A 57,671-nucleotide genomic window follows, 5' to 3' on the forward strand; every position below is an offset into this window, starting at 1 on the left:
CGTCTGCCCCGGGGGCCAGCAACATGAAAGCCGAGAGCTGGTCGGCGACATCCTCCTCACGACCGGTGAATGCCAGCTCGTAGATGGAGAGCGTGGCGTGGCCCAGCTCGTGATAGAAACCCGAAGTCGTCCCGTCCACCGCGGCGGTCGTCGAGTCCGGGTTGCCGCTTCCGGCGAACCGCTGCTCGCTTTGCTGGATGTCTTCGTAGCAGAGTTGTATCTCATTGACACTGGGATCCCAATAGTCGTTGGGTTCACCGCATTGCTTGCCGACCACGGTGATGTCGTAGGGCAGGTTCAAGGTGTCGTTGACCTGTGCCGCCACCGCTTCCAAGAGCTTTGCGTCCATCATGAGCCCTCGACCTTGCTCCGCATCCGGTGTCTGGGCGTCGTCATAGCGGGTATTGACCTTGCCCGCTGCGGCGGCTTCGGTGGAACTGGCCGGCGTCGCGGCCTGGCTCTCGGACCCGGTCGAGGCTGCATCGTCAGCCGATGGCGAGTTGGATCCGCCGCAGCCGGCCGACAGGAGCAGGGCCGCGATCGCAGCCATGACAGTGAGCGGCCTACTCATCGATGCTCTCCTTCTTCGACACCACCCGCTGGGTCGACATCGGCGGATTCAGCTATGAGGTGAACTGCAGCGGCAGCGTCGACAGGCCGAGAGTTGCCGATGGTCAATCGATCTCGGGCGTGTACCCGCACGCCACTTCAAACTGGGGTATCCGGCGCAGCCATTCACTTATCACCAGGCTCAGCTCCATCCGCGCCAGGTGCGAGCCCAGACAGCGGTGGGTGCCGCCACCGAAGCCCCAGTGCTTGTGCACCTTGCCGTCCATGACGACATCATTGACCGAGGTGGCGTCGCTGCCATCGCGATTGATCGCACCCAGGCACAACCACACCCTCGAACCCGCTGGAATCTTCGCGCCGGCGATATTGACTTCTCGGGTCGTGACGCGCGGAACAACCGGCGCGGGAGGTTCGAGTCGGACGATCTCATCAACGAAAACTGCTATTTTACCGTGGTTTTCGCGAAGTAGCTGGCGCAATTGCGGGCGCCGAGCCAGCTCGAGCAGAGCTGCCCCGATCGCGGAGGTCACGGTGTCCAGGCCGGCAAGGACGAAGACGTAACTGAGCCCGAGTGCCTCGCTGTCATCGAGTGGGTCATCGCCGAGGAGCACCTGAGACAGAATGTCGGTACCCGGATGCCGGCGGTGGGCGGCAATGGCGTCGACAAGGTAGCTCGTGAGCTCGAGTGCGGGAGTCAGGTCAGCGTCGTCCAGGCTGGCGAGCAGGCCCAGGGCGATGATGGCGTCTTTCCAGCGGATCAAGCGGTCCCGGTCTGCCAGCGAAAGGCCGAACAACGTCAGGAACACCTGTGATGGATACGGGATCGCCAGCTCCGTGATCACCTCCCACTGGCTTCCGGCGGCGATTGCGTCGATGATCTCGATCGCCTGCGCTTGCAGTGACGGCAGCATGGCGGCCAGTGCATGTGGACTGAAGAACGGTTGCAGGACTTTCCGGAATCGAGTGTGCTCGGGTGGATCGAACGCAAGTGGTACCAGCGGCAATCGACTGCCCAATATGTCGAAGGCACGCTTGGACGAGAAGACCTCGGGATGGCGCAGCGCATCGAGCACATCGTCGCGTCTGGTCAGGTAATAGAAGCCATCGCCGATCACCACCGGGCCGGCGTCGCGCAAGGTCGCCCATCCGCGTCCCCGGTCGGTAGCCATCGGGAGCTCCGCGTAGACAAAGTGAGGGATGTCCCGTTCGTCGCGCGGTGCGCTCATCGGGATATCTTCACCCCGGGATGGCCGCCTTGATAGTGCAATTCACGATTTTCGGGCCGACGCCGAAAGCGCGCCATCGGGAGCGGGGGAGCACGGCGGCGGTGTTGGTGGGCGCGCTCGTTGGTCCGTGTCCGCCCCGCGCTGAGCGGTATTGGGACCGCTCAGCCGGTGAGGCCCTTCTTGATCGCCGCATCTTGCTTGCGGCCCACGTCGGTGACGAACTCGGGTGGCGCCGGGATTTCGGCAGGCCCATCGAATTCCAGCTCGGCCAACGCCCGACCTTGGGTGAACAGCAGCACCGTCACCCCCTTTGTCCCGTCCGGTGAGAGCCCGGTGATTGCGATCCCGCCAACGCCGACGTCGAACGGATCGGGGGTTCCTGTGACGATGCCGTCCAGGGCGTTCTTGCGCTGATCGAGCGCACTGGTCGCGGCGGCAGGATCCGGCAGGACCCAGATGGTGTCATTGATGACGTGGCTACGGTCGTCGTTGCTGAAGCTCGTGGAGACGCCGGGTCGCCCATCCGGGTTTCGCACGGGCGGGCTAGCGGTGAATGCCTCGGGCGCGTCGATCTCTGAAGCCTGGATCAGCAGCCGGGCATAATCGGCCGGATCCGTCGGCGCGGCGGTGGCCGCCGAACTTGCGCTGCTCGCATTCGAGGGGCTCGACTGGCTCGACGATGACGGCGATGACTCCGTATTGCTGCTACAGCCGACCAGCGCGGCTGCGGCCAGCGTCACCGTCGCAGTCAAGGTGGCGGCCAACGTGCAAGTATTCTTCAAGGCAAGCTCCGTTCGCCAGGCTCAGGTGTGAGACGACGGCAGCGTGCCGCGCCGGTCCCAAGCTAGCCCGGGCAAGGCGCTTCCGTCGGGCTCTTAGTATTCCTGCTACGTGGCCGAGAACCGTCGTTGCCGGTTCAGCGCGAGTCACGACGCGAAGCAGGCGACCCCTCGAGTCGTCATCTCGAGGATGGACAGCCCGGCGCTGGACTGAGCGGATTGCGGGGAACCGATGACCGACCGAGACCTCCTGGCCGGACGGGGCGTTGTCGTGGTCGGCGGCAGCCGCGGCATCGGACGCGCCGTCGCCGAACTGCTGGCCCGACTCGGTGCCGGCGTGGTGATCAGTGGACGCGAGCCGGACGCGGTACGTGACGCAACCGAGGCGGTTATCTCCGCGGGCGGTCGCGCCGCCGGCATCGCCGGCGCGGCGGACCACGAAGACACGGCAAATGCACTGGTCGATCGGTGCATGACCAGCTTCGGACGACTAGAAGCCTTGATCAACTGTGCGGGCATCGCCGAGCCGCCCGGCTCCTCGATCCTCAACATCAGTCCGGGCTCAATTCGATGGTCTGCTTCGAGCCCATCTGGGCACCGTATTCCACACCTGCCGGGTCGCCGCGCCGGTGCTGGCCGCTCAGGGACACGGATCGATCATCAACACGGGTTCGGTTGCGTTCCTCGGCGACTACGGGGGCAGCGGATATCCCGCGGGCAAAGCGGCCGTCAACGGGCTGACCCTGGCAATATCGGCAGAACTGAAAGCGTGCGGTGTACGTGCCAACGTCATCTGCCCCGGGGCGCGTACGCGGCTGTCCAGCGGCCCGGCCTATGAAGCGCATATCAACGAACTCCATCGCCGTGGACTGCTCGACGAGATGACTAGGCAGGCCTCCCTCGATGCGCCGCCGGCCGATTTCGTCGCGCCGCTGTATGCTTATTTGGCCAGCGATCTGGCCAGCGGGATCACGGGTCAGATCTTCGTTGCTTCAGGAGGATTCGTTGGCACCTTCGACCGTCCGACGCCACGGGTCCTGGGCTGGCGCGATCATCGGGCCGATCCGCCGTGGCCGGTCGAGGACCTGCACACCATGATCAACGCCCGGCTGCTCGACACGGACTAGCGGGCGTTGTCCGCGCGGGAGCGGCCACCGGCGAAGGTTGCACCCACCGAGCCTCGCCGGTGGTTTCGGCCAAAGACCCAAAGACGATGTTTATTACGCGCTCAGTGTGGGAAAGACCAATGAGCGGGCATGAGCGGGATGGGTGGGCGCCACCGCAAGATCGTCATGTCGTGCTCACCAAACGGGGCGCGCAGTGTGGCGCGCACCGATACGAGATCAACTCCAAATGTCTTGTACGGGAGCGTAGTTGCACGCTTCCCAGCGTCTGCGCGTACGAGCATTTCCGGGGCGGAAGATGTGAATCACTCTAGTCGGGCGGGGCGGCCATGGAACGATTGAGCGGACTTGATGCGTTTTTCCTTTATCTGGAGACTCCAGCGCAACCAATGAACGTGTGTTGCGTGCTGGAGCTGGACACTTCGACCATGCCGGGCGGCTACCGGTACAAGCGGTTTCATGCCGCCCTGGCCAGACACCTACAAGCGGTGCCGGAGTTTCGGATGAAGCTCGCCGATACCCAGCTCAACCTCGATCACCCGGTGTGGGTGGACGACGAAGGCTTTCAGCTGCGCCGCCATGTACACAGGGTCGGGCTGCCAGCGCCCGGAGGCCGTCGCGAACTAGCCGAGATGTGTGGCCATATCGCGGGACTTGCGCTGGACCGGGATCGTCCCCTGTGGGAGATGTGGGTGATCGAAGGCGGAGCCCGGAATGACTCGGTGACGGTGATGCTCAAGGTTCACCACGCGGTAGTCGATGGGGTTGCCGGAGCCAACCTGCTGGCCCACTTGTGCAGCTTTCAGGCCCGCGGGCCGGTACCCCTGCCGGCCCGCGGTGTCGGTCCTGGGCATCCGTTGCAGATCGCCACGAGCGGACTGATGGGGTTTGCGCTGCGCCCGTTACGGCTGGCCACGGTGGTGCCGGCAACGATCCGGACGCTGGCTCAGACGGTGCTACGCGCTCGCGAAGGCCGCACCATGGCCGCACCGTTCTCGGCCCCACCGACGCCGTTCAACGGCAACGTCACTCGGCATCGCAACGTCGCGTTCACCCAGCTCGACATGCGCGACGTGAAGCGGGTAAAGCAGCGTTTCGGGGTGACCGTCAACGACGTGGTGGTGGCGCTGTGTGCGGGGGTCTTGCGCCGGTTCCTGCTGGAGCGCGGTGAACTGCCCGATACGCCGCTGGTCGCGACCGTGCCGGTATCGGTGCACGAGAAGTCCGACCGGCCCGGACGTAACCAAACCACGTGGATGTTCTGCCGGGTGGCAAGCCAGATTAGCGATCCTGCGGAACGCATTCGTGCCATCGCCAAAGGGAACGCCGCCGCCAAAGATCACACCGCAGCGGTGGGCCCCACCCTCCTGCACGATTGGACTCAGTTCGGCGGCCCGACCATGTTCTCGATCCTGCCTCGCATTCCGATATCCCGCAGTCCCGCCTACAACTTGATCCTGTCGAATGTGCCAGGCCCGCAGAGTCAGTTGTACTTCTTGGGTTGCCGGGTCGACGCGATGTGTCCGCTCGGCCCGATCCTGGGGGGTGCTGGACTCAACATCACCGTCATGTCGCTCAACGGTGAACTGGGCATTGGCCTCATCTCCTGCCCGGACCTGGTCCCTGACCTGTGGGGTCTTGCCGACGGATTCCCGGATGCGTTGAAAGAACTGCTCGAATGTCGCGACGTCCGGTGCGCAGATATCGACCTTGTCGACGTCTGATCGGTCGCCGATTCGATAGCTGACCGGCCTGCATCCGGCCGGTGGCGACAAGCACTCACCGACACCCTCGTCCAAGTCGCAGATAACGCGTCTGCGATGCGCCGCTGCGGCTACGCTGTCCGGGACCGCAGGAGGGTATTTGACCATGCAACCCAACCAGCTCGACCCAGTCGCCAAGGAGCGGCTGTCCCACGCTGCAAAGGTCTTCACCTCTGACTTGTCGATCAACGAGTTCGCCCTCCTGCACGGGGCGGGGTTTGAACCGATCGAACTCGTGATGGGGGTTTCGGTCTACCACGTTGGCTACCAGTTAACCGGCATCAGACAGCAATCGGAGCTGCCGGTGCTGACCGACGCGACCTATCGCGCCCGCTGGAACGCAATGTCGCGGATGCAGGCCGAAGCCGATGCGTTGGGCGCGGACGGAATTGTCGGGGTCCGACTGGACTGGCGCCATCAGGGTGAAGGACAACATCTCGAATTCATCGCCGTCGGCACCGCTGTCCGCTACACCGCCAAGCCCGGGGCCTTTCGGCGCCCCAACGGACAAGCGTTTACCAGCCACCTGTCCGGCCAGGACCTGACGACCCTGCTGCGTTCGGGATTCGCGCCCGTGGCATTCGTGATGGGCAATTGCGTGTTCCACATTGCGGTCCAAGGATTCTTGAAGACGCTGAGCCAGGTTGGGTGCAACGTCGAGATGCCGCAATGGACTCAGGGCAGCTACCAGGCCCGCGAACTTGCGATGTCTCGGATGCAGGCCGAGGCGGAACGGGACGGCGCCTCCGGAGTCGTGGGTGTGCACTTCGCCATCTCCAACTATGCGTGGGGACATCACACGGTGGAGTTCTATGTGGCCGGAACGGCAGTGCGTCGCAGCGGCGAACCGCAGAGCATCACGCCGTCATTCGTTCTGCCGATGAGTGGTTGATGACCGGGTACGACCAGCAACGGGTCAGCGATGCCGTGGGGGCAGCGTTGGCCGGCCCGGGGGGAGTCGGGATGGTGGTCAAGGTCTTTTGCGCAGTTCCGGGGGTCGTTCTCACCCCGGCCCGGCGCGGATTCTTTCGATCGGAACCGGAACGAATCCTGATCGGCGACTGGCGCTACGAGGTCACCTCAGATGGCCGGCTAAGCGCTTCTCATCTGGTCAACGGCATCGTGTTGGCCGAGCAGGTGCTGGCCGCGGGGGCGGTCGGTCCGCACATCGCCCGCGCGCTCGCACAACTGGTCAGCCACTACGGGCCGACGATCCAGCCCGGGATCGACGCGGCGCTCGAGATGCTGGAAACCTTTGGCGGCCGCGGGTACTGAAGGCTCCATCGCGGTGACCGGTGGCGATGCCCCCTCGTCAGGCTTGGTCTTGCCCACGTGCCAGCAGCGAGGTTATGGCCCGAAGCACACCGCGTCCCGCGTAGACGGCCGCTACACAGGAAAGCACGATCAGCGCGATGAATGTCGGCAGCCAATTGGCTCGACTATGACTAACGCCCCACCAGACGAAGGTGAAGAGCACCACACACAGCAGGAGCACCAGATCTCGCCAATTGCCCTGGTAGGACGCGGCAGCCTGACGCAGGGCGCGGTTGCGCTGGGATATGTTCACCAGGTCATCGATGCGTGAATCGATCGTGCGCTGCAGATCCGCGCGCCGCTCGGTGGCATCCGGTGGAAGCCGATCCAGCAGGTCCATGTCTTGCTTGATTATTGCCCGGTAGTCGGGGCGCTTGAATTGACCGGCCGAAGCGGCAAGCAGTGCGCCACCGAATATGGGCGCTGTGTTCAGCGCAATCTCCGCCAGACCCACCATAGCGACTCCTCATCAGCGTGGTGCTCAACCTCAGCTCGTAGAGGATCTCCGAACTCGGCCGATCGATCAAACCGCGAGCGCAAATAAGCCGGGTTCGTGCTGGTAGTGCCCGGATACGGCTACGCACGGTTTGGTGGGGAATTTCGTCGTAATCATTGGCAAACCGGTGTTCGGCGAATTTCGGGTATCCGTGCGGATCCTGGCACACGAAGGTCGCTGAGCGAATCTGTTGGCTGGATTTCGTGGCTGCTGTGTGGCGCCCGCGTGGCGGCAGAATGCGAGCACTAGCATGCCGGGAATGACAGATCTGGGCGTGCAGGGACGGCGTACAAACCGACGCGGACATGCGACGCGCGAGAGCATGTTGGAGGCGGCGCTACGCTCGCTGGCCTCTGGTGACCCGGGCGCGGCTTCGGCGAATCGCATCGCCAAGGAATGCGGAGCCACGTGGGGCGCGGTGAAGTACCAGTTTGGCGACATCGACGGGTTCTGGGCAGCGGTGCTGCATCGCACGGCCGAGCGGCGTGGGGAGTTGCCGTCGAATGCCGTCTCCGGCGGCCCACTACCGGAGCGAGTCGCCGCCATCATCGACACCTTGTACGAGGGGCTGACGTCCACTCACTCCCGGGCCATCGAGACATTGCGCAGGGCACTGCCCAACAATCGTGACGAACTCGAACGAAACTATCCGCGCACGGCCGCCGAACTGTCGTCGTGGCAGCGCAGCTGGGCCCTGGCCTGCCAGAAGGCATTCGCCGGCTTGGAGGTCGACCCCAATCGGGTACGAGAAGTGGCCGCCTTCATCCCGGGTGCGATGCGTGGGATCACCTCCGAGAAGCAGCTGGGGACATACTCAGACCTCGATGAGGCGCGCCGCGGGCTGACCAACGCCATTGTCGCCTACCTAGAGAACTCCGGCGCCCGCTGAGGTTTTCATTCTCGCCCGCGGAGGCCGGGTTTCGAATGCCCGTCGACGGCACGATCCGCTGCCACATCTGTGATCGGAAGCCACGATCGGATTGCGCTGCGCCCGAGTAATTTTCAGGCAACGGCCGCGCCGAGGATGAGGTTCACCGCCTCGTCAAGTTGTCCGGCTATCTCCTCGTAGCTGAGGAATCTCGCGGTCATCAGGGCGCCGGAAAACGTCATCTGCAGGGTCGACTTGACCGAGCGTGGCCAACCCGGTCCCAGCGCGGCGCCGATCCGCCTCGCTACTTCCTCGCCGATCTGCGCGCGCAGCGGTTGCACTGCCGGATCGTCGGCCATCAACGCGGTGCCGCAGGCGGCGGTCAGTTCGGGTTCGTCGGCCACCACCATCGCCATATCCCGCATGGTCGCGCTCACCCGGGTCTTGGTGGTGTCGTTGACATCCGTATGCAATGGCAGGTCGCGCAGCAGCCGGAGGTAGACCGCCGCCACCAGAGCGCTCTTCGAAGGAAAGTAGGTGTAGGCACTGGCCGGCGACACCCCGGCGCGAGCCGCAACCGCGCGCATCGTCAGGTTGGCGAATGATGTTGCGCGGAGTTCGTCCAATCCGGCTTCAAGCACCTTGCGGATGGTCTGCGCCGGCCGCCGATCCGATCGGCGCCCCGCCGGCACGGGTGCGCCGGTGCCGGCATCGGGTGGATCGGCGTTATCGCTAGACACGAGTCCAGTGTAGGAATACCCGGGCTCGCCCGACAATGTCACCCCGAAACTTGAGCGGATCGGCTATTCAGGCTATTGCCAAGTGATTAATTGGACGTGCCGGTCCTGATCCGTGGCGACAGGGGCGTCAACGCCCAGTCCATAAGTAGACATATGTCCAGAACTGCGGAGCGGGCGGACCGCCTGAGCATTCGTTACCCGGGATGTTCGGCCACCGCTCAGGTTCACCGGTGTTGTCGCGGTCGTCGTATGGTGGCGCGTGTGGCCGAGTCCGACCGCCGTCGCTGGGACCGGCGCTACGCGAGCCTAGGGCCCGCAGCGGTGGGCGCGGTGCGTCCGCCGGCCCTGCTACAGGCTCACCTGAAGTTGGTTCCCGCCGCGGGCAGGGCTCTCGATTTGGGGTGTGGACAAGGGCTCGGGGCGGTCTGGTTGGCCCGCCGGGGTCTGGATGTCTTGGGGCTCGACATTTCCCCTGTGGCAATCGCCCAGGCGCGAGATTTGGCTGAGCGCAGTGGGGTTAGCGCGCGATGCCGCTTCGACGTTGTCGACCTCGACGACGGCCTGCCGGATGGACCGCCTGTCGACCTGATCGTGTGTCACAACTTTCGTGACCGCCGCCTCGACGCGGCCATTATCGAGCGTCTGGCCCCGGGCGGGCTGGTCGCCCTGGTCGCTTTGAGCGAGGTTGGCGCCGCTGCGGGGACGTACCGGGCCGCCCCCGGTGAGTTGTCCACCGCGTTTGCCGAACTCGACCCGATCGCCGCGGGTGAAGGTGACGGGCGGGTTTGGCTGCTGGCGCGCGCGTAACGCGTGCCGACCGGCAAGCCCGCGACCGCCCCGGGCGTACATGGTCTATGGTCGCGGCCGAATCGGCTACCCCGCCGTGGCGGCTTTGCGGGCGGCGATCGTGGCGTGCGCCTTGGCCATGTCCAGTGACTTCATCTGGCCGATCAGGTCTTCGAGGACGGCCGATGGCATGGCACCGGGCTGGTTATAGATCAGCACGCCGTCCCGAAACGCCATTACCGTCGGAATTGAGCGCACACCCGCCGCGGCCGCCAGCGCTGGCTCCGCTTGTGTATCAACCTTGGCGTGTACGACGTCGGGGTGAGTCTGCGCCGATCGTTCATAGGTTGGCGCGAAAGCGTGGCAGGGGCGGCAGTAGGAGGCCCAAAAGTCAACCAGAACAAGAGAATTATCGGTGACGGTCGACTCGAAGGTGTCGTGGTTGAGGCTGACGGTAGGCATTGTGTGTCCTTTCTTTCGGGGATACCCACTCGGACAACTGATACCCATAGGGGTATATTCCCTGTATCGAGCCACTGGCTGTTTTATACCCCCCGGGGTACTATGGCGGTAACGCTCAACGAGAGAGGACTCATCGTGATTGGTGATCAGGACAGCATGGCTGCCGTGCTGAACAGGTTGCGCCGTGCCCAGGGGCAGCTTGCCGGAGTGATCTCAATGATCGAACAGGGCCGCGACTGCAAAGACGTGGTTACCCAGCTTGCCGCGGTATCACGCGCCCTGGACCGCGCCGGGTTCAAGATCGTCGCGACCGGGCTGCGGGAATGCGCGCTGGGCGCCACGGCCGACGGCGCACCGCCACTGACTGAAGCCGAATTGGAAAAGCTGTTTCTGGCGCTGGCCTGAACAGCGTTAACGAAGGATAGGGAGGCACTGGTAATGAATCTTGCGTTGTCGACCACGCTGCACACGAGCTTTGACGAGGCAGTCAAACTCACCCGCGGGGCGCTGGCCGGGCAAGGCTTTGGCGTTCTGACCGAGATCAATGTGAAGGAAACGCTGAAAGCCAAACTTGGCGAAGACATGGAGGACTACCTGATCCTCGGCGCCTGCAACCCACCCCTGGCCCACCGCGCTATCGGGGGCAATCGTCAGATCGGCACGCTGTTGCCGTGCAACGTCGTGGTGCGGGCCGACCCCGAGCGGGACGGAACCATCGTCATCGAGGCGATGAATCCCCAGATGATGGCGGACGTGACCGGCGAACCGATGCTGGTGCCGATCGCCGAAGAGGTTTCGGGCAAGCTGAAGGCGGTCATCGGCGAATTGGAGAATTCCAGCGTCGCCAATCCGTCGCAAGTGTGACCGTCGATCCGAGTCCACCCATTCCGCCTAACACCCAAGGGGGGTAATACAGCTATGTCAGACCAGCACCATCACGAGGTTCTCGAGGAATTGCGGCCCCAACACCGGGCGCTACGTCAGCAGATCCCGGAGGTCTACAAGGGATTCGCGGCGCTCAGTGGTGCCGCCTTCGCCGACGGCCCCCTCAGCCGCAAGGTCAAGGAGCTCATGGCGATGGCGATCGGTGTAGTGGAAGGGTGTGACGGCTGCATTGCCTCCCACGCCCAGGCTGCCGCACGCGCCGGGGCCACTCCGGAGGAAGCCGCTGAGGCCATCGGCGTCACCATCTTGATGCACGGCGGACGGGCCACGATTTACGGCGCGCGGGCCTACACCGCGTTTTGCGAATTCGCGGAGGCCCAAACCAACGCCACCTGATGGTCTCAGCTGCTGCGCAGCGTTCCCGGAAGCGTCGGAAGTGCGGCCGGCTGAAACGTTCCGGCGCCATCGAGCGAAACGCTTGATAGGTCACCCGCAAATGCGGGGTGTGCTGACTTGATAGCGATACCCTTGCCGAGGGTTCGATGGCGACCGGGCGGCTGCCGGGTCTGTGTGACGTGGTGGGAGGTCACTGATGTCGTATCTCATCGCAGCGCCAGAGATGGTGGCTGCGGCGGCTACCGATCTGGCGAGCGTTGGCTCATCGATAAGCGCGGCCAATGCCGCCGCCGCTGCCCCAACGATGTCGGTGCTCGCCGCTGGCGCTGACGAGGTATCGGCTGTGGTCGCGGCGTTGTTCGACGCACATGCCCAGGCCTATCAGTCCCTGAGTGCGCAGGCCGCGCTGTTTCATGAGCAGTTCGTGCAGGCGCTCAATGCGGGAGCGGGTTCCTACGCTCTGGCCGAGGCGGCCAGCGTCTCACCCCTGCAGGACGCGCTGAACCTGATCAATGCACCGACCCAGGCGCTGTTCGGCCGGCCGCTGATCGGCAATGGCGCCGACGGGGCGCCGGGAACCGGGCAAAGCGGTGGTAATGGAGGGTTTCTGTACGGCAACGGCGGCAACGGCGGGTCCGGCGCCAACAATCAGGGTGGGGGCAACGGCGGGAGTGCCGGGCTCTGGGGCAACGGCGGTGCCGGCGGAGCCGGGGGAGACTCCACCGTCGCGGGTGTCAACGGATTCAACGGGGGGGGGGGGGGGGCGGCGGCAGCGGCGGGCTGCTGTGGGGCAACGGCGGTGCCGGCGGGGCCGGCGGCAACGGCGGCGGCGCTCCGCTAGCCGGGTTTGTGGGTACCAGCGGCGGAAACGGCGGCAACGGTGGAGGGGCAGGCCTGCTCTACGGCTACGGAGGTGCCGGTGGCGCCGGCGGAACCGGCGGGGTGGCGCCGCCCACCGGCGTCGGGCAGACCATTCTGTCGGCGGGCGGCGTTGGCGGGACCGGGGTGCCGGCGGCGGTGGTGCGGCTCTGATCGGCTTCGGTGGTGCCGGTGTCATCGGTGGCACCGGTGGGCTCAGCGACACGACGACCGAGACCATCGGCGGATATGGCGGCATGGGCGGGCTCGGTGGTCAGAGCGGGGTCCTGTTCGGCACGCCCGGTGCGGGTGGGGCCGGTGGCGCCGGAGGTGCCGGCGTCGGGACGTTCGCGAGCCCCGGTGGACATGGCGGCTCCGGCGGCGATGCCGGCGCAATTGGTTTGTTCGGCAACGGAGCGGCCGGCGGCGACGGCGGTATCGGGGGCGATGGCGCCAGCGGTGGCAATGACGGGGGCAACGGCGGGGTGGGTGGCCTCGGTGGCGTAGGCGGCCCGGGAGGCTGGATCTTCGGCACGGGCGGGGCCGGCGGTAACGGTGGCCTCGGTGGTTCCGGAGGCACGGGCGTCGTCACCAACGGTTTTGCCGGCTCAGGGGGCTTTGGTGGGGCCGGCGGTGACGCCCAGTTCCTTGGTTTCGGCGGCACCGGCGGCGGCGGTGGTGGTATCGGTGCCGGTGAAACCGCAGCGGTGCCGTTGACAACCCAGCCGGTGGGCGGGACTGGCGGCAATGGTGGGCGAGCCGGGCTGTTCTTCGGGGTCGGCGGGACCGGGGGCAACGGTGGGGCCACCAGCACCAACGGGGCGCTGTATGCCACCGGCGGCAACGGCGGTGACGGCGGCCTGATCTTCGGCAACGGCGGTACCGGCGGTACCGGCGGAAACGGTGGCGCGGGCGGGGGCACCAGCGTCGGCGCGGGCGGCCAGGGTGGCGCGGCCTCGGCGTTCTTCGGCAATGGCGGAGCCGGCGGCGATGGCGGCGCGGGCGGCCAGGGAGCGGGCGGTGCCGGCGGCTCGGGTGCGCTGTTCTTCGGCAACGGCGGTGCCGGGGGCAACGGTGCGCCAGGGGGCACGGGCGTCGGTGGTACCGGCGGCAGTGCGGTGCTCATCGGCAACGGGGGCGACGGCGGCGACGGTACCGGAGGCGCGGCCGGTGGCGCCGGCGGTAGCGGCGGTTTCATCTTCGGCCAGAACGGGTCGAATGGACTTCCCTAGCGCGCACGGACGCCGCCGGCAGCAATTCAAGGGAAATTTGCACATGGCTGCGCAAATTCGCAGGCGATCCGCACACAATGTGGCATATCCGGTGATCCCTGGGCGCAACATGGCCGATCCTCTGTCACTGCGTGGGCCACGTTCAGTAGGGTGGCGGCGTGCACGAGGTGGGTCGCGAGCAACGCTCGGACGAGATGGCCAGGCTAGATGAGCAGAATCGGTTGCAGCGGTACGAGGAAGCGTTTGCCGACCAAGATGCGCCGTTTGCGTTCGTCGACCTCGACGCGATGTGGAGCAATGCCGGCCAAATGCTTTCGCGCGCGGGCGACAAGCCCATCAGGGTAGCGTCCAAGTCATTGCGATGCAGGCCGCTGCAGCGCGAAATCCTGGACTCGAACCCACGATTCGAAGGTCTGATGACCTTCACGCTGGCCGAGACCCTCTGGCTGGCCGGACAGGGCTTCGACAACCTGTTGCTTGCCTATCCGACAACCGATCGCACCGGGCTGCGTGAGCTGGGCGAGCTAACCGCCGAAAACCCCGCGCGGGCGCCGATCGTCATGGTCGATAGCGTCGAACACCTCGACCTGATCGACCGAGCAACCGACAGGCCGGTTCGGCTGTGCCTGGACCTCGACGCCGGCTATTGGCGAGCGGGAGGACGGGTCAAGGTCGGCCCGAAGCGCTCCCCGTTGCACACCCCCGAACAAGCACGCGAGCTTGCGCTGGAGATCGCCCGGCGGCCACGGCTGCGACTGGTCGCACTCATGTCCTACGAAGGCCACATCGCCGGGTTCGGGGACCAGGTGGCAGGCAAATTCGCCCAAAACGCGATCGTGCGCTGGATGCAGCGCGAATCCTTCGCAGAGCTGCGCGAACGCCGCGCTCGCGCCGTTGAACTGGTCAGCGAAGTCGCTGAACTCGAGATCGTCAATGCCGGCGGCACCGGAGACCTTCAACTGGTCGCCCACGAGTCCGCGGTCACCGAAGCGACCGCCGGCTCCGGGTTCTACGCGCCGACATTGTTTGACTCCTACTCGGCGTTCTCCCTGCAGCCAGCGGCGATGTTTGCGTTGCCGATATGCCGCCGACCCGGAGCCAAGACCGTCACCGCGCTCGGCGGCGGCTACCTGGCCAGCGGAGTCGGAGCAAAAGACCGGATGCCCAGCCCCTATCTGCCCAGCGGGTTGAAGCTCGACCCGATGGAGGGCACCGGCGAGGTGCAGACACCGCTGTCGGGCCGCGCGGCGCGACGGCTCAAGGTTGGCGACAAGGTCTACTTCCGCCACACCAAGGCCGGCGAACTCTGTGAGCGATTCGATCGCTTGTATCTGGTTCGTGGCGCGCAGGTCGTCGACGTCGTCCCGACCTACCGGGGTGAGGGACGCACATTTCTCTAAAGAGCCAATAGCCTTCGGCGCCGGAAAAGGTTTGCCTCGCTTACGAATTGCGCGATAAGGAGCTGCAATGAGTCCGATCACGGTACTGCCTACCGAGCTTGCCACGATGCGCACGATCATCGAGACGCTGGCACCGATCGAGCGAGCGGCCGGTGACCCGGGTGAGCACGAGGTGGCACTGCGCATCGTGGACTGGCTTGATGCGGCTGGGGCCCAACATGCACGGATCGAAGAGGAGCAGTTCTACGACGGCTATCCGCAGCTACACGCCAGATTGTCGGCGGTTGGGGTCGGCGCGGCCGCCGCCGGGCTGATCAGTCGGCGGCTGCGCGGCATTGCCGCGCTGGCTGGCGTGGGAGCCGGACTGGCGATCGCCGATGACTGCTCGAACGGGGTGCGCATCGCACGCAAGTCGCTCCAACAGCGGCGAACGACTTGGAATGTTGTGGCCGAGGCCGGAGACCTAGACGGGCAGGAGACGGTTGTGGTGTGCGCCCACCATGACGCCGCCCACAGCGGAAAGTTCTTTGAGCCGGGCTATCAACGCTTCTTTGTCGAGCGGTTCCCGGGGATCGTCGAGCGCATCGACACCTCGCTACCGAACTGGTGGCCGTCAATCTTGGCGCCGATCGTCGCCGGTGTCGGTGCTTGGCGCGGTAGCCGGAAAACGATGATCGCGGGCGCAGCCATGAGCGCGATCGGAGTAGCGGCGTTCACCGACATCGCTCGCAGTCCAATCGTGCCCGGGGCCAACGACAACCTCTCGGCCGTCGCGTTGCTTGTTGCCCTCGCCGAGCGGCTACGCGAGCGACCGGTGCCGGGCGTGCGGGTGCTACTGGTGTCGCTGGGCGCCGAAGAACAACTGCAGGGTGGCGTTTACGGATTTGTCGCCCGCCACAAGCCCGAACTGGACCGGGACCACACGTATTTCCTCAATTTCGACACCATCGGCTCGCCCGAACTCATCATGCTCGAAGGTGAAGGCACCACGGTTATGGAGGATTACTACCACCGGCCATTCCGTGACCTGGTGGCGCGTGCCGCCGACCGGGCCGAGGCGCTGCTGCGGCGCGGCATGCGCTCTCGCAACAGCACCGACGCCGTGATCATGAGCCGGGCGGGTTACCCGACGGCGTGCTTCTCGTCGATCGACCGCCACAAAGCGCTGTCGAATTACCATCAGATGTCCGATACGCCGGACAACGTCAATTATGAGACGGTGGCACACGCGGTCACCGTGGCCGAGTCGGTAGTGAGGGAGTTGGCGCGGTGAAAACTGTGTGGAGAAATTGGGCCGGCGAGCAGTACTGTGCGCCGTCGGAGATTGTCCGGCCAGCTTCGGAAGCCGAATTGGCAGAGCTTGTCGCAAAAGCCGGCCAGCGCGGCGAGCGAGTGCGCGCGGTCGGCAGCGGGCACTCGTTCACCGACTGCGCATGCACTGACGGCGTGATGGTCGACATGGCCGGGATGCAGCGGATCGTCAACGTGGATCCCGAGGCCGGTCTGGCCACTGTCGAGGGCGGGGCCAAACTGCGTCCACTCTTTTCGCAGCTCGCAGAGCACGGTCTGGCGCTGGAAAGCCAGGGCGACATCGACAAGCAGTCCATCACCGGTGCGACCGCGACCGCGACGCATGGGACCGGAGCCCGCTTCGCCAACGTGTCAGCGCAAATCGTTGCGCTACGACTGGTCACCGCCAGCGGTGAGGTGCTAGAGCTATCCGAGGGTGATGACTATCTGGCAGCACGGGTGTCTATCGGCGCTCTCGGGGTGATTTCGCAGCTCACCCTCAAGGTAGTGCCGCTGTTCACGTTGCATCGTGACGACGAGCTCAAGCCCCTCGCTGAAACGCTCGAGCGGCTCGATGAGCATGTCGACAACAACGACCACTTCGAGTTTTTCGTGTTTCCCTATGCCGAGACGGCGCTGACACGGACCACGCGCCGCAGCGAAGAGCCCCCCATGCCCGTACCCGAGTGGAGGCGTCGGGTGGGGGACCAATTCGAAAACGTTGGATTAGGCCTTGTCTGCCGGACCGGTCGGCAGTTCCCCAGCACAGCACCGAAACTGAATCGTCTGTTGACGAGTTTGATGTCGCCCTCGAGCGTGCAAGATCGTGGTTGGAAGGTCTACCCGAGTCCGCGCAACGTCAAATTCACCGAGATGGAGTACGCGATTCCGCGTGAGAATGCGCGGGAGGCGGTTCGCCGCGTCATCGAGGTCGTGCGCCGTCGCGACTTGCCGATCATGTACCCCCTCGAGGTCCGCTTCAGCGCTCCCGACGATGCGTTTCTGTCCACCGCCTACGAGCGGGACACCTGCTACATCGCGGTGCATCAGTACACCGGGATGGAATTCGAGACCTACTTCCGGGCGGTCGAAGCGATCATGGATGAGTACGGCGGCCGGCCACACTGGGGCAAGCGTCACTATCAACGGGCTGCCAGCCTGCGGGAGCGCTATCCGGCCTGGGACCGCTTCACCGCGGTCCGCGACCGGCTGGATCCCAACCGCGTCTTTCTCAATGACTACACCCGGCGGGTGCTGGGCGCCTGACCCGGGGGTCGACTAACGGCCCCAATTCATGGGGACCAAAGTCATTGGCGGCCAACACGCTAGTGACCCCGGTCACGGACTGGCGTACGTTTTGTGCGTGGAGTCAACATGACCGAATTCATGCGCAATAGCGACGCGTTTACCTGGTCGATGGAAAGCGATCCGCGCCTTCGATCCACCGTCGTCACGGTCTTGTTGCTGGATCGATCTCCGGATTGGGATGAGGTTCGCCAGCGGTTCGACCTGATCAGCCGTGAGATGCCGATGTTTCGGCAGCGGGTGGTGGAATCCCCGCCACCCGCTTCGCCTCGATGGGAGCCGGACGCCGACTTCGAGTTGGAGTACCACATGCGGCGGGTGACGGTGTCCGGAGCCGGGACATTCGAGGATGTGCTCGAGATGGCCCAGTTGGCCGAGATGCAAGACTTCGACCGGGCCAGGGCGCTGTGGGAGACGACGCTGATCGAGGGCCTCCAAGATGGTGGTGCCGCCGTGATCTGCAAGTTCCACCACGCGCTCACCGATGGTGTCGGTGGCGTCCAGATCGCCATGCACCTGTTTGACCTGTCCGCAGAGGTGGGTGCGCACCCGTCGCTGCCGGCGGTTGCGGAACTGCCCCGGCATTCGTGGCTCGACGGGTACCGCGACTCCTGGCGCTACGGCGTGTCCATGCTGGCCAGAGCGTTAATCGGAGCGATCAAGGGGGGTCCGCTGTTGCTGTACAACAGCCTGCGGCGGCCCGTAGTGACAGCGCGATCGGCCGCAGCCAACGCCGCCTCGGTTTACCGAACCGTTCGGCCACTGAACCACACCGGTTCTCCGCTGATCAAGGAACGCAGTTTGATCCGGCACCTCGGCGTCCTCGAGGTGCCTCGGCTGCAGTTGCGCGAGGCCGCCCACCGATGCGGGGGTGCACTCAACGACGCATTCGTGGCCGGAGTGGCCGGTGGACTACGCCTTTATCATGAGAAACACGGTGTCGGCGTTGGTGACCTACACCTGACGATGCCGATCAGTCTGCGAACCGATGACGATGGTATGGGCGGCAACCGTATCACCATCATGCGCTTCGATATTCCGGTCGGCGAAGCCGACCCGGCACAGCGAATCAAGGCCATACACGAGCGGGTTAGCGCGGTGCGACAGGAAAAGTCGCTGCCGCATACGCAAGCCATCGCCGGCTTTTTGAACCTGATGCCGCGGTGGTACATAGGTTCGGTTCTGCGGCATGTTGATTTTCTGACCAGCGATGTGCCCGGGGTGCCCGTGCCGGTGTTTCTGGGCGGTGCCGCAGTGCGCACCCAATACGCATTTGGTCCAACGATCGGTGCGGCGGTCAACGTCACCCTGCTGTCCTACGTGGATAGCTGCGCGCTCGGCATCAATGTCGATACCGTGGCAATCCCCGACTACGACGTGTTCTATAGCGCTCTGGTCGCTGGCTTTGACGAAGTCTTAGCGCTGGCGGTCTGATTCGCCGCAAGAAGTCGGATCCGGGACCAACCGAGGGTGGCATCTGGGTGTTTCGCGACTCCGGGCGGGAAGCACAAGATCCCGCGGCGGCAACCTGACCGAGTGGCTTCGGTTGTAACGCTTGCCGCGCCGGCATCGCTGAACTGTGCCGCCTGCCAAGAATGAAGACGGGTAAGGCAACCACGACCATGATCCGGTGATGACCGGCAACACTGCGATCGGCCGGGCTATCCAGCCATCGGCGATGCCGCGTGGACCCCGGTCAAATAACTCGGTGTGCAGTGCGTGATTTCCACACCGGGGACTGGGTCTTTGATGCCATGGTCGCGATTCACGTTGACTCCCGCGGCAGGTTCAGTGTCAATCCTGTTGACAGAAAATGGTTTTGGCCAGACTCACATGGAATTAATGTGCGCTAGCCAGCCCCGAGGTTCCATGACCATGAGAAATGGTCAGAAGGCGTCCTCATTGGAAGTCCCAGTGCCGCCGAAGTACTGACGAGCCCCCATACGCTCACTACCGTATGCCGCACATTCCGGTCGCGATGACGCGTTCACGGGAGTTGCTAGGACGGAACGGGGTTGATCGATACCTCGATTGGTGGTGGGTATCGGCGGTCACCCCGCAGCCTCTATCGGGGCAGGGCGAGGTCGAAAGGGGCTTATGGTCGTGACGCGATTAACTTCCGAGGGTTCGGCAACGGCCAGCAAGACGATGCTTCCGGTATCAAATCTGGCGAATTGGCAAAGCGGGGCGGGGTTTTCCAGTCGAACCCTGGCCGGGCTCGGGGACGCCGGTGGCGATATCGCGACAGCGGTTTCACGTGCAACTTCAAGAGGTCTGTAATGACGGCGTCCGTATGGATAGCCTGGCCGCCGGAGGTACTTTCGAGTGCATTGTGGAGTGGCTCGGGCCCTGGTCCGCTGTTCACCGCCGCCGCGGCGTGGGGTTCGCTGGGGGCTGAATACGCCACGGCGGCAGAGGAGTTGGCTGCAGAACTGGCGGGGATGCAGGTCGGGGCGTGGCAGGGCCCTGGTGCCGAGAGTTGCATGGCCGCATATCTGCCCTACCTGCAGTGGTTAGCTCAGAACAGCACTGTCTGCGGTGAATCGGCGGCCCAGCTCGAAATCGTGGCATCGGCATATATCAGTGCGTTAGCGGCGATGCCGACCCTGACCGAGCTGGCGGCCAACCACACCACTCACGCGGTGTTGTTGGGGACGAACTTCTTCGGTATCAACACTATTCCAATTGCCCTCAATGAGGCCGACTACGTCCGCATGTGGGTGCAGGCCGCCACCACGATGGGCGTCTATGACGCGATCTCGGCTGTGGCGCTGGGCTCAGCGCCACACAACTCGCCCGCGCCAGTGATCCTCAAAGATCGTGAAATGGGACCGGCCGGTAGTGCGGGGAGCACCGCGGCCCTGGGCGGCACCGAGGTCATCGGCAGCATCTGGTCGTGGATCGTCGGGATGCTTGTATGGGTCTGGCAGGGGATTCTCGAAGTGGCCTATTTGGGCATAATGGTCGCATTTTTGTTTTGGGAGTTCTTCATACCTCTGCTGTTGTCATTGCTGCAGGGTCTCCTTGGGCTAATTGGAGGGCTACTTTCAGCTATCGGCGGGTTCCTTGCCGACTGGGTTCCGTTTCTCTTGGGGGCCGTTGTGGCGTTGTTGTGGAACTATCCGCTGGCGACGTTGCTATTGGTGCTGGGTTCAAGTGCTCTCGTCCCACTTGGCCTCGGTGCCGCGGCCGCGATTACCTTGCCAGTCGCGTTGCCGCTTGGCATTGGCGGCTACGTCAACTATCGGGAGCAGTCGGCGCCCGATTTCTCCGGCGCCGAATCCGATACCGGCACTGATCGGATCACGTCCCACCCCCTCGATTCGGATTCCGCGACCACTGATGACTCGGTCGACGCGAACCCCGTCGAGATGATGGCACCGAGGCACATACCTGCGGAGGTGGCGCAGCCGTCTCGCGAAGTGGCTACGGTGGCGGGCTTTGCCGATACTGCTGGCTCCCCAGCGACGGCTTCGGCTAGGAGTTGGTCGACATCAACTGCTTCAGGTATCCCGATGGTCCCGTCAACGTGGGCCACGAGTGCCGTCGGGGCCGGCCAGCAATGATCTCCCCGGATGAGGTCCTTCAGGTGCGGTATGGCTGACTACCAGTCCAGCTTCGGTGGCGAGCAAGCCGACACTGGTCCGGGAAGTGACTGCCGGACATCTGAATTGATCCGACAATGCGGAAATGCGGCCGCATCGGCTGTGGCCAGGTGGGTGCCGCGCCCAGCGCCGGTACCAATATCCCATCTCGAGATAACACGATCACCCGCCGTAGCGGGGATATCAGCGATGCGTCGCAACGCTGTTTCGGGCGATGGACTTCCAGTTCGACGGCACCGCCTGCGGTGGGAGACTGCAGCCCCAGGCCGCGCGGCACCGGGACCCACTCACGGGTATCCCTCGCGGCCACCGCTACTCGGCGAATACTGGTGCGACGAACTTCTCGACCATGAGGCGTTCGACGTCTTCGCTTTCGGCCGGCCAGTACATCAGCGATAGCACTACGCGGACCACCCATCTCGCGGCGTGGGGATCACCGCCGGCAAGTCCGGTGAGGTCGCTGGCCACACCCGCAAGCAGCGGCGAGTCGGCAAGCCAGGCGACTTCCTGAGTGCCGCCATGAATCGAGCTGATCATGAGTTGGCCGAGCGGGTCGGCTCGAATGCGTTGGACCGACAAGATGATCGCGGCGACGACGCGTTCTCGGCCGCTAAGATTCTCCACCGCCGAGCGGACCGAGTCGGCGATGCGTGCGGCAGCGCGTTTGACGACAACGTTGCGGATGTCGTTCTTACCGCCGACGTAGCGATAGACGGTCGCGCGCGAACAATGGACGAGGGTCGCAAGCCTGTCGATGTCGAGTTGGTTGATTCCCTCGTGGGCGATGAGGTCGGTGGCGGCGTCATAAATTCGATCGGCGGCGGCGCGGCGCCGATCGCCTCCGACGAGCCAGTCGTCGTTGGGCACTGGTCAGTGTCCTCCCCGCTCGAAATACCAAGTGGCAAGTTGTTCAAAGTAAATAACATTCTTCCGCACAGAGGTGGCGAATCAGGGTGTGGCGCAAGGTTTGGTCCCCCGCGGCTGATCTTGGTGCCAGCATGTCGATGTCAAGGGCATCCACTCCGGTGTTCGAGATGGGATGGATCAGGGCTTGGTCTGAGAGTTCCGGGCGGGTCGGTGATCACCTCGTGTGAGCCACATTCTTACCTTTGCGTACTGAAAGCCGCCCCCCGTTTTTGAGAAATTCATAACTTCTCAATGTGAGACGGACTCGACCATCTATCTGGCTGCGATCACAGGTCGAAGCCCCGGCCTGAGACGACGTCGGGTGCCGCTAGCGGGCCTGTGTATCAAGTGTGTGCGACGCCGTTGACCTCGAAATCTGGGCTGGCAAGGCTGGCCCACGGAGCTCTCGTCAACGAGTGGGTAGGGGTGGGAATGTCGTTTGTGAATGTGTTGCCGGAGTATGTGGCCGCGGCTGCGTCAGACCTAGCGCGGATCGGGTCTTTGGTCGGCACCGCCAATGCACAGGCCGCGGGGGCCACTACCAGCGTGCTCGCCGCTGGTGGCGATGAGGTGTCGGAGGCGATTGCGGAGCTGTTCGGCGCACACGCTGTCGAGTATCAGTCCATCAGTACGCGGATGGCGGCCTTTCACGACGACTTCGTGCAGACAATGCGCGCGGGAGTGGGGTCCTACGCGGCCGCCGAGGTGGGCAATGCTGCACCCCTGCAGGCCGTGGAACAGGCTGCGCTGCAACTGATCAATGCTCCCACGCAATCCTGGTTCGGGCGTCCGTTGATCGGCAACGGTGCCGATGGAGCTGCCGGCACCGGGCAAGCAGGCGGGGCCGGCGGCATTTTGTGGGGCAATGGCGGCAATGGCGGATCGGGAGGCGCTGGCCAGACTGGCGGCGCTGGTGGGGCGGCGGGATTATTCGGTACTGGCGGTGCCGGGGGCGCGGGCGGCGCTGCCGGCGCGTCGGGCACCGGTGCTGCTGGCGGGGCCGGTGGCAGCGGCGGGATTCTCTACGGCAACGGCGGAATTGGCGGCGCCGGTGGACAAGGAATGGTCGGAGGTGCGGGAGGCTCCGGTGGTTGGTCCGGGCTCTGGGGCGCCGGTGGTGCCGGTGGGGCCGGGGGCGGCGGCGCCCTCGACGGCGGGGTCGGTGGCGCTGGCGGTAACGCGGGGTTGCTGGATGGCGGTGGTACCGGTGGCGCCGGTGGTGGTGCTGGTTCGGGCGACGGCGGGGTCGGTGGCGCCGGCGGTGTCGGCGGAAGCGGTGCAGCTGTCGGTACCGGTGGCAACGGCGGTGTGGGGGGCGACTCCGGAATTTGGGGTAGCGGCGGGCGCGGTGGTGCCGGCGGGGATGGCGGCACCGGTTTGGCGGGCGGCGCCGGTGAGTCCGGTGGAGCCGGCGGTGACGCGGGTAACGGCGGCGCCGGTGGTAGCGGTGGCTGGTTGATCGGTGCCGGTGGGGCGGGAGGCGCGGGCGGTATCGGGGGCACCGGTGGCGCCGGTGGTACCGGAGCCGACGGGCTCGTGCCGGCTAGCGCCGGTGGCACGGGCGGCAACGGCGGCAGTGGCGGCGCCGGGGGCATCGGCGGCGCTGGAGGCAAGGGCGGCCTGATCCGCTTCCTGGGCGGTGAGGGTGCCGGTGGGACCGGCGGCCAGGGCGGTACCGGTGGGGCCGCTGGTGATGGTGGCGCCGGCGCCACGGGCACGTTCGCGGGCGGGGGCGATGGCACCGGTGGACCCGGTGGGCGCGGCGGCGACTCGGGCCTGGGTGGCGCTGGCGGCGCCGGCGGGTCCGGATCGACTACGGGCGACCGCGGCGCGGACGGGGCTATTGCCACGACCGGCGGCAACGGCGGCAGTGGTGGCCGTGGAGCCGACGCCGTCAGCGCCGGAGGCGGCGGTGGTGTCGGCGGCGACGGTGGTGATGGTGGTGCCGGCGGCACCGGCGGCGCTGGTGGACAGGGCGGAGACGGCGGTCAAGGATTCGACAACACCAGTTTGTCGCTCGACGGCAGCGACGGTGGCAACGGCGGAGCCGGCGGAGCCGGCGGAGCCGGCGGCTCCGGTGGCAATGGCGGTGCGGCTGGCCAGGCCCAGGCCACCGGCTTCGCCGATGGCACGCAGGGTGTCGGAGGCGACGGCGGCACCGGCGGGGCTGGGGGCGACGGCGGTAACGGAGCCTCCGGCACAAATAGCTTCGGAGGCCTCACGCCCGGACAGGACGGTGGCGACGGGGGCGACGGCGGGGCGGGCGGAATCGACGGAGCCGGCGGCACGGGCGGAGCGTTGGCGGGCCACGGTGGCGACGGCGGCGATGGCGGTAACGGCAGCACCGGAGGTAAGGGGGGTGACGCCAGCAACGGCGCCAACGGAGTCGCCGGGGGCAACCTCAACGCTGGGGACGGCGGGGACGGCGGGGCCGGGGGTGATGGGGGCGCCGGCGGCAACGGCAACGACGCCGGTCAGGCGCAGGCGGCTGGATACTCCGACGGCACCCAAGGAGCCGGTGGTGACGGCGGCAACGGTGGCGAGGGAGGGAATCCGGGCGATGGCGGCGACGGCGCGAATGCGGCGGCGGGTTCCGGTGCGACCGGTGGAAATGGCGGGGACGGCGGTGATCCCGGTGCTGGGGGAGCTGGCGGCAAAGGCGGGACCGGTTTGACCACGGGGAGCACCGGCAAGGCGGGGACCAGTCCCACCAGTGGTGGCGACGGCGGCGACGGGGGCACCGGTGGCAGCGGCGCTACCGGATCCAAAGGGGGGACCGGTGGGGCCGGTGGCGACGGTGGGCTCTACGGCAACGGCGGCGATGGTGGCACGGGCGGCACCGGCGGCAAAGGCGCCACGGGTGCCGGCGGCACGACGCCGGGTCTGCCCGGCGACGCCGGTGCTACCGGAGGAACCGGTGGTGACGGCGGGGCCGGGGGTCTCGGCGGAGCCCAAGCCGGCGACGGTGGCGCTGGCGGTGCCGGCGGCACGGGCGGAGTCGGCGGCCAGGGCGGCACCGGCGCCACGGGTTTGTCGATGCCCACGGGCTCGGGCGTGCAAGGTGGTAGCGGGTCTACCGGTGGTTTGGGCGGCACCGGCGGAACCGGCGGGACGGGAGGACTCGGTGGCCAGGCCCAGGCTGGCGGGTTCCAGGACGGCGTCGACGGCGCCGGGGGCGCCGGTGGCCAAGGCGGAATCGGTGGGACCGGCGGAACCGGCGGTGCTGGCGGCACCGGTAGCTATGCCACGGGGTTTGGTACCGGCGGAACCGGGGGTACCGGCGGTACGGCCGGCCAGGGCGGCAGTGGGGGCGGTGGCGGCCTCAGCGGCGACGGATCGAGCATCGGCGCAACGGGGGCATCGGGCGGTGGTCTTCGATCGGGGCGGCCAATGCCGCGGCAGCGGGACCGACCACGACGGTGCTGTCCGCTGCGGCCGATGAGGTGTCGGTGGCGATCGCGACGTTGTTCGGTACTCACGCGGCCGAATATCAATCGCTCAGCACCCGGATGGCGGCGTTTCACGAACAATTTGTGCAGACGCTGACTTCGGGCGCCGGAATTTATGTCAGCACGGAGACGGCTAATGCATCGCTCATATCGGCCTTGCAACTCGCGGAACAGAATGCGCTGAACGCGATTAATGCGCCCACACAGTCGTGGTTGGGACGTCCGTTGATCGGCAATGGCGTGGATGCAACGCCAGGGTCCGGCCAGGCTGGTGGGGCCGGGGGCTTGCTGCGGGGGAACGGTGGTGCCGGCGGCTCGGGAGCGGCTGGTCAGTCCGGTGGTGCCGGCGGGTCGGCCGGGTTGTTTGGCAATGGCGGCGCCGGCGGAGCGGGTGGAATCAACGCGGCGGGCAACGGCGGTAGTGGCGGTGTCGGCGGGCGTGGCGGGTTGGTGTACGGCAACGGCGGCGTCGGCGGTGCTGGCGGACAGGGTGCGTTGAGTGGCGGTGCCGGCGGTGCCGGCGGAGGGGCCTGGTTGTGGGGTGCCGGCGGAGCCGGTGGATCCGGTAGCGGGGGCCTCGCTAGTGCTGGTGGTGGCGGTGGTGCCGGTGGAAATGCGGGTCTGATCGGCACCGGCGGTCTGGGTGGCGCTGGCGGTGTTGGCGGCCAAGACGGCGGGGCCGGCGGCGACGGCGGCAACGCCCCGCTGCTGGGGCGTGGCGGCGCAGGTGGTGTGGGCGGTGCCAGCGACGGCTTCGGCAACGGTGGGGCCGGCGGTGACGGCGGCGTCGGTGGGCGCTTGTTTGGCAGCGGTGGGGTCGGTGGCTCTGGCGGAGCGGGCGGCGTGGTCGGAACTGGCGGTGACGGCGGCTCCGGTGGCGCTGCCGCCGGGTTGTGGGGTGCCGGTGGCAGCGGGGGTGCCGGCGGAAACGGCGCCGACGGGATATCGGGCGGGATTGGTGAGTCCGGCGGCGACGGCGGCAGCGCCGGCAACGGTGGTGCCGGCGGGCGGGGTGGCTGGTTGATCGGTGCCGGCGGCGCGGGAGGCTTGGGCGGCGTCGGGGGGCTTGGCGGAGCGGGCGGTGCAGGTGCCAACGGGATTGTCGCGGGTAGTGCTGGCTACGGTGGTGGAAGCGGTGGCAGCGGCGGAGTCGGTGGGGTTGGCGGAGATGGCGGCAAGGGCGGCCTGATCAGATTCTTGGGCGGTCGGGGTGCCGGCGGGTCTGGTGGTGCTGGCGGGGCCGGCGGCGCCGCGGGTGATGGCGGTGATGGGGCCGCGGGTTCATTCCTGACTGGAAGTGGCGCCGGTGGTGCCGGCGGGCAGGGCGGTGACCCGGGTGTGGGTGGTGCTGGTGGAGCCGGCGGTCGCGGCTCGGTCGTGGGTGACCACGGCGTCGCCGGGCAGAGCCCGACCACTGGCGGCGACGGCGGTGACGGTGGGGATGGGGCCAATGCCAGCACCGTGGGTGCCAGCGGTGGTGCTGGTGGGGCTGGTGGTGATGGTGGCCGGTACGGCAACGGTGGTGTTGGTGGTGCTGGTGGTGATGGTGTTGCCGGCTATGTCGGGATGTCGGTGGTTGGGGGTGATGGTACGGGCGGTGGGGACGGTGGTGGCGGTGGTGCTGGCGGGGCCGGTGGGATGGGCGGTGCTCTGGCTGGCCACGGTGGTGCCGGTGGTGCTGGTGGAGACGGTGGTACCGGGGGTATTGGTGGGGACGGTGGCCGTGGTGCTGACGGTACCGAGCTGAGCCTGGACGGCACCGCTGGTGGCAGTGGCGGTATGGGTGGTGTTGGTGGGGCCGGTGGCAACGGTGGTGCGGGTGGGCTGGCGCAGGCTGCGGGATTTTCCGATGGCATCCGAGGTGTCGGGGGAGCCGGTGGTGATGGTGGGGCCGGTGGAGGCGCCGGTGATGGTGGCGATGGCGCGAACGCGGCCGCCGGCTCGGGGCTGGCTGGGGGCAATGGTGGCCACGGTGGCGATAGCGGCGACGGCGGGGATGGAGGGGCTGGTGGAACCGGCTCGGTTACCGGTGCCCACGGCGCGGATGGGCTGACCCAGACCACTGGCGGCAACGGCGGTGACGGCGGTAACGGCGGCAGCGGTACGACGGGTCCCACCGGCAGCACCGGGGGCGCTGGCGGTGCGGGCGGCGACGGCGGGCGCTACGGCAATGGCGGCAATGGCGGCACCGGAGGTACCGGATCGATCGGCACGGCCGGGTCGAGCGATGTGGTGGGTGCCAACGGCGGTGCCGGTGGTTCCGGTTGGGCAGGTGGCGACGGTGGCGATCCGGGCCTGGGCGGGGGCGGTGGGGCTGGTGGAGCCGGCGCCACCACCGGCGCTCATGGCGCAGACGGGCTCAGCCCCACCGCCGGCGGCAACGGCGGCAAAGGCGGCAACGGCGGCAGCGGTGCAATCGGTGTCGCCGGCGGGGCGGGAGGTGCCGGCGGTGACGGCGGGCTCTACGGCGACGGGGGCGACGACGGTACCGGCGGTAATGGTGGCGCGGGCAAGGCTGGGGTCGCAGGTGTCTCAGCTGGTAGCAACGGTGAAGCCGGCGGACAGGCCGGCGACGGCGGCGTGGGTGGAGCAGGTGGCAAGGGCGGGGCCAATGCCGGCAATGGTGGCACCGGTGGCAGTGCCGGCGACGGCGGTGTCGGCGGAACTGGCGGGGCCGGCCAGGTCGGTACCACGGGCCCGGCAGGTGGCGCGGGCGGTGAGGGCGGTGACGGCGGCAAGGGCGGTACCGGCGGCCGCGGCGGTAATGGTGGCGCCGACGGTACCGCGCAGGCGGTGGGCTACAGCGACGGCAGCCAGGGTGTCGGCGGTGACGGCGGGGCCGGCGGAACTGGTGGTACGGCCGGCAACGGCGGCAACGGCGGCAACGGCACCTGGGCAGTCAACAACGGGGTCGGCGGCAAGGGCGGCAATGGCGGCAACCCCGGCACCGGCGGGACCGGAGGGTCCTTCGGCACCGGTTCCCAAATTGGCGACCATGGCAGTACCGGCCACTTGGGTGACGGCGGCGACGGCGGCACCGGCGGTGCTGGGGCGAACGCGACCGCTCCCGGACAAGACGGAGCCGCCGGTGGTGCGGGCGGTAATGGTGGCGTAGTCGGCGACGGCGGCACCGGCGGCAAGGGCGGCAACGGTGCCGCCGGCACGGCAGGCTCCTCGGGTGCCGCGTCAGGAGAAGCCGGCAAGGACGGTGGTGACGGCGGTAAGGGTGGTGCCGGCGGTGCCGGCGGCAACGGCGGGACCGCCAGGGGTGACGGCGGAGCTTGCGGTGCCGGCGGTACCGGCGGATCCGGCGGCGACGGCGCCGACGGCACCTCGGGTCTGTCCGGTGGTGCTGACGGTACGGCCGGTGGGGCCGGCGGCGATGGTGGTGATGGCGGTGCCGGAGGCGCTGGCGGTGCCGGTGGCAAGGCTGTGTCCGGTGTGGGCCAGAACGGCAGCCAAGGGGCCGGGGGTAACGGCGGTGCCGCTGGTGACGGCGGCAACGGCGGCAACGGGCACAACGGCAACAACGGCAGCGTTCCGAGCGGCGGGACCGACCGAGACGGCGGCGACGGCCAGGGTGGTGGCGATGGCGGGGCTGGCGGCGCCGGCGGGGCTGGCGGCAACGGCGGCGCCGCGGGCGCTGGTGGCGGTGGCACCCGAGGAGCCGGTGGTGACGGTGGAGACGGCGGCAACGGCGGATTCGCCGGCACCGGCGGTCTTGGGATGGACGGACTCGACGCCACCTTGACGAATCGCGCAGGCAACGGCGGGGACGGTGGTAGGGGCGGCGAGGCCTTTGCCGGCGGGGCCGGCGGCGCTGGCGGGACTGGGTCCACTCAGGGCAGCACCGGCACGACCGGCGCCTGGAGAGCCGGCGGTAACGGCGGCTCGGGTGGCGACGGCGGCGACGGCTTCGGTCTCTGGAACCCAGGGGAGGGTGGTCGAGGCGGTTCCGGCGGAGACGGGGGCACCGGTGGGGACGGTGGTGACGGCGGCAACGGTCTCGCCGAAATCTGGGGAGGCAGAGGTGGTAATGGGGGCGACGGTGCGATCGGGCCTGGCGGGGATGGCGGGGACGGCGGAGACGCCCCGAACCAGCAACCCGTAAGTTACAGTTCGGCTGCCTACGAGGGCGCTGATGGCGGTGACGGTGGCAACAGCACCATCGGCGGGAACGGCGGGAACGGCGGCAGGGGCGGCCCCGGATACGATGCGAGCGTTGGCATCGAGGCAAAGGTGGGTGGCACTGGCGGTGACGGCGGGAACGGCGGCAACGGCTTCAACGGCGCCGGCGGGGCCGGTGGTGACGGCGGCACCGGTGGCGCCGGCGGTACTGGGGCGCCCGCACCGTTCGGCAGCGGGGGTGCCTACGGAGGTACCGGCGGCCACGGCGGCACGGGTGGCAGCGGCGTCATCGGTGGTATCGGGGAAGGCGGCAAACTCGGCGACGCTGGCTCAGGGGGCAATCCGCCCAACGGCGACACCGGGTCCGGCGGGTCCGGTGGTGCCGGCGGCTCCGGTGGTGCCGGCGGCGATCCCTCCAACTAGCGTCTTGCCAGGACCGCTCGCGGGGTGTCGGCGTGGGTGCCGCCCAGTTCCGCGTGGGCCTGGCTGTCGCGGATTTTGTCGAACGCCTCGAGGAGCGCCGCGCCGGTGGGATGGGCGCCGAACACACCGCCCTGCATGGTGATCATCTTCAGGGCGGCAAGGTGATTGGCGTAGTCGGTCGCGCCGGTGCAGTCAGAGAGCAGTAGGCACTCGTACCCTCGGTCGTTGGCTTCGCGCATCGTGGTGTGGACACAGACATCAGTGGCGATGCCGGTGAAGATCAGATGGGTGATACGGCGGGTGGTGAGGATCAACTCCAGATCGGTGGCGTAGAAGCTTCCCTTGCCAAGTTTGTCCACGACCTTTTCTCCTGGCAACGGCGCCATCTCCGGGATGATCTCCCATCCCGGCTCACCTCGGGTGAGGCCTCGCGGGTGTGCACAATCAGCAGGCCCAGCTTCCGCGCGGTTTCGAGCACGGTCTGCGCCGGGCCCAGGGGAACACGTACCAAAGACAGGTCGTAGCCCATGGTGTCGACATAGCCGCCTTGACCGGCGAAGTCGACTTGTCAGTCGATGTTGACTAGCGCTGTCCGCCCGATGGCAATGTCGCCATCGAAAGGCCAGATGTACGGGTCGGCATCGACGGTGACTTGATCCTCAGTGCTCATTGAACCGCTCTCCTGCTGCAATCGATATCACGCCGTCCGGTGCAACGCCACCACGAAAGTGTCTTCCGCGGTGGGCATTCCGGCGCAAGCCATCACTCCGAAGGCGCCGGTGGAACACCGGGGCCGGTCACCACGAACGACTCGACCGCCGTGGCTCTGGCATAGCCTTCGACCTCCACTCGCCACTCATATATGCCCGGTTCCAGCGGAATGCCGGCAGGAATGTTGAGGGTGAGCGGCATCCGAACCGACGTACCGTGGATAGCGCCGGGCGGTCGCCCTGCCTCGGCGGAGGCTTCGAAGAGCACACGCTGCGGTCCGTTCGGCCCCGGCACCACGACCAAGTCACCATCGGTAGTCAACAGCTGGCACTTCAGCTTGTGCTGCTTGTTGGTCTCATTCCAGTCAATGTCTACGAAAAGCACTAAAGCAAAAGGGGGCGTGGGTGTTTGGCACTGTCGCCAACCCAGGCCGAGGGTGTGGATCTTTCCGGACTGAACGTCGGCATGGGCGGCATCGGCAAGAAAGACGCTGACCTTCATGCGCGGACCCGCATCCCGACCGCTCGTGCGGGGAACTCCTTTGGGCTAGACCCTGCGTTTACCGCCGTGATGAGATCCACGAGATTCTGTCCTGCTCCCAATCCGTATGAAATCCGGCCAGATACAACGGTGGGTGTCACTGCTGTCGGCACCGATTCCACGCGTCGGCAGGATAATACGCCGCCGCTGTGGTGCGACCGCTGTCGCAAGCCGCACGACTATTTGCCGGGCGGGAGCTGGCGCGGACCGTCGGGCGACCGCAGCTCGCGTGGGCCCTCCCGTTCGGCCAATTCGCGCCGGCCGTGCTGCTTTGTCGTCCCGACCGGCAGTCCCACCACATCTGCGGCAGGCACCTGCCCCAGCGAGGGCTGCCCCTGGTGGGTTTCCAGTCCTTCGCCGTCTTCGGCCCAACTGCCCGATTCGGCGTCTCCGCGCGACGAAGCGATGCGATTGACGGGGGCTGGAGCATCGGCACCGGCGGATTGGGGTGCGGGCTGCTCGCGATGGTCGTCGGAACTCTCGGTGTTCACCGTTACCTTGCGCGTGCGCTTGAACGAAAAAGCGATCTCCTCAACTTCTTCGAACACCTGACGCGCGCTGCGGATCGGCTGGGTGGTGTTGTCGATGACACGCGCGACGAACGGGGGCACCAACGGGCGAATCCAGCGCGCCGCGGCTTTTGTGGCGTCAGGAATCGACGGGATCAGCGGCGCCGCGCGGTCCTGCTCGTGCCGCTCTACCGTCGGGCTCGACTCGACCTGCGCCGGAAGGTGATGGGTCGTGTCAGTATCGGCTTTCGCTGCCCCGGCCGGCAATTCTGCGACTGCCCGGCTGGCGGCGGCTTCTGCTTCGGCTGCGATCGGCAGATACATGTCTTCCTCCACTGGCTCGTCGGTACGTTGCGACGAAGCGTGCATCGGAAGCTCCAGTGCTTCGATGACGCGGCGGCGTTGTTGCGCACGGTCGATTTCGGCCTGGGCCTCGAGGGCCATACGGGTCTGATTGAGTTGGTACTCGGCCCACATGATTTCGGCGGCCTGGCGCACTTCGGCCCGTTTGACCGCGATAGCGGTGTCCGCGTCGAGCTCGGCACGCTCGCGCTGCGCGCGCGCCGCCGCATGGCGGTCGTGAGTCGTCTCGCCCCGCCAGAGCCACAGGATCAGCGGCAACAAGTACACAAGCGCAAAGAACGCGATCGTCAGCAGCCGCAACGCCAACGCGCCCTTGCTGGCGAATGTCAGCGCGTTCATCGCCACCCAGCGCGTGCCCAGCCCGCCACCAGCGTTGGCGACCACCGCGCGTTGGGCTTCGGCCAGCGCTTGCTCATCACGAGCCACCTTGGCGTCCAGGTTGGATGCTTGGCGAGCCCGGGCCGCCAGCGCGTTGTCCAACTCGCGTTGCGAGTCCGCGAGAAGCTGATTCGCCGTTCGTGTTTCGGGTCCGCGACCGGGAACGCCGGTGATCCTGGTCTGTGGGCAGTCTGCCGTGGGGTGGTACTCGCACCGGGCAACCACCAGGGCGCTATCCAGATGGACGCGAGCTTCTTCGACCGCGTTGTCCAGCGAGCGGCGCGCCGTGCGCGATTGCCGTAGCGACTCCGAAGCCGCTGCCACGGCCGGGGCTGTCTGCGCGTTGCGCAGGGCATGTTCGTCGAGGTATCGGTCAATCGAACCGGAGAATGCGACAAGCGCGGCGAGCTCGCCCACCACCACGCCGACGGCGACCGCGACCGCGGCGCGTCACACGATGCTGGGCCAGCGTCGAGTGAGAGCACTAGCGGTGCCGCGGGTAACCGCTCCAATCAGCAAGCCGAACACCAGTGTCACGCCAACCACGGCCCAGCCGGGCCAGCTCACCGATTCGCTCACCGCCAGCCCGGCGACGAGCCAGGCCAACACGGCTCCGAAGGCCAGAATAGCGCCCGCGACGGCGTGCGTGGACCTCTCATGGCGCTCACCGGGTTCACGCCAGTGCCCGCCACCAAGCCAGGTGAGCTGCCCCTCGATCCGCGAGGTGGTCGAGCGCTGCTCAGGATATTTCTGGGCGCACATCAGACTCCAAACACCTCCAATTAGTTCAAGGGTGGCAGGCCGGCGCCCGACACACCGAATCGAGGCGGCCGCATGTGGGGTTGTTCACAAGTCACCAGCTCATGTTGCAGATCACACAGGTCGATACCCCACCGGCACTCGCTGTCCTGCGCCCAGGTGGCATATTTGTGCGACGCGAGCGGATCAGTGTCCATTTCAGCAGGCGACATGAGACGGTATAAACCTATGCAAAATCACGACTACGTCTCCTACGAGGACTTCGGCCGCAGGTTTTTTGAGGTTGCAGTCACCCCGGACCGCGTCGCGGCGGCGTTCGCCGACATCGCGGGCAGCGAGTTCGCGATGGAACCGATCGCTCAGGGCCCCGGAGGCATCGCCAAAGTCAGTGCGAAAGTCAAAATCCAGGATCCGCGGGTGACCCGAAAGCTGGGTGATCTGATCACCTTCGTCATCCACATTCCCTTGTCGATCGATCTTCTGTTGGATCTGCGCCTCGACAAGCAGCGATTCTCGGTGACCGGTGACATCGCGTTGCGCGCGACCGCGCGCGCCGCCGAGCCGCTACTGCTGATAGTCGACGTATCGAAACCGCGTCCGTCGGACATCACGGTCAATGTGTCCTCGAAATCCATCAGGGGAGAGGTCCTGCGCATTCTTGCGGGCGTTGACGGTGAGATTCGGCGTTTCATCGCCCAGTACGTCGCGGACGAGATCGACGCACCGCATTCACAAGCCGCGCAGATCATCGATGTGGCGACCCAGTTGGACGACGCCTGGACCGGAATCTAGCCAGATCCCCTTGGTCCGGCTAGCCGATCGTCATCAATCCCGTTGTCCGACAGTGCGATCAATAGCTATCGCCGGGGCTGCTGGCCTGATGGGGCAACCGCTGACAACTGCTTAGGGCGCCGCCCCGCTGGGGTCGTTTCTCGTTTAGCTGCCGGCCGGGGCTGGGTATGCGAACCCGAACGACGCCCCCGGTCCTGTTTGGGGACGAGCCGGTGTCGCCGGCAAGAGGGGCAACAGGGGGAGTGGGGCTGGCTCATGGCTAGCGTGGAGGTTTCGACGTCATCGGATCTCGAGCCCGCTACCGCCTGGACGGTCGCTTCGGATCTAGACCGGTTCGATGAGCTTCCGCAACGTCATCGGCTGGACGGTTACCGAATACGACCAGCCGAAGTACATAGAGCTGCGGGGGCGTGGGCGGGGCGGAGTGCGGCTCGCGGTGGCGATGACCGTCGCGGCGGGTCACCCGGGATCGGTATTTCACCTGACCGCCGATATGACGGGGGGTCCGCTAGGTGGGCCGATTGGGCGGCTGGTAGCCAGAATCCTCCGATCCGAGGTGCACACCTCGGTGCGCAACCTGGCGCAGTTGCGGTAGCCCAGAGCGATGGCCTGGCTTGAATCTGCAGTCACGCAACGGTTTTAGCGAGACAGCTGGCAGCGGCCAACTTGGCGCCACGCCCGTCGCCGCCGAAGCCGACCGGACTACCGGATACTTTCTGGCGTCGTCTGATCGCGAACGGCGTTGGCCAGCCTGGCGGCCCTGGCATTGCTGAAGATGTCTTCCAGCAGCACCTGGCGGCCGTCGGGGCCGGCCAGCGGAACTCGCCAGTTCGGATACTCGTCTGTGGTTCCCGGCTGATTTTGGGTCTGCCGATCGCCAACCGCGTCGGTCAGTGCCACCCCCAGCAGCCGTGACGGTGTCCGCCCCAGGTAGCGATACAACGCGAGCACGACCTGTTCGGGGTCGTCTTCCGGCCCGGCTGTTACGCCGGCTCCGGCCGCTTCGTCGAGTAGGCCAACGCGGCGCAATTCCGCTAGCCAGGCGGCTCGCTCCGCCCGGTATGCCTCCAATTCGACCTCCACCGGTCGGGTCAACAGCCCCAGCGTTTCGCGCAATCGCACGTGGTCGCCGGCCAGGTACCCGGCTGTCGGCGGAAGATCGTGCGTGGTTACCGACGACAAGCAGTACTCCCGCCAGCGTTCGGCCGGAAGCGGGTCACCGTTTCCGTCCCGGTCGAGCTCAAACCACAAGATCGAGGTGCCCAGCAAGCCGCGCAGGAGTAAGTAGTCACGCACCCAAGGTTCGACGGTGCCGAGATCCTCGCCGACGACCACAGCTCCGGCGCGATGCGCTTCCAGCGCGACGATGCCGATCATGGCCTCGTGGTCGTAGCGCACATAAGTACCCTCGGTTGGGGCGGCTCCCTCGGGAATCCACCAGAGCCGGAACAGCCCGATGATGTGGTCGATCCGGACCCCGCCTGAGTGCCGCAGCACAGCCTGGATGAGCGCGCGAAACGGCTGGTACTCCTGCTGCTCGAGTCGGTCCGGCCGCCATGGCGGTTGCGACCAGTCCTGCCCGAGCTGATTGAACTCATCCGGGGGTGCGCCCGCGGTGACGCCCAAGGCCAGCACGTCCTGTAGGGCCCACGCGTCGGCCCCGTTGGGGTGAACGCCCACGGCGAGGTCATGCATGATCCCCAGCGACATGCCGGCACCGGTCGCTTCCGACTGCGCCGCGGCTAGCTGCTCGTCGAGTTGCCACTGCAACCACCGGTGGAAGTCGATGGCATCCGCGTGCTTGGTCGCGAAAGCCGCGATGCCAGAGGCATCGGGATGCTGCAGCGGCTTCGGCCAACGGTGCCAGTCATCGCCGTACCGCTCGGCCAGCGCGCACCAGGTGGCGAAGTCATCCAAAGCTCGGCCCTGCCGGTCGCAGAACGCGGTATAGGCCAGCTCACGCCCCGCCGAGCGGGGTACCCGGTGGACCAGGGTGAGGGCTGCGCGCTTGGCCGCCCATATCCCGTCGCGGTCGATGACGGCGACCTGGTCCGCCCCCCGTTGCACGTTCTCACGCAGTTGGCGTACCCGCCCTCGCTTGGGTAGATCGGCGTATTCCGGAATCGCCTCGACACGAAGGTAGATCGGATTGAAGAATCGCCGGGATGTCGGCAGGTAGGGCGAGGGCTCCATGGGCGCGGTCGGTGCCGCCGCATGCAGCGGGTTGACCAATACATAGTCGGCGCCATGGCGGTAGGCCGACCAGAGCGCCAAATCAGTCAGGTCCGTCAGGTCTCCGATACCCCAGGACCGCCGCGATCGAACGCTATAGAGCTGCGTGGCCAGGCCCCAGGCTCGACGGTTTCCGAGCTTTTCCGGCAGCCCCAGCCAATCCGGGGTGATGATGAGGGCCGTGCTGGTCTCGTAGTCGTGGGATCGCAGATACACCCGGTGGTAGCCGATCGGCAGATCGGTAGGCAGCACGAAGCTGGCTTCGCCGATCCAGCGACCGTCCAGCTCGAACGGCGCAGCGAAGTTGTCGATCTGCGCCACCTCGCCACGCAGCGTGCCATCCTCGAGCTGCAGCCAGACGTCGGCCGGAGCGCCGTGAGTGACATGCGCCCAAAAACGCGTTTGCGCGCCAGCACGCGAGACGATGGTCGCCGGCAACGAGCGCGTCCAATACGACCGCAGGTTCTCGGTCAGGGCGGCGTTGCGCCGCTGTTTGGTGTCCGCCCGAACGCCGAGGGCAGCCAGCACGGCCACCAAAGTGTCCTGAGAGACGGGTATGCACTGGCCGCTCCAGTCCTGGAACTCGGTGGCGATGCCGTACCGGCGGGCGAGTTCGACCAGCGAGGGCGCAAGCTCCGTCATGTCGCCCATCTTGCGTCCAACCCTGAGGACGCGTCGCGCGCAGGGCGACCTTGACGGGGCCCACCCACCCGACATCGACCGCATCGTCGCACTGCGCCGCAGGTCAGCGACCTTCGGCCGGGTGTTTGCCACTTGGCGCGCCACGCCGGCGATTCGCCGCTAACATGCACAGGAGACACAGCGAATCCTTGGGGGGTCCAGCACGGTCAGCGTCGCATGGCGACTTCTGGCCCGGTGCCCTACGGTTGTCAACGTGATCAGCGTTACGCCGGGTATCCAGGCCAGCATCCAGGCGTTCTGAAACAGAGCGAAAGGTGATCTAACGTGGCTGAACAAGGCCGCGGACAGCGGGGGTCAGGCTACGGCCTCGGGTTGTCGACGCGGACGCAGGTAACGGGTTATCAGTTCCTGGCCCGTCGAACCGCGATGGCATTAACCCGCTGGCGCGTGCGGATGGAAATCGAGCCGGGCCGTCGTCAGACGCTTGCCGTCGTTGCATCGGTGTCGGCGGCGTTGGTGATCTGCCTGGGATCGCTGCTCTGGTCGTTCATCAGCCCCTCTGGCCAGATCAACGATTCTCCGATCATCGCCGACCGCGATTCCGGCGCTCTCTATGTTCGGGTAGGGGACCGGTTGTACCCAGCGCTCAACCTGGCGTCGGCACGACTGATCACCGGGCGGGCTTCCAACCCGCATCTGGTTCGGGGAAGCCAGATCGACTCGATGCCGCATGGGCCGCTGGTGGGTATCCCTGGCGCGCCGTCGGACTTCAATCCAGCAAGTCCTGCCACGTCGTCCTGGCTAGTGTGCGACACCGTAGCGGGTCCGTCGACCATGCCGCAGTCGCCGCACGGCGTAACGGTGACCGTTATCGACGGCACACCCGACCTAACTGGTCACCGGCGGGTGCTGAAGGGCTCCGACGCGGTGGTCTTGCGCTACGGGGGTGATGCCTGGGTGATCCGCGAAGGACGTCGCTCCCGCATCGACGCCACAGACCGGTCGGTACTGCTGCCGTTGGGGCTGACGCCCGAACAAGTCACTCAGGCACGTCCGATGAGCCATGCGCTCTATGACGCGCTGCCGGTTGGACCGGAGTTGGTAGTTCCGGAGGTGCCCGATGACGGTGCGGCGGCGACGTTCCCGGGTGCTCCCGGGCCCGTCGGGACGGTGATCGTCACGCCTCAGATCAGTGGACCGCAGCAGTATTCGCTGGTCTTGACCGACGGTGTGCAGACTCTCCCGCCACTGGTGGCCCAGATCCTGCAAAACGCGGGACGCCCGGGCAACACCAAGCCGGTCACGGTGCAGCCCTCCTCGCTGGCCAAGATGCCGGTGGTCAACAGGCTGGATCTGTCCGCCTACCCCGACGACCCGCTGAATGTGATGGACATTCGGGACAATCCCTCAACCTGCTGGTGGTGGGAACGGACCGCCGGTGAGAACCGGTCCCGGGTTCAGGTGATTTCCGGACCCAACATTCCAGTCGCGCCACACGAGATGAACAAGGTGGTCGACTTGGCGAAGGCGGACATGTCCGGCCGCGAGGCTGACCAGGTCTATTTCGGCCCCAACTTTGCGAACTTCGTCGCCGTTACCGGAAACAACCCGGCCGCCCAGACAACTGAATCGCTGTGGTGGCTTACCGAAGCCGGTGCGCGATTCGGGGTTGAGGACACCAAAGAAGCGCGTGAAGCGTTGGGATTGGGGTTGACGCCCAGCCCGGCACCCTGGGTGGTGCTGCGGCTATTGCCACAAGGCCCGACGTTGTCACGTGCGGATGCGTTGGTGGAGCACGACACGCTACCGATGGATATGAGCCCAGCAGAGTTGGTGGTACCGAAGTGAAACGTGGATTCGCCCGGCCGACGCCCGAGAAGGCGCCGGTAATCAAGCCCGAAAACATCGTTCTGCCAACACCGTTGAGCATCCCCCCGCCAGAGGGGAAGCCCTGGTGGTTGATTGTCGTTGGCGTCGTCGTGGTCGGCCTGCTTGGCGGCATGGTGGGCATGGTGTTTGCCAGCGGTTCGCACGTTTTCGGCGGCGTCGGCTCGATTTTCCCTATCTTCATGATGGTCGGAATCATGATGATGATGTTCCGCAGCGTCGGCGCGGGCGGACAGCAGCAGATGAGCCGCCCCAAGCTCGATGCGATGCGGGCCCAGTTCATGCTGATGCTGGACATGCTGCGCGAGACGGCTCAGGAGTCTGCGGACAGCATGGACTCCAACTATCGCTGGTTCCATCCGGCGCCTAGCACCCTGGCAGCGGCTGTCGGTTCGCCGCGAATGTGGGAACGCAAACCCGACGGCAAAGACCTCAACTTCGGGGTCGTGCGCGTCGGTGTCGGCATGACCCGCCCCGAGGTGACCTGGGGTGAGCCGCAGAACATGCCGACCGACATCGAACTCGAGCCGGTGACCGGTAAGGCGTTGCAGGAATTCGGGCGCTATCAAAGCGTCGTCTACAACCTGCCCAAGATGATTTCGCTGCTTGTCGAACCCTGGTATGCCCTGGTCGGAGAGCGCGAGCAGGCGTTGGGACTGATGCGTGCAATCATCTGCCAGCTCACCTTTTCGCACGGGCCTGACCACGTGCAGTTCATCGTCGTCAGTTCCGATCTGGCCGAGTGGGAATGGGTGAAGTGGCTTCCGCACTTCGGTGATTCACGGCGCTACGACGCGGCGGGTAACGCGCGGATGGTTTACAGCTCGGTGCGTGAGTTCGCCGCCGAGCAAGGCGAGCTGTTCGCCGGACGAGGGTCCTTCACGCCACGGCACGCCAGTTCCTCGGCGCAGACGCCGACACCGCACACCGTGATCATCTGTGATGTCGATGACCCGCAGTGGGAGTACGTGATCAGCGCAGAGGGCGTCGACGGGGTGACGTTCTTCGACCTGACCGGTTCCCCGATGTGGACGAACGTCCCGGAGCGGAAGTTGGAGTTCGACAAGACTGGTGTGATCGAGGCGCTGCCCCGCGACCGCGACACCTGGATGGTGATCGACGACAACGCCTGGTTCTTCGCCCTGACCGACCACGTGAGCATCGCGGAGGCGGAGGAGTTCGGTCAGAAGTTGGCCCAGTGGCGGCTGGCCGAGGCATACGAAGAGATCGGTCAGCGGGTTGCCCACATTGGCGCTCGGGACATCTTGGCCTACTACGGCATCGACGACCCGGGCAACATCGACTTCGACTATTTGTGGAGGAGCCGCACTGACAGCATGGGCCGGTCGCGGTTGCGGGCGCCGTTCGGCAACCGATCCGACAACGGTGAGCTGCTGTTCTTGGACATGAAGTCCCTCGACGAAGGTGGTGACGGCCCGCACGGGGTCATGTCGGGTACCACGGGTTCCGGTAAGTCGACGCTGGTGCGGACCGTGATCGAATCGCTGATGCTCGGACATCCGCCCGAGGAGCTGCAGTTCGTGCTGGCCGACCTCAAGGGTGGTTCCGCGGTGAAGCCGTTCGCCGGCGTGCCACACGTCTCGCGAATCATCACCGACCTGGAAGAAGACCAGGCGCTGATGGAACGCTTCCTGGACGCCTTGTGGGGCGAGATCGCCCGGCGCAAGGCGATCTGTGACAGCGCGGGTGTGGACGACGCCAAGGAGTACAACTCGGTTCGCGGCAGGATGCGCGCACGCGGCCAGGACATGGCGCCGCTGCCGATGCTCGTGGTGGTCATCGACGAGTTCTACGAGTGGTTCCGCATCATGCCGACGGCGGTCGACGTGCTCGACTCGATCGGCCGGCAGGGTCGTGCCTATTGGATCCACTTGATGATGGCCTCGCAGACCATCGAGAGCCGTGCCGAAAAGCTCATGGAGAACATGGGTTACCGCCTGGTGCTGAAGGCACGTACTGCCGGGGCCGCCCAGGCGGCGGGTGTGCCCAACGCGGTGAATCTGCCGGCGCAGGCAGGTCTGGGCTACTTCCGGAAGAGCCTCGAAGACATCATCCGGTTCCAGGCCGAATTCCTCTGGCGGGACTACTTCCAGCCCGGCATCACCGTCGACGGCGAGGAAGCGCCGGTGTTGGTGCACAGCATCGACTACATTCGCCCGCAGTTGTTCACCAACTCATTCACCCCACTCGAGGTAACGGTGGGCGGACCCGAGATCGACAAGGTGGTCGCGCACGCCAACGGCGAAGTGGTCGAGGAGGCCGAGGCCGAGGCCGAGGAAGAAGGCATCCGAGTGCCCAAGGTGGGTACCGTGATCATCGATCAGTTGCGCAGGATCAACTTCGAGCCCTACCGGCTGTGGCAACCGCCGCTGACCCAGCCCGTCGCGATCGACGACCTGGTCAACCGGTTCCTCGGGCACCCGTGGCAGAAGGAGTATGGGTCCGCTCGGAACCTGGTGTTCCCGATCGGTGTCATTGACCGCCCGTTCAAGCATGACCAGCCGCCGTGGACCGTGGACACCTCTGGTCCCGGGTCCAACGTGCTGATCTTGGGCGCGGGTGGATCGGGCAAGACGACCGCGCTGCAGACACTGATTTCCTCGGCGGCGCTGACTCACACGCCCGATCAAGTTCAGTTCTACTGCCTGGCGTACAGCAGCACCGCGTTGACCACGGTTTCCAAGCTGCCTCACGTGGGTGAGGTGGCTGGCCCGACGGACCCGTATGGCGTGCGTCGGACGGTGGCCGAGCTGCTGGCCTTGGTGCGTGAGCGCAAGCGCAGCTTCCTGGAATACGGAATTGCCTCGATGGAGATGTTCCGTCGGCGCAAATTCGGTGGGGAAGCCGGTCCGGTGCCCAACGATGGCTTCGGCGATGTGTACCTGGTGATCGACAACTACCGCGCTCTCGCCGAGGAAAACGAGGTGCTGATCGAGCAGGTGAACCTGATCATCAACCAGGGACCCTCGTTCGGCGTGCACGTGGTGGTCACTGCCGATCGTGAATCTGAGCTGCGGCCCCCGGTGCGCAGCGGGTTCGGTTCCCGCGTTGAACTGCGCTTGGCCGCGGTGGAGGACGCCAAGCTGGTGCGTTCTCGGTTCGCCAAAGATGTCCCGGTCAAGCCCGGCCGCGGCATGGTCGCGGTCAACTACGTCCGGCTGGACAGCGATCCCCAGGCGGGCCTGCACACATTGGTGGCGAGGCCGGCGATGGGCAGCACCCCCACCAACGTCTTCGAGTGTGACAGTGTCGTTGCGGCGGTCAGTCGGCTCACGACCTCCCAGGCGCCGCCGGTGCGTCGCCTGCCGGCGAGTTTCGGTGTGGATCAGGTGCGCCAGCTCGCCGCCCGGGATACCCGTCAAGGTGTTGGTGTCGGCGGAATTGCCTGGGCGATATCGGAATTGGATCTGCAGCCGGTGTACCTCAACTTCGCCGAGAACTCGCACTTGATGGTGACGGGCCGGCGCGAATGTGGGCGTACCACAACGTTGGCCACGATCATGTCCGAGATCGGGCGGTTGTATGCACCGGGCGCCACCAGCGTTCCCGCTCCGCCACTCGGGCAACCTTCGGCGCAGGTTTGGCTGATCGACCCGCGCCGTCAGCTGCTGACCGCGCTGGGCTCCAACTATGTGGAGCGGTTCGCCTACAACCTCGATGGCGTCCAGGCGAAGATGGGCGAGTTGGCCGCCGTGTTGGCCGGCCGGGAGCCACCACCTGGGCTGTCAGCCGAGGAGCTGCTGTCCCGGTCGTGGTGGAGTGGTCCGGAGATCTTCCTGATCGTCGACGACATCCAGCAGCTGCCACCGGGCTTCGATTCGCCGCTGCACAAGGCCGCTCCCTGGGTCAACCGGGCCGCTGACGTCGGTTTGCATGTCATCGTGACGAGGTCCTTCGGTGGTTGGTCGTCGGCAGGTAGCGACCCGATGTTGCGGGCGTTGCATCAGGCGAATGCGCCGTTGCTGGTGATGGATGCCGATCCTGACGAGGGCTTCATTCGCGGCAATATGAAGGGTGGCCCGCTGCCTCGCGGCCGAGGCCTGCTGATGGCCGAGGACACCGGCGTATTCGTTCAGGTTGCCCTGACCGAGGTGCGAAAGTAAGACCGGGCCCGCTGCGCTGGGCCTGACCGTGTCAGGCCCAGCGCAGCGGCAATGACTTGAGTGCGAACGTCTTTGACGGGAAAGCGATCTCGGGACTGTAGTCGGGCGCCAGTTCGAAGTCGGGCAGTTGCTTGAGCCATTCGGCAACGATCACGGTTAGTTCTATCCGCGCCAAGTGTGAGCCCAGGCAACGGTGTGGTCCACCTCCGAATCCCCAGTGCCGGTGCACCTTTCCGTCCATGACCAGTTCATTGGTGGACATGGCGTCGCTACCGTCGCGGTTGACGGCGGCCATGCACAGCCGCACTTGTGAGCCTGGTGGTAGCGTCATGCCGCCCACGTTGACAAAATCCGTGGTGATTCGTGGAGCAACCGGCGCTGACGGCTCCAGCCGAACGATCTCCTCGATGAAAACCCTTATTTCCTTCGGGTTATCGCGAAGCTGGGTGCGTAGCTGCGGCCGGCGTGCCAACTCGAGCAACGAGAATCCGATCGCGGCGGTCACGGTATCCAGACCAGCAAGGATCAACAGGTGGCTCATGCCCAGAAGTTCGAGATCAGTGAACTCGCCGGGGCCGGTCATCACCTGTGACAACATGTCTGAGCCGGGGTTCTGGCGACGTTGTTGGATCGCGTTGTTGAGGTACTCGAGCAGCTCTAGTTGGCCGACTTCGAGCTCTTCGCGGGTGAGATAGAGCTTGTCGCCGATAATTGCGTCTTTCCACGCGATCACTCGGTCGCGATCCTGCAGCGGCAGGCCATAGAGGTCCAGGAATACCTGGAATGGGTACAGCCGTGCGAACTCTGCCATCGCATCGCATTCACCGCGCCCGGCGAAGCCCGCGATCATCTCTGCCACGTGGCGCTCCAGTACCGGCCGCGACTTGCCCAGGGCATGCGGGCTGAAGTAAGGCTGCAGCGCCTTGCGGTAGCGGGTGTGCTCGGGCGGGTCGAACGCCAGGGGCACTACGGGCAGCGGATTGCCCGGTGGCTGCAGGATCCGCGACGAGAAGATCTTGGGATTTCGCAGCGCCGCGAGCACGTCCTCGCGCCGGGTCAGGTAGTAGTGGCCATTCATGAAGACCACGGGCCCGGCGTCCCGCAGCGTATTCCACCCGACCGCGCGGTCGGCGGCTAGCGGCAATGTCGAATATTCAAGGCGCGGTAGATAAAACGAGCTGGCCGAACCTTCGCCGGGGGTACTCATTCGCTCAAGTCTTCCGTTTTCCGTTCTAGTCGGAGGTCATCGGGGCCGCCAAACTCTTGATGACACGGTCAATATCGCACGGTCGGCAAACACCCAACAATCCGACGTCGATCACATCCGAGTTCATATCCGACGGATTGGCCGCGGAGCCGAGGCCACGAGGGACTCGTGACCATCAATCGACAAGCTAATCTACCTATTGATCGGTGTGGTCCGAGCTGACCTGCTCCAAGCTGGGTTGAGACTCGAGAGAGGAAGTCCGGTGAAGATTCGCCTCGAAAGCTCCAAGTGTGTCGGCCACGCCCAGTGCTACGCGGTGGATCCAGACCTGTTTCCGATCGACGAATCCGGCTACTCGATTCTCGAAGAGCACGAGGTGCGACCCGAGGACGAGCAAGTGGCCCGCGATGGTGTGGCTAGCTGCCCCGAAATGGCGCTCATCCTCGACGAGGAGTGACAAAAGTGGCCGCCTGACGGACCTCGGACGGCCGCTGTCTTTCTAAACTAAACATTAACGGATAGTTGTATTTAGGGTAACAGCAGTTTAACTATGGTTTACGGGGAATGAATAGTTGGCGTCTTCGGCGCCGGAGGCCGGTCGGGTCATCTAATGTGTTCCCTATGCAATAGTTCTGCAACGTGGCAGCTGTTGCATGTTGGTGCTAAGATGCGGTCTTCTCGAGGCTGAAAGGTCATGCGCTGATGACCACAAGTTGGCCGTGACGGTAGCTGCAGATGCTCTCGACAACGCCTCGCCCGAAAAATTCCTGGCGCGCATCTTTCGCACCGCGACGTGTCTCGAAGACCATGCCGGATCAACGAGTAACGCCCGTTCGCAGTGCTGAGGCCGTTTGGCGAGACGGCTTCAACCAGCTGGGCCGGGGGGCAGAAGGTGGTGATTACACGAACGGTCGCGGCCTCGCTGGCCGATGCTGGGGTGGCATTGCTGTGTCCGGATCGCGATTGCGATCGTGGGCGGCTTTAGGAGGGGTGGGTGTTTGATTTCGGGGCGTTGCCTCCCGAGATAAATTCAGGCCGAATGTATACCGGCCCTGGATCGGGGCCAATGATGGCTGCTGCGTCGGCCTGGGATGCTCTGGCGGCCGAATTGAGCTCTGCGGCATCTGGTTACAGTTCGGTGATTGCAGAGCTGACTAGCTCACCATGGCTCGGCCCGGCATCGTGCTCGATGATGTCGGCCGTTGCTCCTTATGTGACTTGGCTCAGCGCGGCGGCCGCCCAGACCGAGACCGCGGCCAGCCAGGCCCGCGCGGCGGCGGCGGCCTACGAGACCGCATTTGTGATGACGGTGCCGCCGCCTGTGATTGCGGCCAACCGGGTCTTGTTGATGACATTGGTGGCGACCAATTTCTTTGGCCAGAACACCCCGGCTATCGCGGCCACAGAAGCTCAATACATGGAGATGTGGGCGCAAGACGCCGCCGCCATGTACAGCTACGCCGGCTCGTCGGCGCTGGCCACGGAGTTGCCGCGGTTCGCGCCACCACCGGATACCACCTCGGTGAACGCGGCCGGAGGTCAGTCCGCTGTCGTTGCCCAAGCCGCTGCCACGCCGGCTGGAGACTCCGCGCAGACCATCACGGCCACCATCCCGCAGCTGCTGTCGTCCGCCGGAGTGCCCGGACTGCAGCAACTTTCATTGTCTTCAGTGTCGTCGATGTCGCCGTCGGCGGCGTCATCGCCAACCGTGTGGCAGATCATTCAGACGCAAGTACAGAACTTCCTGACCTACGGGCTGCCGACGCCGGACAACAACTATGCCGGCCTCTATCCCGGCATGTACAACGCGCTGAGGCAAACACTGCAGGCCTACTTCGGTGTGGGAATAGGCAACTCCGGCTGGTCGATAGCCCAGCAGTTGACCTTCGGCCCCGGGGGAACCACGGCCGGTGCCGGTGATGCCTGGTACCCGACACCCGAATTCGCCGCCTTGGGCGCTGATACCTGGCATTGGCACCCGATGGCGAGCTTTGCGTCGTCCAGCAAGGTCGGCGGCCTATCGGTTCCGGCCAGCTGGGGCACCACCCCCGGTGCGGTGGAACAAGCATCCACGAACCTCGTGAGCACCAATTTCACTACCTCACCGGGCGAAGCGAACCCTGCGAACGGATTGAACGCCGCGCTGCGCGGATCCCCGGTTGGATCGCGCGGCGCCCAGCGCACCGGCAACCTGGGCGTGCGCTACGGATTCCGCTACCCCGTCCTGACCAGACCGCCGTCGGCAGGTTGATGTCATGGCCTCAACAACCACTGCGTGTGACCGTCATCGGATTCAAAGGTTGCCAGTAAATGAAGAGCGGATGAAGAGTGACTGTTCGACGATGAGTATTTCGCAGCGAAGGGGCGCCGCGAAGCCGGTTCCAATTAGCGTTGATAGCAATCAAATCCCGACGGTCTTCGGGCCCGCGGGTGATGAGGAGGAACTCCTATGTCATACGTGACCACACAGCCGGAGGCCCTGGCGGCGGCAGCCAGCACCTTGCAGGGCATCGGCTCGACGCTGAGCTCCCAGAATGCCGCCGCGGCAGCACCCACTACGGGTGTGGTGCCCGCGGCAGCCGATGAGGTTTCGGCGCTGACCGCGGCTCAGTTCGCCGCACATGCCCAGATGTATCAAGCCGTGAGCGCTCAAGCCTCGGCGATTCACGAAATGTTCGTAAATACCCTGGGCATCAGCTCAGGGTCGTACGCGGCGACCGAAGCGGCCAACGCGGCCGCGGCCGGCTAGGGGGTCCGGAAATGGCGATGGATTATGGGATGCTTCCGCCCGAGGTCACCTCGGCGCTGATGTATGCGGGGCCGGGATCATCATCGATGGTTGCGGCGGCCTCAGCCTGGAACGCGCTGGCCGCCGAACTGAATTCGACAGCCCAGGGCTACCTCACGGTGATCACCCAGCTGTCCAGCGAAGAGTGGATGGGGCCTGCCTCCGCAACGATGGCACAGGCCGTCGAGCCCTACATGACCTGGATGTCGGTCACCGCCGGCCAGGCCGAGCACACGGCCACGCAGGCTCAGTCGGCCGCGGCGGCCTTCGAGACGGCGTTCGCCGCCGTGGTGTCTCCGCCGTTGATCGCCACCAACCGTGCCGAACTGACTCAGGCGCTGCAGACCAACATGTTCGGCTTGAACAACGGTGTGATCGCCCAATTGGAAGCCCAGTATGCGGAAATGTGGGCTCAAGATGCGTCGGCGATGTACAACTATGCCGCCTCATCTGCACTTGCCACGAAGATCGAGTCGTTTACCGAGGCCCCGACGATAGCCAATCCGGCGGCCAGTACCACTCAGGGTGCCGCGGTCAGTGCGGCGCAAGCGACGTCGGCGGCCTCCACCCAAAGCACGGTCCAGAGTTTCCTCAGCCAGATCACCAGCCAGCTTGGACAGCTCGCCTCGCCGAGCGGAACGCAGAGCTTCGTGTCGCAGCTGGGGGCGAGTAATCCGATCCTGACCGAGATTTGGTTCCTGTTGACCGGGCAGACCGTGCTGCCCAACAACCTGGGAACGTTCATGCAGGGCTACTCCAACTACGCCAGCTTCTTCTACAACACCGAAGGTCTTCCGTACTTCAGCGTCGGTATGGGCAACTTCGGTGTTCAGATGGCCAAGACGCTGGGGTTGATAACTCAGCCGGCTGCCGCCGCGGCAGCAGCCCTGCCGAAGGTCCCGGGGCTGGGTGGCGCGCTCGGTGCGATCGGCAGTGCAGGCAGCCAGGTGGCGGCCGGATTGGGCAGCGGCGCCCACGTCGGACACTTGGCGGTCCCGGCATCCTGGCCGGGTGCATCGGTTGCAGAGGCCGTGCGCCCAACGGTCCAGGCGGTCAGTGAGCCAATCACCTCGCCCGAGGCGGCGAACGTGATCGGCGGCATGCCCGTGGGCGCCACGGGTGCCGGACGTGGGGTCGGTTCAGGTCCCCGATACGGGTTCAAACCGACGGTCATGGCGCGCCCACTTCCCGCTGGCTAGCCAGGCAACGCAGATCGCCCCTGCCTGACCACATCGTCAGCAAGGAGCCTCAGCTCAAAGGGAGCACCGAAAATGTTAAAACGCCTTCTAGTTGTCGCAATCGCGTTACTTGGACCATTGGGAACTGTGGCAACCGCTCACGCGGACAATAATGACGACAGATTTCTCTCGGAATTGCAGTCCGAGGGCATCACAGACCACATTTCGCCCTCGCACGCGATCTTGGCCGCCCACATTGTGTGCCAGAAGCTTGACAGCGGCATGACGCCAACAGAGGTCGCTTACGACGTGCTCAACAGCAGTTCCATGCCCGGATATCACTCCGGCTACTTTGTCGGCGCGGCTATTGACGCGTATTGCCCGCAGTATTGGCCCGAGGAGGGATCGCTCTAGGGCCACGGCGCACCCGCCGGATGGCGACCCTAGTAATAGGGCGGCGGGACTGATTGGATATGCCAGGCAGGGCTCCGGCGTTGTTGATTAGCAGGCTTGTGAGCTGGGGAATTGTGGATTGAGGAGGTCTAGGCGGCGGTTGGCGGTCAAAGCGGTGATCCGGCAGGCTTCGGCGATGTTGTCGGCGCCGTTGAGGCGGTGCAGATTGATCGCGGTGTTGCGTAGCGTTGCTAGGACCTGTGCGCCGTTTCCGGTATGTGCCCTTTGACGGTCTTCGTCGAAGGTGACGTCGCGTATCCAGTGCAGGCTGTTCTCGATTCCCCAGTGTTGACGCATCCAGGTCATGATCGCGGTAGGGCGGGCGTGCTCGAACGGCAGGCTGCAGATGGCATAGACCACCTCCACGCTGCGCTGGTCGGTGGCGGTGATCAAGCGTTCACGAGTGATCCGGATGATTTGTTTTGCGTAGGGGAAGCCGATTCCTCGTGCAGCGGTGATGATTTGCAGGGTGCGGGTCTCGACACGGCCGTGGCCGCGGGAGTCGTCGGTAGCGGCTGCGGGCACCTCGGCCCAGGGCAGCGCGGTGATACGCGCAAGTATTTTGGCTTGGTTGGACTTGACGATCATCAGGTAGTGCGACTTCAAGGTGGCGCAGATCAACTTCGCGGTGACGACCTGGGTATGCATCGCATCCACGGTGACCAGCCACCGCAAGCTACCCGGCAGCAGCGTGAGCAGGGCACGTACGCAGGGAATTTCATTGCTTTTCTCGGCGACAGCGAGTTGACCGAGCACCAATCGGGCACGGTGGGCGAACACCGACACGAGATGCGTGGCTGTCGCTTTGGCGCGTAAAGCACCACGCAGCATCTTGCCGTCCAACGCGATCGGCACCAATCCGCTGGGGTCGCTGCTGGCCACGTGTGCAGTGAAGTAACTGCCCATCCTGGCGTTGAGGTCGGCGGGGTCTAGCCGAGACAAAACAGCGCGGAAGGTCTTCTCACTGGGCCGCCGGAACCGGACCCCTAATTGGGCCAACACATCATCGGGAGCGGTGGCCGCCCATGTGGCAAAACCAGCATAGCCGCGCATCCCCGCGGCAGTGGCCAGAACCGCGATCGCCAACAAAGCCATCAGCGAATACCTCCGACCGCGTGGGTCCCTCGGGTCTGGCACCGAGGCCAACACATCGAGAAACTCCGATCCGATGAGCTCGCTGCGCTCACCAGGACTCCAGCGGTCGAACACCTCTGGAACCGACGACACAGGCAATACTGAAACGGTAGGCACGGGCAACTCCAGACCAACGACGAACAGTAACCAACTCGATCGTTCTCCAGATAGCCCGTGCCTACACTCCGGCCCCAATAGCGCGGCACCAAAGATCATCAACCCAGCTCACAAGCCTGCTAATCAACAACGCCGGAGCCCTGATATGCCAGGGGAGGAGGGGGGAAGTGAGTATGACGACAACGTCTTCGTTTGGGGCTGTCCGGGCCCCGAGCGCCCATGACCGACCGTGGTCGCGAGTTTCGGACTCAGAGTCGTTAACTAGTTGCGCGCATACGCGGTGGATCAAGACGGCCGGCGCTCATCGGGCCGGCCCACCGAAACTGCCCCACCGTATTGCTGTAGCACCGTCACGGCAGCGCCGAACGAGCGTCGCGGCCGACCGGATGGCTGTCGCGCTGGCAGCTAGACGCCGCAAAATGCCCCGTCGCGCGCTCTTCGGCTAGCAGCCGCACATCCTTGACTGTGAGTTTGCTGAGTGGGAAGCTAGGTGCATCGAGCGCTGTTACTGTGTCGTTACTACAGGTGAATTCACGGTGCTATCGCGTGAACAAATGCAAACAGGCCCCGTAGAAGGCAACCTGGCGTCACACAGTCATCTAGTCTCTGCACTAGATGGGCGCCGGGGATAATCGAGGGAGGAATACAGCATGTCGTTTGTGACCACACAGCCGGAGGCGCTGGCTGCTGCAGCCGCAAACCTGCAGGGTATAGGCACCACGATGAGCGCGCAGAACGCGGCAGCGGCGGCGCCGACGACCGGAGTGGTACCCGCGGCCGCCGACGAGGTGTCAGCGCTGACCGCCGCTCAGTTCGCCGCCCACGCGCAGATGTACCAAGCCGTTAGCGCCCAAGCCGCGGCCATTCATGAAATGTTCGTTAACACGCTTGCAACAAGCTCCGGTTCGTATGCGGCCACCGAAGCCGCCAACGCGGCCGCTGCCGGCTGACCGCACTGTCGATCTCAGACCGGGGGAGGGATCAGGCGCTGCGGTGAGCGCAACACAAACCTCCCATCGGTGGGTGAATTCTGGCTCTGATCGCTCGGCTGCGACGACGCTCCCGGCAGTTGTGAAGTGCTTCGTCGAATCGGACATCGAGGTTCGGGGGCGATGTATGTCGCACCGCGCTGAAATGCTCGGTGACCGCTGGCTGACCGAAAGGAGGGGGGGCATCCGTAACTTTTGGGCCGGCGGTTGTGTGAGCGCGTAGCTGATCGGCCATCGCGCTCACCACAACCGAATACACGATCTAACTGACAACCAACCAGCCAATACACAAGGAGAAATTCAGGTGACTGCACGCTTTATGACCGACCCGCACGCGATGCGGGACATGGCGGGCCGTTTCGAAATGCACGCCCAGACGGTTGAGGACGAGGCCCGCAAGATGTGGGCGTCCTCGCAGAACATCGCCGGCGCGGGCTGGAGCGGTATGGCTTCGGCAACCTCGCTGGACACCATGGGCCAGATGAACACCGCTTTCCGCAACATCGTCAACATGCTGCACGGGGTGCGCGACGGGCTCGTTCGCGACGCGAACAACTACGAGCAGCAAGAGCAGGCTTCCCAGCAGGTCCTCCGCGGCTAGCGCGCAAAGCCACAGCTGCGTACGCTTTTCTCAGGTTAGGAGAACACCAATATGACCATCAATTACCAGTTCGGGGATGTTGACGCCCACGGCGCCCTCATCCGCGCGCAGGCCGCCTCGTTGGAGGCCGAGCACCAGGCCATCGTTCGCGATGTGCTGGCTGCCGGTGACTTCTGGGGTGGCGCCGGTTCGGTGGCTTGCCAGGAGTTCATCACCCAGTTGGGTCGCAACTTCCAGGTGATCTACGAGCAGGCCAACTCGCACGGCCAGAAGGTTCAGGCTGCCGGCAACAACATGGCGCAGACCGACAGCGCCGTCGGCTCTAGCTGGGCCTAAAACCTAACTTCAGGCGCGGCAGCACACCAACCATCCGGTGTGCTGCCGTGTCCTGCAGTCAACAGCCACGTCGATATCTGAGGTAGGGATGGATCAACAAAGTACGCGCACCGATATCACCGTCAACGTGGACGGCTTCTGGATGCTTCAGGCGTTGCTGGATATCCGGCACGTTGCGCCTGAACTACGGTGCCGGCCGTACGTATCCACCGACTCGAACGACTGGCTCAATGAACACCCGGGCATGGCGGTCATGCGCGAGCAGGGCATCGTCGTCGGGGACACGGTGAACGAACAGGTAGCCACCCGGATGAGGGTGCTAGCCGCACCTGACCTCGAAGTTGTCGCCCTGCTTTCGCGGGGCAAACTGCTGTATGGAGTCGTCGACAACGAGGACCAGCCGCCCGGTTCGCGCGACATTCCCGACAACGAATTTCGGGTGGTGTTGGCCCGTCGTGGCCAGCACTGGGTGTCGGCCGTTCGCGTTGGCAATGACATCACCGTCGACGACGTATCCGTTTCCGACAGCGCGTCGATCGCCGCGTTGGTGATTGACGGCCTGGAGTCCATCCACCACGCGGACCCGGCCGCGATCAACGCGGTCAACGTGCCGCTGGAGGAAATGCTGGAAGCCACCAAATCCTGGCAGGAGTCCGGCTTCAACGTCTTTTCCGGGGGGGATCTGCGCCGGATGGGCATCAGCGCGTCCACGGTTGCGGCATTGGGGCAAGCGCTATCGGACCCCGCAGCCGAAGTGGCGGTCTACGCGCGGCAGTACCGGGATGACGCCAAAGGCCCGAGTGCCTCGGTGCTGTCTCTCAAAGACGGATCCGGTGGGCGTATCGCGCTGTATCAGCAAGCGCGGACCGCCGGTTCCGGTGAGGCCTGGTTGGCTATCTGTCCCGCCACCCCTCAGCTGGTGCAAGTCGGCGTGAAGACGGTGCTCGACACGCTGCCATACGGCGAGTGGAAAACGCATAGCAGAGTTTGATAGGAAGCGACGAAATTGCGCGTGCAGCAAGCTTTTTAAGCATAAAATGCGATTGAGACGGCAACACGGCATACTGCTCTAGAATCCGCAGTAAAACTGAAAAGCAACGGAAACTACAACTATTAGTCGCAAGGCGAGGCAAATGAAATTGGAGTTAGTCGAGCCGCAAATGAAAGCGGGCTACGGCGCTTCGGTGTATGTACCGACGGTGTATGTACCGACAGAGCCCCGGGCGCGGCTGAAGTCACGGAGTAACACGTTCGCCACAGCAGGGGGTACAGAACGATGACTGCAGTAGCTGATGCTCCACAGGCCGAACTTGAGGGCGTATCTTCGCCGCGGGCGGTCGTAGTTGGCATCATGGCTGGCGAGGGCGTCCAGATCGGGGTTCTGCTCGACGCCAATGCTCCCGTTTCGGTGATGACCGACCCGTTGCTGAAGGTGGTCAACAGTCGGCTGCGGGAGCTCGGCGAGTCGACGTTGGAGGCCGCTGGGCGCGGTAGATGGGCGTTGTGCCTGATCGACGGCTCGCCGTTGCGTGCTACCCAGTCGCTGACCGAACAAGACGTCTATGACGGCGACCGGCTGTGGATCCGGTTCATCCCGGACACCGAACACCGGTCGCAGGTCATCGAGCACATCTCCACTGCGGTTGCGTCGAATCTCAGCAAGCGATTCGCCTCGATCGACCCAGTTGTCGCGGTGCAGGTCGGCGCGGGGATGGTGGGGACCGGTGTGATCCTTGCCTCGGGCGTCTTGGGCTGGTGGCGCTGGCACCACAACACGTGGCTGACCACAATCTTCGCCTCGGTGATTGCCGTGCTTGTGCTGATGGTCGCCATGATGCTGCTGATGCGTGCCACCACTGATGCGGATCGGCGCGTTGCAGACATCATGCTGGTCAGCGGTCTTGCGCCGCTGACCGTGGCGGCGGCTTCGGCACCGCCTGGTTCCGTCGGTTCTCCGCAGGCCGTGCTCGGCTTCGGGGTCCTGTCCATCGCCGCGGCGCTGGCCCTGCGATTCACTGGTCGACGACTGGCGATCTATACCGCCATCGTCACGATCTGTGGCCTGACGACATTGGCGAGCTTGTCGCGGATGGTCGCCGCGACCAGCGCGGTGACGCTGTTCGCGACCATGTTGTTGATCTGCGTCGTGATGTACCACGCCTCGCCCGCGCTGTCGCGGAGACTGTCGGGTATCCGGCTGCCGGTCTTCCCGTCCGCAACCAGCCGATGGGTATTTGAGGCACGTCCCGATCTGCCCACCACCGTGGCGGTCGCCGCTGGCGGTCCCCCCGTGTTGGAGGGCCCCGCCTCGGTGCGCGACGTGGTGTTGCAGGCCGAACGGGCCCGATCGTTCCTGAGCGGTCTGCTGGTCGGGTTGGGCGTGCTGATGGTGGTGTCGCTGACCTCGCTGTGCAATCCGCACACCTCGGAGCGTTGGCTGCCACTGATGCTCGCCGGATTCACCTCGGGCTTCCTGATGCTGCGCGGGCGCTCCTACGTCGACCGCTGGCAGTCGATCACCCTGGCCGTCACCGCCGTGATCGTGGTTGCTGCGGTGTCGGTCCGATACGCGCTGGTCTTGTCTTCGCCGTTGTCGGTGTCGATCGTGGCGTCGCTGTTGGTGTTGCTGCCCGCAGCCGGAATGACGGCCGCGGCCGTTGTCCCCAACACCATCTACAGTCCGTTGTTCCGCAAGTTCGTGGAATGGACGGAGTACCTCTGCCTGATGCCAATCTTCCCGCTGGCATTCTGGTTGATGAATGTCTATGCAGCGATTCGGTACCGTTAGCGGCAGGTTGCGGCCTGGTCGCGGATCAACCGCGACCATCGCCGCACTTCTGCTTGCCTCGGGTGCGTTGGCCGGCCTGCCACCGGCGTACGCAATCAATCCTCCGACCATTGATCTGGGAGCCTTGCCGCCCGACGGTACGCCGGGACCGCCGGCCCCGATGAAACAGAACTCCTACTGCACTGAGGTTGGGGTGCTGCCTGGCACCGACTTCAAGTTGCAGCCGAAGTACATGGAGATGCTGAACATCAACGAGGCATGGCAATTCGGCCGTGGCGCCGGGGTAAAGGTCGCTGTCATCGACACCGGTATGACACCGCACCCGCGGTTTCCCCACTTGATCCCGGGCGGGGACTACGTGATGGGCGGTGACGGGCTGCAGGATTGCGACGCCCACGGCACCATCGTGGCGTCGATGATCGGTGCGGCGCCGGCCAACGAGGCGCTACCGCCTCCGGCCGTCCCACGCCGGCCGGTCACTATCCCCACCACCGAGAAGCCGCCACCGCCGCAGACCGTGACGTTGTCACCTGTGCCTCCTCAAACGGTGACAGTGATTCCGGGGCCGCCGCCGGAGGAAGGGGCTCCCCAGGGTGAGCCCGGACCCGGGCCGGTGCCCCCGCCAGCTCCCGGCGAACCGCCGGCAAGCAACCATGGTGGCGGAACGGTGACGATCCCCAGCTACTCAGGTGGTGCGCGGGTGACGGGGGTCGACCACGCGGGCGGCCCGCGTCCGCTCGACCCGCCGCCGCCGGCACCGGATGCATTCAGCGGGATTGCGCCGGAGGTCGAGCTGATCTCGATCCGCCAATCGAGCCAGGCGTTCGGCCTCAAGGACCCCTACACCGGGGATGAGGATCCGCAGACGCAACAGAAGATCGACGACGTTGAGACAATGGCGCGAGCGATCGTCCATGCCGCCAACATGGGAGCGTCGGTGATCAACATCTCCGATGTGACCTGCATGAGCGCCCGCAACGTCATCGATCAGAACGCGCTGGGGGCCGCAGTCCACTACGCGGCCGTCGACAAGAACGTGGTCATAGTGGCCGCGGCCGGCGACGGCAGCAAGAAGGACTGCAAGCAGAACCCGATCTTTGATCCGTTGCAGCCAGACGACCCACGTGACTGGAACGCGGTCACCACGGTGGTGACGCCCTCTTGGTTCAGTGACTATGTCTTGACGGTTGGCGCAGTCGACACCAAGGGTCAGCCGATGACAAAGATGAGCATCGCCGGACCATGGGTGTCGATCGCGGCGCCCGGGACCGATGTTATCGGACTCTCGCCCCGTGACGACGGCTTGATCAACGCGATCGACGGTCCGGACAACTCGTTGCTGGTTCCGGCTGGCACGAGTTTTGCGACGGCGATCGTGTCTGGCGTGGTTGCCCTGGTCCGGGCGAAGTATCCGGAGCTGTCGGCGTACCAAATCAGGAATCGGCTCATTCACACCGCCCGCCCGCCCGCTCGTGGAGTGGACAACCAGGTCGGCTACGGTGTGGTGGATCCGGTGGCTGCCCTCACCTGGGACGTGCCCGAAGGGCCGGTCAAGCCGCCTAAGCAGCTATCGGCACCGCTGGAGCTGCCGAAGCCGCCCGCAGAGCGCAATATGGTGCCAGTATGGGTGGCTGCCGGCGGATTGACCGGTGCATTACTGATAGGCGGTGCGGTGTTCGGTACGGCGACGTTAATGCGGCGATCACGGAAGCGGCGATGAAGGCTCAGCGCAGGTTCGGTTTAGCTTTGTCGTGGGCGCGGTTGACGACAGTGTTCGTGATCGACCTGCTCATTCTGATTGTGGCCAGCCATTGCCCAGACTCGTGGCAGGGCGAGAACCGCATCGCGTGGTGGGTTGGCGTCGGCATTGCCGTGCTGGTCACCTTGTTGTCGGTCGTCACCTATCGCGGGATCACGGTCACCTCGGGTATCACTGCCTGGCTTTGGGATTGGTCCGCTGACCCGGGCACGGCACTGGGTGCCGGCTGCACACCGGCCGTGGATCACCAGCGTCGTTTCGGGCGCGACACCGTCGGAGTGCGCGAGCATCATGGCCGATTGGTCACCGTGATCACCGTCGACGATGGCGAGGGAGATGCCGCGGGTCGGCATCGGCATCGCACCACGCAGTCGGCGGTGGTACCGGTGGCGACCGTAGCCGAGAACTTGCGACAGTTCGATGTTCAGCTCGATGGCGTCGACATCGTGACCGTTGAGGTCCGCGGTGGTGCCGAGGCGGCCCGGGCGTCGGCTTCATTGGATGAGTGGGGCCCGGAAGAGTGGGGAATGGTGGGGGAGAGTCCCGCCGCGGACCGTTGCGGTACGTGGTTGATCTTGCGGATGAATCCCCAGCGCAACGTTGCCGCGATAGCGAGTCGTGATTCGCTGGCCTCGACGTTGGTGACAGCCACCGAGCGGCTTGCCCAGGTGCTCGATGGCCAGAGTTGTGCCGCGCGCCCATTGGCGGCCGGCGAGCTGGCCGAGGTTGACAGCGCGATATTGGCCGAGCTGGAGCCGACCTGGAGCCGTCCGGGCTGGCGTCATCTCAAGCACTTCAACGGCTATGCGACCAGTTTTTGGGTAACGCCGGCCGACATCAACGCCGAGACCCTCGATGAGGTCTGGCTCTCGGACGCCCCCGAGGTAGGCGCCACGGTCCTCACGCTTCGTCTGGTGATGCGCGCGGGAGAACCTCGGTTGTCGGCGTGGGTCCGCTACCACAGCGATGAACGCCTGCCCAAGGAGCTATCGGTGGGCCTCAACCGGTTGACCGGCCGCCAACTGGCGGCAGTGCGAGCGAGCCTGCCGGTGCCGTCCACCCGGGCTCAGCTGGTTGTTTCCAGTCGCGAGTTGCTAGACCACGACGAGCTGGAACTGCCTGTGGGGCAAACACAGGAGCACGCGACAAGCGCGACCACAGGGCAATGACCCGCGCACAATCAGCTGCAGACGATGCCCGCAACGCCATGGTCGCCGGTCTTCTGGCGTCGGGCATCTCGGTCAACGGGCTACAGCCAAGCCATAACCCGCAGGTTGCGGCTAAGATGTTCACCACCGCAACCAAGCTCGATCCAGCGATGTGTGACGCCTGGCTGGCACGGTTGCTCGCCGGCGACCAGACCATGGACGTTCTCGCCG

The 57,671-nt window shown here is 65.6% G+C and carries 41 protein-coding genes and 6 pseudogenes (2 of these 47 cut by a window edge); 34 read left to right on the plus strand and 13 right to left on the minus strand.

The window, feature by feature from the left end:
* The 3 genes from SHTP_RS11120 to SHTP_RS11130 all read right to left on the minus strand — a co-directional run.
* Positions 1 to 571 carry the 5' portion of a DUF4344 domain-containing metallopeptidase gene (locus SHTP_RS11120; RefSeq protein WP_096370622.1) on the minus strand. It extends 299 nt beyond the left edge of the window, so only the first 571 of its 870 coding nucleotides appear in the window; its start codon is at positions 569 to 571; its stop codon lies beyond the left edge, outside the window.
* A gap of 103 nt (positions 572 to 674) precedes the next feature.
* Complete coding sequence (locus tag SHTP_RS11125; protein WP_096370623.1) at positions 675 to 1,796, minus strand: cytochrome P450; 1,122 nt, start codon at positions 1,794 to 1,796, stop codon at positions 675 to 677.
* A gap of 161 nt (positions 1,797 to 1,957) precedes the next feature.
* Positions 1,958 to 2,578 (minus strand): hypothetical protein, encoded by a 621-nt coding sequence (locus SHTP_RS11130; protein ID WP_015355442.1) that lies wholly within the window; start codon positions 2,576 to 2,578, stop codon positions 1,958 to 1,960.
* Between the two features lie 229 nt (positions 2,579 to 2,807).
* On the opposite strand from SHTP_RS11130, the pseudogene SHTP_RS11140 reads away from it, so the two are divergent.
* The 4 genes and pseudogenes from SHTP_RS11140 to SHTP_RS11155 all read left to right on the plus strand — a co-directional run bounded on the left by SHTP_RS11140 (position 2,808) and on the right by SHTP_RS11155 (position 6,737).
* Positions 2,808 to 3,702: pseudogene (locus tag SHTP_RS11140) on the plus strand (SDR family NAD(P)-dependent oxidoreductase).
* Between the two features lie 326 nt (positions 3,703 to 4,028).
* A complete protein-coding gene (locus tag SHTP_RS11145; protein WP_096370624.1) occupies positions 4,029 to 5,423 on the plus strand; it encodes a WS/DGAT/MGAT family O-acyltransferase in 1,395 nt (464 codons plus the stop codon).
* A gap of 145 nt (positions 5,424 to 5,568) precedes the next feature.
* Positions 5,569 to 6,354, plus strand: a complete 786-nt coding sequence (locus SHTP_RS11150; RefSeq protein ID WP_096370625.1) for a heavy metal-binding domain-containing protein — start codon at positions 5,569 to 5,571, stop codon at positions 6,352 to 6,354.
* Positions 6,354 to 6,737, plus strand: coding sequence for a DUF5073 family protein (locus SHTP_RS11155; protein WP_011740961.1), 384 nt, complete (start codon positions 6,354 to 6,356; stop codon positions 6,735 to 6,737). Before SHTP_RS11150 ends, SHTP_RS11155 begins: the two co-directional genes overlap by 1 nt.
* 37 nt (positions 6,738 to 6,774) lie before the next feature.
* Here the strand turns inward: SHTP_RS11155 and SHTP_RS11160 are convergent, their stop codons facing one another.
* The gene (locus tag SHTP_RS11160; RefSeq protein WP_096370626.1) at positions 6,775 to 7,233 is read right to left on the minus strand and encodes a hypothetical protein; all 459 of its coding nucleotides are present in this window, start codon (positions 7,231 to 7,233) and stop codon (positions 6,775 to 6,777) included.
* Between the two features lie 298 nt (positions 7,234 to 7,531).
* Here SHTP_RS11160 and SHTP_RS11165 point away from each other — a divergent pair, with 298 nt between their 5' ends.
* Entirely contained in the window at positions 7,532 to 8,161 is a 630-nt protein-coding gene (locus tag SHTP_RS11165; RefSeq protein WP_012394360.1) for a TetR/AcrR family transcriptional regulator, read from the plus strand.
* A 113-nt stretch (positions 8,162 to 8,274) separates the two neighbouring features.
* Here SHTP_RS11165 and SHTP_RS11170 read toward each other — a convergent pair whose 3' ends face one another.
* Positions 8,275 to 8,880, minus strand: a complete 606-nt coding sequence (locus SHTP_RS11170; RefSeq protein WP_049785231.1) for a TetR/AcrR family transcriptional regulator — start codon at positions 8,878 to 8,880, stop codon at positions 8,275 to 8,277.
* Positions 8,881 to 9,141: 261 nt separating this feature from the next.
* Here SHTP_RS11170 and SHTP_RS11175 point away from each other — a divergent pair, with 261 nt between their 5' ends.
* Positions 9,142 to 9,687, plus strand: coding sequence for an SAM-dependent methyltransferase (locus SHTP_RS11175; protein ID WP_096372427.1), 546 nt, complete (start codon positions 9,142 to 9,144; stop codon positions 9,685 to 9,687).
* Between the two features lie 66 nt (positions 9,688 to 9,753).
* Here the strand turns inward: SHTP_RS11175 and SHTP_RS11180 are convergent, their stop codons facing one another.
* Positions 9,754 to 10,128: a thioredoxin family protein gene (locus SHTP_RS11180; protein ID WP_096370627.1), complete on the minus strand. Its 375-nt coding sequence runs from the start codon at positions 10,126 to 10,128 to the stop codon at positions 9,754 to 9,756.
* Positions 10,129 to 10,263: 135 nt separating this feature from the next.
* Between SHTP_RS11180 and SHTP_RS11185 the strand changes: the two genes are divergently transcribed.
* From SHTP_RS11185 to SHTP_RS11225, 9 genes and pseudogenes are all read left to right on the plus strand, one after another.
* A complete protein-coding gene (locus SHTP_RS11185; protein ID WP_011740966.1) occupies positions 10,264 to 10,533 on the plus strand; it encodes a metal-sensitive transcriptional regulator in 270 nt (89 codons plus the stop codon).
* 33 nt (positions 10,534 to 10,566) lie between these two features.
* Positions 10,567 to 10,992 (plus strand): DUF302 domain-containing protein, encoded by a 426-nt coding sequence (locus SHTP_RS11190; protein ID WP_096370628.1) that lies wholly within the window; start codon positions 10,567 to 10,569, stop codon positions 10,990 to 10,992.
* A 54-nt stretch (positions 10,993 to 11,046) separates the two neighbouring features.
* Positions 11,047 to 11,409, plus strand: coding sequence for a carboxymuconolactone decarboxylase family protein (locus SHTP_RS11195; RefSeq protein WP_096370629.1), 363 nt, complete (start codon positions 11,047 to 11,049; stop codon positions 11,407 to 11,409).
* A gap of 196 nt (positions 11,410 to 11,605) precedes the next feature.
* A pseudogene (locus SHTP_RS30005) lies at positions 11,606 to 13,499 on the plus strand (PE family protein).
* A 158-nt stretch (positions 13,500 to 13,657) separates the two neighbouring features.
* Complete coding sequence (locus SHTP_RS11205) at positions 13,658 to 14,899, plus strand: amino acid deaminase/aldolase (protein ID WP_012394366.1); 1,242 nt, start codon at positions 13,658 to 13,660, stop codon at positions 14,897 to 14,899.
* A gap of 67 nt (positions 14,900 to 14,966) precedes the next feature.
* On the plus strand, positions 14,967 to 16,172 hold the full coding sequence (locus SHTP_RS11210) for a M28 family metallopeptidase (RefSeq protein WP_096370630.1): 1,206 nt from the start codon (positions 14,967 to 14,969) through the stop codon (positions 16,170 to 16,172).
* Positions 16,169 to 17,455: a D-arabinono-1,4-lactone oxidase gene (locus SHTP_RS11215; RefSeq protein WP_172900538.1), complete on the plus strand. Its 1,287-nt coding sequence runs from the start codon at positions 16,169 to 16,171 to the stop codon at positions 17,453 to 17,455. The genes SHTP_RS11210 and SHTP_RS11215 overlap by 4 nt, the downstream gene beginning before the upstream one ends.
* A 108-nt stretch (positions 17,456 to 17,563) precedes the next feature.
* The gene (locus tag SHTP_RS11220) at positions 17,564 to 18,928 is read left to right on the plus strand and encodes a wax ester/triacylglycerol synthase domain-containing protein (protein WP_172900539.1); all 1,365 of its coding nucleotides are present in this window, start codon (positions 17,564 to 17,566) and stop codon (positions 18,926 to 18,928) included.
* 845 nt (positions 18,929 to 19,773) lie between these two features.
* A complete protein-coding gene (locus SHTP_RS11225; RefSeq protein ID WP_096370632.1) occupies positions 19,774 to 21,060 on the plus strand; it encodes a PPE family protein in 1,287 nt (428 codons plus the stop codon).
* 351 nt (positions 21,061 to 21,411) lie between these two features.
* On the opposite strand, the gene SHTP_RS11230 is transcribed toward SHTP_RS11225, so the two are convergent.
* A complete protein-coding gene (locus SHTP_RS11230) occupies positions 21,412 to 21,966 on the minus strand; it encodes a TetR/AcrR family transcriptional regulator (protein ID WP_011740974.1) in 555 nt (184 codons plus the stop codon).
* Between the two features lie 471 nt (positions 21,967 to 22,437).
* Between SHTP_RS11230 and SHTP_RS30690 the strand changes: the two genes are divergently transcribed.
* Positions 22,438 to 25,551, plus strand: a complete 3,114-nt coding sequence (locus SHTP_RS30690) for a PE family protein (RefSeq protein ID WP_197706241.1) — start codon at positions 22,438 to 22,440, stop codon at positions 25,549 to 25,551.
* Positions 25,434 to 30,005, plus strand: a pseudogene (locus tag SHTP_RS28830) (PE family protein); the annotation flags it as partial. The gene SHTP_RS30690 and the pseudogene SHTP_RS28830, both read left to right, overlap by 118 nt.
* On the opposite strand, the pseudogene SHTP_RS28835 reads toward SHTP_RS28830, so the two are convergent.
* From SHTP_RS28835 to SHTP_RS11255, 3 genes and pseudogenes are all read right to left on the minus strand, one after another.
* A pseudogene (locus SHTP_RS28835) lies at positions 30,002 to 30,675 on the minus strand (cysteine hydrolase family protein). The pseudogenes SHTP_RS28830 and SHTP_RS28835 overlap by 4 nt on opposite strands.
* 92 nt (positions 30,676 to 30,767) lie before the next feature.
* Positions 30,768 to 31,217 carry a DUF6941 family protein gene (locus SHTP_RS11250; RefSeq protein ID WP_012394376.1) on the minus strand — a complete coding sequence of 150 codons (450 nt, stop codon included), beginning with the start codon at positions 31,215 to 31,217 and terminating at the stop codon, positions 30,768 to 30,770.
* A gap of 218 nt (positions 31,218 to 31,435) precedes the next feature.
* Positions 31,436 to 33,268: pseudogene (locus SHTP_RS11255) on the minus strand (DUF4407 domain-containing protein).
* Between the two features lie 225 nt (positions 33,269 to 33,493).
* On the opposite strand from SHTP_RS11255, the gene SHTP_RS11265 reads away from it, so the two are divergent.
* Together SHTP_RS11265 and SHTP_RS11270 are read left to right on the plus strand one after the other, a co-directional pair.
* Positions 33,494 to 34,057, plus strand: a complete 564-nt coding sequence (locus SHTP_RS11265) for a hypothetical protein (protein ID WP_012394378.1) — start codon at positions 33,494 to 33,496, stop codon at positions 34,055 to 34,057.
* Between the two features lie 255 nt (positions 34,058 to 34,312).
* Positions 34,313 to 34,652, plus strand: a pseudogene (locus SHTP_RS11270) (SRPBCC family protein).
* Positions 34,653 to 34,759: 107 nt separating this feature from the next.
* Here SHTP_RS11270 and malQ read toward each other — a convergent pair.
* Positions 34,760 to 36,931 (minus strand): 4-alpha-glucanotransferase, encoded by a 2,172-nt coding sequence (gene malQ / locus SHTP_RS11275; protein ID WP_096372429.1) that lies wholly within the window; start codon positions 36,929 to 36,931, stop codon positions 34,760 to 34,762.
* A gap of 324 nt (positions 36,932 to 37,255) precedes the next feature.
* On the opposite strand from malQ, the gene eccB reads away from it, so the two are divergent.
* Positions 37,256 to 38,779 (plus strand): type VII secretion protein EccB, encoded by a 1,524-nt coding sequence (gene eccB, locus SHTP_RS11280; protein WP_036426618.1) that lies wholly within the window; start codon positions 37,256 to 37,258, stop codon positions 38,777 to 38,779.
* Entirely contained in the window at positions 38,776 to 42,942 is a 4,167-nt protein-coding gene (eccCa, locus tag SHTP_RS11285) for a type VII secretion protein EccCa (protein ID WP_096370635.1), read from the plus strand. Before eccB ends, eccCa begins: the two co-directional genes overlap by 4 nt.
* Before the next feature lie 31 nt (positions 42,943 to 42,973).
* On the opposite strand, the gene SHTP_RS11290 is transcribed toward eccCa, so the two are convergent.
* On the minus strand, positions 42,974 to 44,149 hold the full coding sequence (locus tag SHTP_RS11290) for a cytochrome P450 (protein ID WP_096370636.1): 1,176 nt from the start codon (positions 44,147 to 44,149) through the stop codon (positions 42,974 to 42,976).
* Positions 44,150 to 44,411: 262 nt separating this feature from the next.
* Here SHTP_RS11290 and SHTP_RS11295 point away from each other — a divergent pair, with 262 nt between their 5' ends.
* The 5 genes from SHTP_RS11295 to SHTP_RS11315 all read left to right on the plus strand — a co-directional run bounded on the left by SHTP_RS11295 (position 44,412) and on the right by SHTP_RS11315 (position 48,529).
* Positions 44,412 to 44,606 carry a ferredoxin gene (locus SHTP_RS11295; protein WP_011740946.1) on the plus strand — a complete coding sequence of 65 codons (195 nt, stop codon included), beginning with the start codon at positions 44,412 to 44,414 and terminating at the stop codon, positions 44,604 to 44,606.
* A 537-nt stretch (positions 44,607 to 45,143) separates the two neighbouring features.
* A complete protein-coding gene (locus SHTP_RS11300) occupies positions 45,144 to 46,400 on the plus strand; it encodes a PPE family protein (protein WP_096370637.1) in 1,257 nt (418 codons plus the stop codon).
* Positions 46,401 to 46,598: 198 nt separating this feature from the next.
* Positions 46,599 to 46,898 carry a PE family protein gene (locus SHTP_RS11305; protein WP_012394386.1) on the plus strand — a complete coding sequence of 100 codons (300 nt, stop codon included), beginning with the start codon at positions 46,599 to 46,601 and terminating at the stop codon, positions 46,896 to 46,898.
* Between the two features lie 17 nt (positions 46,899 to 46,915).
* The gene (locus SHTP_RS11310) at positions 46,916 to 48,136 is read left to right on the plus strand and encodes a PPE family protein (RefSeq protein ID WP_157759946.1); all 1,221 of its coding nucleotides are present in this window, start codon (positions 46,916 to 46,918) and stop codon (positions 48,134 to 48,136) included.
* 72 nt (positions 48,137 to 48,208) lie between these two features.
* The gene (locus tag SHTP_RS11315) at positions 48,209 to 48,529 is read left to right on the plus strand and encodes a DUF732 domain-containing protein (protein WP_096370639.1); all 321 of its coding nucleotides are present in this window, start codon (positions 48,209 to 48,211) and stop codon (positions 48,527 to 48,529) included.
* A gap of 87 nt (positions 48,530 to 48,616) precedes the next feature.
* Here SHTP_RS11315 and SHTP_RS11320 read toward each other — a convergent pair whose 3' ends face one another.
* Positions 48,617 to 49,819: an ISAs1-like element IS2404/ISMul1 family transposase gene (locus SHTP_RS11320; RefSeq protein WP_420811867.1), complete on the minus strand. Its 1,203-nt coding sequence runs from the start codon at positions 49,817 to 49,819 to the stop codon at positions 48,617 to 48,619.
* 650 nt (positions 49,820 to 50,469) lie between these two features.
* On the opposite strand from SHTP_RS11320, the gene SHTP_RS11330 reads away from it, so the two are divergent.
* The 8 genes from SHTP_RS11330 to eccA5 all read left to right on the plus strand — a co-directional run.
* Positions 50,470 to 50,769: a type VII secretion system ESX-5 target PE19 gene (locus SHTP_RS11330; RefSeq protein ID WP_012394388.1), complete on the plus strand. Its 300-nt coding sequence runs from the start codon at positions 50,470 to 50,472 to the stop codon at positions 50,767 to 50,769.
* A gap of 343 nt (positions 50,770 to 51,112) precedes the next feature.
* A complete protein-coding gene (esxM, locus tag SHTP_RS11335; protein ID WP_096370641.1) occupies positions 51,113 to 51,409 on the plus strand; it encodes a type VII secretion system effector EsxM in 297 nt (98 codons plus the stop codon).
* A gap of 51 nt (positions 51,410 to 51,460) precedes the next feature.
* Positions 51,461 to 51,745: a WXG100 family type VII secretion target gene (locus tag SHTP_RS11340; RefSeq protein ID WP_011740938.1), complete on the plus strand. Its 285-nt coding sequence runs from the start codon at positions 51,461 to 51,463 to the stop codon at positions 51,743 to 51,745.
* 88 nt (positions 51,746 to 51,833) lie between these two features.
* Positions 51,834 to 52,736: an ESX secretion-associated protein EspG gene (locus tag SHTP_RS11345; RefSeq protein ID WP_096370642.1), complete on the plus strand. Its 903-nt coding sequence runs from the start codon at positions 51,834 to 51,836 to the stop codon at positions 52,734 to 52,736.
* Positions 52,737 to 53,021: 285 nt separating this feature from the next.
* A complete protein-coding gene (eccD, locus tag SHTP_RS11350; protein WP_012394391.1) occupies positions 53,022 to 54,533 on the plus strand; it encodes a type VII secretion integral membrane protein EccD in 1,512 nt (503 codons plus the stop codon).
* A complete protein-coding gene (gene mycP5 / locus SHTP_RS11355; protein ID WP_096370643.1) occupies positions 54,511 to 56,253 on the plus strand; it encodes a type VII secretion system ESX-5 serine protease mycosin MycP5 in 1,743 nt (580 codons plus the stop codon). Before eccD ends, mycP5 begins: the two co-directional genes overlap by 23 nt.
* Entirely contained in the window at positions 56,250 to 57,461 is a 1,212-nt protein-coding gene (gene eccE, locus SHTP_RS11360; protein WP_096370644.1) for a type VII secretion protein EccE, read from the plus strand. Before mycP5 ends, eccE begins: the two co-directional genes overlap by 4 nt.
* Positions 57,458 to 57,671, plus strand: partial view of a type VII secretion system ESX-5 AAA family ATPase EccA5 gene (eccA5, locus tag SHTP_RS11365; protein ID WP_012394394.1) — the start only. Its footprint extends 1,619 nt past the window's final position; 214 of the gene's 1,833 nt are visible here — the first part of the coding sequence; it begins with the start codon at positions 57,458 to 57,460; its stop codon lies off the right edge, out of view. The genes eccE and eccA5 overlap by 4 nt, the downstream gene beginning before the upstream one ends.

This window comes from Mycobacterium ulcerans subsp. shinshuense (genome assembly GCF_002355775.1).
Lineage (GTDB): Bacteria > Actinomycetota > Actinomycetes > Mycobacteriales > Mycobacteriaceae > Mycobacterium > Mycobacterium marinum.

Bases quoted from the DNA above. Each gene is read 5' to 3' on its own strand.
- SHTP_RS11310 (WP_157759946.1), top strand. From the start codon at position 46,916: ATGGATTATGGGATGCTTCCGCCCGAGGTCACCTCGGCGCTGATGTAT.
- SHTP_RS11180 (WP_096370627.1), bottom strand. From the start codon at position 10,128: ATGCCTACCGTCAGCCTCAACCACGACACCTTCGAGTCGACCGTCACC.
- SHTP_RS11305 (WP_012394386.1), top strand. From the start codon at position 46,599: ATGTCATACGTGACCACACAGCCGGAGGCCCTGGCGGCGGCAGCCAGC.
- SHTP_RS11150 (WP_096370625.1), top strand. From the start codon at position 5,569: ATGCAACCCAACCAGCTCGACCCAGTCGCCAAGGAGCGGCTGTCCCAC.
- SHTP_RS11345 (WP_096370642.1), top strand. From the start codon at position 51,834: ATGGATCAACAAAGTACGCGCACCGATATCACCGTCAACGTGGACGGC.
- SHTP_RS11145 (WP_096370624.1), top strand. From the start codon at position 4,029: ATGGAACGATTGAGCGGACTTGATGCGTTTTTCCTTTATCTGGAGACT.
- SHTP_RS11265 (WP_012394378.1), top strand. From the start codon at position 33,494: ATGCAAAATCACGACTACGTCTCCTACGAGGACTTCGGCCGCAGGTTT.
- SHTP_RS11160 (WP_096370626.1), bottom strand. From the start codon at position 7,233: ATGGTGGGTCTGGCGGAGATTGCGCTGAACACAGCGCCCATATTCGGT.
- SHTP_RS11220 (WP_172900539.1), top strand. From the start codon at position 17,564: ATGACCGAATTCATGCGCAATAGCGACGCGTTTACCTGGTCGATGGAA.
- SHTP_RS11225 (WP_096370632.1), top strand. From the start codon at position 19,774: ATGACGGCGTCCGTATGGATAGCCTGGCCGCCGGAGGTACTTTCGAGT.
- eccD (WP_012394391.1), top strand. From the start codon at position 53,022: ATGACTGCAGTAGCTGATGCTCCACAGGCCGAACTTGAGGGCGTATCT.
- SHTP_RS11165 (WP_012394360.1), top strand. From the start codon at position 7,532: ATGACAGATCTGGGCGTGCAGGGACGGCGTACAAACCGACGCGGACAT.
- SHTP_RS11155 (WP_011740961.1), top strand. From the start codon at position 6,354: ATGACCGGGTACGACCAGCAACGGGTCAGCGATGCCGTGGGGGCAGCG.
- SHTP_RS11330 (WP_012394388.1), top strand. From the start codon at position 50,470: ATGTCGTTTGTGACCACACAGCCGGAGGCGCTGGCTGCTGCAGCCGCA.
- SHTP_RS11290 (WP_096370636.1), bottom strand. From the start codon at position 44,149: ATGAGTACCCCCGGCGAAGGTTCGGCCAGCTCGTTTTATCTACCGCGC.
- SHTP_RS11315 (WP_096370639.1), top strand. From the start codon at position 48,209: ATGTTAAAACGCCTTCTAGTTGTCGCAATCGCGTTACTTGGACCATTG.
- SHTP_RS11195 (WP_096370629.1), top strand. From the start codon at position 11,047: ATGTCAGACCAGCACCATCACGAGGTTCTCGAGGAATTGCGGCCCCAA.
- mycP5 (WP_096370643.1), top strand. From the start codon at position 54,511: ATGCAGCGATTCGGTACCGTTAGCGGCAGGTTGCGGCCTGGTCGCGGA.
- SHTP_RS11250 (WP_012394376.1), bottom strand. From the start codon at position 31,217: ATGAAGGTCAGCGTCTTTCTTGCCGATGCCGCCCATGCCGACGTTCAG.
- SHTP_RS11190 (WP_096370628.1), top strand. From the start codon at position 10,567: ATGAATCTTGCGTTGTCGACCACGCTGCACACGAGCTTTGACGAGGCA.
- malQ (WP_096372429.1), bottom strand. From the start codon at position 36,931: ATGACGGAGCTTGCGCCCTCGCTGGTCGAACTCGCCCGCCGGTACGGC.
- SHTP_RS11210 (WP_096370630.1), top strand. From the start codon at position 14,967: ATGAGTCCGATCACGGTACTGCCTACCGAGCTTGCCACGATGCGCACG.
- SHTP_RS11125 (WP_096370623.1), bottom strand. From the start codon at position 1,796: ATGAGCGCACCGCGCGACGAACGGGACATCCCTCACTTTGTCTACGCG.
- SHTP_RS30690 (WP_197706241.1), top strand. From the start codon at position 22,438: ATGTCGTTTGTGAATGTGTTGCCGGAGTATGTGGCCGCGGCTGCGTCA.
- eccE (WP_096370644.1), top strand. From the start codon at position 56,250: ATGAAGGCTCAGCGCAGGTTCGGTTTAGCTTTGTCGTGGGCGCGGTTG.
- SHTP_RS11340 (WP_011740938.1), top strand. From the start codon at position 51,461: ATGACCATCAATTACCAGTTCGGGGATGTTGACGCCCACGGCGCCCTC.